The 56657-nt window shown below is 64.2% G+C and carries 54 protein-coding genes and 1 tRNA gene (2 of these 55 only partly in view); 32 read left to right on the top strand and 23 right to left on the bottom strand.

The window, feature by feature from the left end; genetic code table 11:
• Positions 1-512, bottom strand: the 5' portion of a protein-coding gene (gene trpE, locus CGS25_RS05605) for an anthranilate synthase component I (RefSeq protein WP_101674860.1). Its footprint begins 1027 nt before the window's first position; the window shows 512 of its 1539 coding nt (coding positions 1-512); the start codon lies at positions 510-512; the stop codon falls past the left edge of the window.
• A 252-nt stretch (positions 513-764) separates the two neighbouring features.
• Between trpE and CGS25_RS05600 the strand changes: the two genes are divergently transcribed.
• The gene (locus CGS25_RS05600; protein ID WP_089031128.1) at positions 765-1289 is read left to right on the top strand and encodes a pyridoxamine 5'-phosphate oxidase family protein; all 525 of its coding nucleotides are present in this window, start codon (positions 765-767) and stop codon (positions 1287-1289) included.
• Positions 1290-1475: 186 nt separating this feature from the next.
• Here CGS25_RS05600 and CGS25_RS05595 read toward each other — a convergent pair whose 3' ends face one another.
• From CGS25_RS05595 to cyoA, 7 genes are all read right to left on the bottom strand, one after another.
• Positions 1476-2027, bottom strand: a complete 552-nt coding sequence (locus tag CGS25_RS05595; protein ID WP_101674859.1) for a response regulator transcription factor — start codon at positions 2025-2027, stop codon at positions 1476-1478.
• Positions 2028-3344 (bottom strand): ATP-binding protein, encoded by a 1317-nt coding sequence (locus CGS25_RS05590; RefSeq protein ID WP_101674858.1) that lies wholly within the window; start codon positions 3342-3344, stop codon positions 2028-2030.
• Between the two features lie 37 nt (positions 3345-3381).
• The gene (locus tag CGS25_RS05585; protein WP_101674857.1) at positions 3382-4158 is read right to left on the bottom strand and encodes an SURF1 family protein; all 777 of its coding nucleotides are present in this window, start codon (positions 4156-4158) and stop codon (positions 3382-3384) included.
• Positions 4155-4553, bottom strand: a complete 399-nt coding sequence (gene cyoD, locus CGS25_RS05580; RefSeq protein WP_101674856.1) for a cytochrome o ubiquinol oxidase subunit IV — start codon at positions 4551-4553, stop codon at positions 4155-4157. Before cyoD ends, CGS25_RS05585 begins: the two co-directional genes overlap by 4 nt.
• The gene (gene cyoC / locus CGS25_RS05575) at positions 4553-5200 is read right to left on the bottom strand and encodes a cytochrome o ubiquinol oxidase subunit III (RefSeq protein ID WP_101674855.1); all 648 of its coding nucleotides are present in this window, start codon (positions 5198-5200) and stop codon (positions 4553-4555) included. Before cyoC ends, cyoD begins: the two co-directional genes overlap by 1 nt.
• The gene (cyoB, locus tag CGS25_RS05570) at positions 5193-7196 is read right to left on the bottom strand and encodes a cytochrome o ubiquinol oxidase subunit I (RefSeq protein WP_101674854.1); all 2004 of its coding nucleotides are present in this window, start codon (positions 7194-7196) and stop codon (positions 5193-5195) included. Before cyoB ends, cyoC begins: the two co-directional genes overlap by 8 nt.
• 74 nt (positions 7197-7270) lie before the next feature.
• A complete protein-coding gene (cyoA, locus tag CGS25_RS05565; RefSeq protein WP_232802268.1) occupies positions 7271-8245 on the bottom strand; it encodes a ubiquinol oxidase subunit II in 975 nt (324 codons plus the stop codon).
• Positions 8246-8421: 176 nt separating this feature from the next.
• On the opposite strand from cyoA, the gene CGS25_RS05560 reads away from it, so the two are divergent.
• Positions 8422-9747 carry an MFS transporter gene (locus CGS25_RS05560; RefSeq protein ID WP_089031120.1) on the top strand — a complete coding sequence of 442 codons (1326 nt, stop codon included), beginning with the start codon at positions 8422-8424 and terminating at the stop codon, positions 9745-9747.
• 102 nt (positions 9748-9849) lie between these two features.
• Here the strand turns inward: CGS25_RS05560 and CGS25_RS05555 are convergent, their stop codons facing one another.
• Positions 9850-10968, bottom strand: a complete 1119-nt coding sequence (locus CGS25_RS05555) for an NADH:flavin oxidoreductase (protein ID WP_089031119.1) — start codon at positions 10966-10968, stop codon at positions 9850-9852.
• Between the two features lie 119 nt (positions 10969-11087).
• On the opposite strand from CGS25_RS05555, the gene CGS25_RS05550 reads away from it, so the two are divergent.
• The gene (locus CGS25_RS05550; RefSeq protein ID WP_089031118.1) at positions 11088-11561 is read left to right on the top strand and encodes a winged helix-turn-helix transcriptional regulator; all 474 of its coding nucleotides are present in this window, start codon (positions 11088-11090) and stop codon (positions 11559-11561) included.
• Here CGS25_RS05550 and CGS25_RS05545 read toward each other — a convergent pair.
• The 5 genes from CGS25_RS05545 to CGS25_RS05525 form a co-directional block, all read right to left on the bottom strand.
• Positions 11528-12139, bottom strand: a complete 612-nt coding sequence (locus CGS25_RS05545; RefSeq protein ID WP_232802267.1) for an NlpC/P60 family protein — start codon at positions 12137-12139, stop codon at positions 11528-11530. The genes CGS25_RS05550 and CGS25_RS05545 overlap by 34 nt on opposite strands.
• Before the next feature lie 96 nt (positions 12140-12235).
• Positions 12236-12898 (bottom strand): DUF4396 domain-containing protein, encoded by a 663-nt coding sequence (locus CGS25_RS05540; protein ID WP_089031117.1) that lies wholly within the window; start codon positions 12896-12898, stop codon positions 12236-12238.
• 180 nt (positions 12899-13078) lie between these two features.
• Positions 13079-13759: a ribulose-phosphate 3-epimerase gene (rpe, locus tag CGS25_RS05535; RefSeq protein ID WP_089031116.1), complete on the bottom strand. Its 681-nt coding sequence runs from the start codon at positions 13757-13759 to the stop codon at positions 13079-13081.
• 9 nt (positions 13760-13768) lie between these two features.
• Positions 13769-14434 carry an N-acetylmuramate alpha-1-phosphate uridylyltransferase MurU gene (murU, locus tag CGS25_RS05530; protein WP_101674852.1) on the bottom strand — a complete coding sequence of 222 codons (666 nt, stop codon included), beginning with the start codon at positions 14432-14434 and terminating at the stop codon, positions 13769-13771.
• Positions 14422-15438: an aminoglycoside phosphotransferase family protein gene (locus CGS25_RS05525; protein WP_101674851.1), complete on the bottom strand. Its 1017-nt coding sequence runs from the start codon at positions 15436-15438 to the stop codon at positions 14422-14424. The genes murU and CGS25_RS05525 overlap by 13 nt, the downstream gene beginning before the upstream one ends.
• Positions 15439-15594: 156 nt before the next feature.
• Between CGS25_RS05525 and CGS25_RS05520 the strand changes: the two genes are divergently transcribed.
• From CGS25_RS05520 to CGS25_RS05465, 12 genes are all read left to right on the top strand, one after another.
• The gene (locus CGS25_RS05520) at positions 15595-17868 is read left to right on the top strand and encodes an LPS-assembly protein LptD (RefSeq protein WP_232802266.1); all 2274 of its coding nucleotides are present in this window, start codon (positions 15595-15597) and stop codon (positions 17866-17868) included.
• Positions 17861-19192, top strand: coding sequence for a peptidylprolyl isomerase (locus CGS25_RS05515; RefSeq protein WP_089031112.1), 1332 nt, complete (start codon positions 17861-17863; stop codon positions 19190-19192). Before CGS25_RS05520 ends, CGS25_RS05515 begins: the two co-directional genes overlap by 8 nt.
• Before the next feature lie 46 nt (positions 19193-19238).
• The gene (gene pdxA, locus CGS25_RS05510; RefSeq protein WP_101674849.1) at positions 19239-20222 is read left to right on the top strand and encodes a 4-hydroxythreonine-4-phosphate dehydrogenase PdxA; all 984 of its coding nucleotides are present in this window, start codon (positions 19239-19241) and stop codon (positions 20220-20222) included.
• A complete protein-coding gene (rsmA, locus tag CGS25_RS05505; protein ID WP_101674848.1) occupies positions 20219-21019 on the top strand; it encodes a 16S rRNA (adenine(1518)-N(6)/adenine(1519)-N(6))-dimethyltransferase RsmA in 801 nt (266 codons plus the stop codon). The genes pdxA and rsmA overlap by 4 nt, the downstream gene beginning before the upstream one ends.
• Entirely contained in the window at positions 21016-21408 is a 393-nt protein-coding gene (gene apaG / locus CGS25_RS05500; protein ID WP_089031110.1) for a Co2+/Mg2+ efflux protein ApaG, read from the top strand. The genes rsmA and apaG overlap by 4 nt, the downstream gene beginning before the upstream one ends.
• A 180-nt stretch (positions 21409-21588) precedes the next feature.
• On the top strand, positions 21589-22398 hold the full coding sequence (locus tag CGS25_RS05495) for a symmetrical bis(5'-nucleosyl)-tetraphosphatase (RefSeq protein WP_101674847.1): 810 nt from the start codon (positions 21589-21591) through the stop codon (positions 22396-22398).
• Between the two features lie 477 nt (positions 22399-22875).
• Positions 22876-24798: a PrkA family serine protein kinase gene (locus CGS25_RS05490; protein WP_101674846.1), complete on the top strand. Its 1923-nt coding sequence runs from the start codon at positions 22876-22878 to the stop codon at positions 24796-24798.
• A 173-nt stretch (positions 24799-24971) separates the two neighbouring features.
• Positions 24972-26252, top strand: a complete 1281-nt coding sequence (locus tag CGS25_RS05485) for a YeaH/YhbH family protein (RefSeq protein WP_101674845.1) — start codon at positions 24972-24974, stop codon at positions 26250-26252.
• Positions 26249-27766 (top strand): SpoVR family protein, encoded by a 1518-nt coding sequence (locus CGS25_RS05480; RefSeq protein WP_089031106.1) that lies wholly within the window; start codon positions 26249-26251, stop codon positions 27764-27766. The genes CGS25_RS05485 and CGS25_RS05480 overlap by 4 nt, the downstream gene beginning before the upstream one ends.
• A 92-nt stretch (positions 27767-27858) precedes the next feature.
• On the top strand, positions 27859-28872 hold the full coding sequence (locus tag CGS25_RS05475) for a Fe(3+) ABC transporter substrate-binding protein (RefSeq protein WP_101674844.1): 1014 nt from the start codon (positions 27859-27861) through the stop codon (positions 28870-28872).
• Positions 28873-28951: 79 nt separating this feature from the next.
• Entirely contained in the window at positions 28952-30541 is a 1590-nt protein-coding gene (locus tag CGS25_RS05470) for an ABC transporter permease (protein ID WP_232802265.1), read from the top strand.
• Positions 30528-31616 (top strand): ABC transporter ATP-binding protein, encoded by a 1089-nt coding sequence (locus CGS25_RS05465; protein WP_101674842.1) that lies wholly within the window; start codon positions 30528-30530, stop codon positions 31614-31616. Before CGS25_RS05470 ends, CGS25_RS05465 begins: the two co-directional genes overlap by 14 nt.
• Positions 31617-31750: 134 nt before the next feature.
• On the opposite strand, the gene CGS25_RS05460 is transcribed toward CGS25_RS05465, so the two are convergent.
• Positions 31751-32728 carry an NAD(P)H-dependent flavin oxidoreductase gene (locus CGS25_RS05460; protein ID WP_101674841.1) on the bottom strand — a complete coding sequence of 326 codons (978 nt, stop codon included), beginning with the start codon at positions 32726-32728 and terminating at the stop codon, positions 31751-31753.
• A gap of 120 nt (positions 32729-32848) precedes the next feature.
• Positions 32849-33766, bottom strand: coding sequence for a DMT family transporter (locus CGS25_RS05455; RefSeq protein WP_101674840.1), 918 nt, complete (start codon positions 33764-33766; stop codon positions 32849-32851).
• 212 nt (positions 33767-33978) lie between these two features.
• On the opposite strand from CGS25_RS05455, the gene CGS25_RS05450 reads away from it, so the two are divergent.
• The 6 genes from CGS25_RS05450 to CGS25_RS05425 all read left to right on the top strand — a co-directional run bounded on the left by CGS25_RS05450 (position 33979) and on the right by CGS25_RS05425 (position 40388).
• Positions 33979-35232 carry a multifunctional CCA addition/repair protein gene (locus tag CGS25_RS05450; RefSeq protein ID WP_101674839.1) on the top strand — a complete coding sequence of 418 codons (1254 nt, stop codon included), beginning with the start codon at positions 33979-33981 and terminating at the stop codon, positions 35230-35232.
• The gene (locus tag CGS25_RS05445; RefSeq protein ID WP_101674838.1) at positions 35208-35966 is read left to right on the top strand and encodes a pteridine reductase; all 759 of its coding nucleotides are present in this window, start codon (positions 35208-35210) and stop codon (positions 35964-35966) included. The genes CGS25_RS05450 and CGS25_RS05445 overlap by 25 nt, the downstream gene beginning before the upstream one ends.
• 134 nt (positions 35967-36100) lie before the next feature.
• Positions 36101-37018 carry a hypothetical protein gene (locus CGS25_RS05440; protein WP_089031098.1) on the top strand — a complete coding sequence of 306 codons (918 nt, stop codon included), beginning with the start codon at positions 36101-36103 and terminating at the stop codon, positions 37016-37018.
• Positions 37019-37225: 207 nt separating this feature from the next.
• Positions 37226-38224 carry a hypothetical protein gene (locus tag CGS25_RS05435; RefSeq protein WP_101674837.1) on the top strand — a complete coding sequence of 333 codons (999 nt, stop codon included), beginning with the start codon at positions 37226-37228 and terminating at the stop codon, positions 38222-38224.
• A 150-nt stretch (positions 38225-38374) separates the two neighbouring features.
• A complete protein-coding gene (locus tag CGS25_RS05430; RefSeq protein ID WP_089031096.1) occupies positions 38375-39301 on the top strand; it encodes a hypothetical protein in 927 nt (308 codons plus the stop codon).
• Between the two features lie 142 nt (positions 39302-39443).
• A complete protein-coding gene (locus CGS25_RS05425; RefSeq protein ID WP_101674836.1) occupies positions 39444-40388 on the top strand; it encodes a hypothetical protein in 945 nt (314 codons plus the stop codon).
• A gap of 129 nt (positions 40389-40517) precedes the next feature.
• On the opposite strand, the gene folK is transcribed toward CGS25_RS05425, so the two are convergent.
• Together folK and folB are read right to left on the bottom strand one after the other, a co-directional pair.
• On the bottom strand, positions 40518-41018 hold the full coding sequence (gene folK / locus CGS25_RS05420) for a 2-amino-4-hydroxy-6-hydroxymethyldihydropteridine diphosphokinase (protein WP_101674835.1): 501 nt from the start codon (positions 41016-41018) through the stop codon (positions 40518-40520).
• The gene (gene folB, locus CGS25_RS05415; protein ID WP_089031093.1) at positions 41018-41374 is read right to left on the bottom strand and encodes a dihydroneopterin aldolase; all 357 of its coding nucleotides are present in this window, start codon (positions 41372-41374) and stop codon (positions 41018-41020) included. Before folB ends, folK begins: the two co-directional genes overlap by 1 nt.
• A 155-nt stretch (positions 41375-41529) precedes the next feature.
• On the opposite strand from folB, the gene plsY reads away from it, so the two are divergent.
• Positions 41530-42135 (top strand): glycerol-3-phosphate 1-O-acyltransferase PlsY, encoded by a 606-nt coding sequence (plsY, locus tag CGS25_RS05410; RefSeq protein WP_101674834.1) that lies wholly within the window; start codon positions 41530-41532, stop codon positions 42133-42135.
• 163 nt (positions 42136-42298) lie between these two features.
• Here plsY and tsaD read toward each other — a convergent pair whose 3' ends face one another.
• A complete protein-coding gene (gene tsaD / locus CGS25_RS05405; protein ID WP_101674833.1) occupies positions 42299-43327 on the bottom strand; it encodes a tRNA (adenosine(37)-N6)-threonylcarbamoyltransferase complex transferase subunit TsaD in 1029 nt (342 codons plus the stop codon).
• Positions 43328-43548: 221 nt separating this feature from the next.
• On the opposite strand from tsaD, the gene rpsU reads away from it, so the two are divergent.
• The 8 genes from rpsU to CGS25_RS05365 all read left to right on the top strand — a co-directional run bounded on the left by rpsU (position 43549) and on the right by CGS25_RS05365 (position 52270).
• Positions 43549-43764 (top strand): 30S ribosomal protein S21, encoded by a 216-nt coding sequence (gene rpsU / locus CGS25_RS05400; protein ID WP_014993329.1) that lies wholly within the window; start codon positions 43549-43551, stop codon positions 43762-43764.
• Positions 43765-43812: 48 nt separating this feature from the next.
• Positions 43813-44262 (top strand): GatB/YqeY domain-containing protein, encoded by a 450-nt coding sequence (locus tag CGS25_RS05395; RefSeq protein ID WP_089031090.1) that lies wholly within the window; start codon positions 43813-43815, stop codon positions 44260-44262.
• 72 nt (positions 44263-44334) lie between these two features.
• Positions 44335-46254, top strand: a complete 1920-nt coding sequence (gene dnaG, locus CGS25_RS05390; protein WP_101674832.1) for a DNA primase — start codon at positions 44335-44337, stop codon at positions 46252-46254.
• Between the two features lie 94 nt (positions 46255-46348).
• On the top strand, positions 46349-48280 hold the full coding sequence (gene rpoD / locus CGS25_RS05385) for an RNA polymerase sigma factor RpoD (protein ID WP_101674831.1): 1932 nt from the start codon (positions 46349-46351) through the stop codon (positions 48278-48280).
• Positions 48281-48396: 116 nt separating this feature from the next.
• Positions 48397-48473: transfer RNA gene (locus CGS25_RS05380), tRNA-Ile, on the top strand.
• Between the two features lie 639 nt (positions 48474-49112).
• Positions 49113-49832 (top strand): HipA family kinase, encoded by a 720-nt coding sequence (locus tag CGS25_RS05375; RefSeq protein ID WP_157933785.1) that lies wholly within the window; start codon positions 49113-49115, stop codon positions 49830-49832.
• A complete protein-coding gene (locus tag CGS25_RS05370) occupies positions 49829-50662 on the top strand; it encodes a DUF3037 domain-containing protein (RefSeq protein ID WP_101674829.1) in 834 nt (277 codons plus the stop codon). The genes CGS25_RS05375 and CGS25_RS05370 overlap by 4 nt, the downstream gene beginning before the upstream one ends.
• A gap of 354 nt (positions 50663-51016) precedes the next feature.
• Positions 51017-52270 (top strand): lipase family protein, encoded by a 1254-nt coding sequence (locus CGS25_RS05365; RefSeq protein WP_101674828.1) that lies wholly within the window; start codon positions 51017-51019, stop codon positions 52268-52270.
• 74 nt (positions 52271-52344) lie between these two features.
• On the opposite strand, the gene CGS25_RS05360 is transcribed toward CGS25_RS05365, so the two are convergent.
• The 4 genes from CGS25_RS05360 to CGS25_RS05345 form a co-directional block, all read right to left on the bottom strand.
• Positions 52345-52608: a hypothetical protein gene (locus CGS25_RS05360; RefSeq protein ID WP_232802264.1), complete on the bottom strand. Its 264-nt coding sequence runs from the start codon at positions 52606-52608 to the stop codon at positions 52345-52347.
• Between the two features lie 140 nt (positions 52609-52748).
• Positions 52749-53708 (bottom strand): acyl-CoA dehydrogenase family protein, encoded by a 960-nt coding sequence (locus CGS25_RS05355; protein ID WP_101674827.1) that lies wholly within the window; start codon positions 53706-53708, stop codon positions 52749-52751.
• A gap of 90 nt (positions 53709-53798) precedes the next feature.
• Positions 53799-54521, bottom strand: a complete 723-nt coding sequence (locus CGS25_RS05350; protein ID WP_089031080.1) for an SDR family oxidoreductase — start codon at positions 54519-54521, stop codon at positions 53799-53801.
• A gap of 62 nt (positions 54522-54583) precedes the next feature.
• Positions 54584-55144, bottom strand: coding sequence for an NADPH-dependent FMN reductase (locus CGS25_RS05345; RefSeq protein WP_089031079.1), 561 nt, complete (start codon positions 55142-55144; stop codon positions 54584-54586).
• 107 nt (positions 55145-55251) lie between these two features.
• Between CGS25_RS05345 and CGS25_RS05340 the strand changes: the two genes are divergently transcribed.
• Entirely contained in the window at positions 55252-55983 is a 732-nt protein-coding gene (locus tag CGS25_RS05340) for a 4'-phosphopantetheinyl transferase family protein (RefSeq protein ID WP_101674826.1), read from the top strand.
• A gap of 45 nt (positions 55984-56028) precedes the next feature.
• Positions 56029-56657, top strand: the 5' portion of a protein-coding gene (locus CGS25_RS05335) for an FFLEELY motif protein (RefSeq protein WP_101674825.1). The gene runs 76 nt beyond the window's last position; the window shows 629 of its 705 coding nt (coding positions 1-629); the start codon lies at positions 56029-56031; its stop codon lies off the right edge, out of view.

Genomic DNA, 56657 nt, shown 5'->3' with positions numbered 1-56657 from the left:
TGCACGATCAGGAACAGGCTGCCACGCAGGTTATCGAACACCACCACTTCTTCGGAGCGCATCAACAGGATGTCCGGCACGCCCAGCACGTCCTTGCCCGGCGCCGGCCCCAGGCGCGGCTCGAAATAGCGCACGCTGTCGTAACCGAAATAACCCACCAGCCCACCGTTGAAGCGCGGCAGATCGGGCAGCTCCGGCGTGCGGTACTGTTGGCGATACTCTTCGATCCAGGCGATCGGGTTGTCATGCTCGAACACGCGCTCGCCATTCTCGCCACTCACCGCGATGCGCGAGCCAGCGATGCGCACCACTTCGCGGGCGGGCAGGCCGATGATCGAATAGCGCCCCCAGCGTTCACCGCCCTGCACCGATTCGAACAGATAGCTGTAAGCACCGGCGGCCAGCTTGCGGTAGGCGGTCAGCGGCGTGTCCAGATCCGCCAGCACTTCGCGCACCACGGGTACGCGGGTGTAGCCCTGGCGGGCGTAATCGTCCAGATTTCGTGGTGACATGGTGGTCCCCGATCTTTTACAGGCGTCAGATTGTAGACGGAATGCGAATAAAAAGGTGCCGTTACCGGCGGGCAAGGTGAAGCGTCACCATCGCCAGGAGGCGGGAGAGAGGGGAAGGGTCAGTTTGTGGTGGCGCGGACGTTGAAAAAACACCGCCAATCCTTAAACCAAAAAAACGATAGCCGGATTCTAGCCCCGCCACGGGGCAATTGCCAATGGCCAGCCCGGACGCCGGTTGCCATACTGACGGCCATGACAACGCCCCCATCCTGGACACACTGGTTTGATCGCCTGCGCGCCGCCGCGCCCCACTGCTTTATGCAGCTCGCCAGCATCGGCGAGCAGGGCCCGCGCCTGCGCACCCTGACCCTGCGCGAACACCACGGCGACACGCTCTGGTTCACCACTGACACGCGCTCCGTTAAAGCCAGCCATCTGGCCGACGACCCGCGCGCCGAGGCCTGCTGGTACGACCTCACCAGCCGCGTGCAATGGCGTTTCGCCGGCCGCGTGGATTTCCTCACCCGCGAGCGGCACGCCGAGCACTGCCAGCGGCTCTGGGACCGGCTCGACGAGCAAGCCCGGGCGCGCTTCAACGGCCCCCCGCCCGGCAGCCCCTGGCACGGCGAACCCACCCCCGCCGGCGCCACCCCCACCGCCCACTTCGCCCTGCTCAGGCTCACCGTGCACAACGTCGATGTTTTGGAACTGGCTTGTACACCGCACCGGCATTGGTTCTATCGAGGGGAGCAGGCGCCGCGCAGGTTGGTGCCTTGAAGGCGGTTGAAAGTTGAAGGTGAAAAGTTGAAAGCGCGGGTGAGACCCTGTGCACTTTGAAAGCCGCGGCGGCCGCGCCCCGACGATTGAGGATGCTGAGAGGCTCTATGTCTCTTCGCGGGCACGGCTCCTCGGCTCCGAGGCCCTCACCCGCGCTTTCAACTTTTAACTTTTCACCTTCAACTTTTACTTAACCCTCTGCTTACCCAGCTTGCGTGCCAAAGTGCGGCGGTGCATGCCCAGGCGGCGGGCGGTTTCGGAGATGTTGAAGCCGGTTTCCGCCAGGGTTTCGTGGATGCGTTCCCATTCCAGGGTTTTGATCGAGGTGGCGCGTTGGGTGAGGGCGACGTCGGTGCTGCCTTCGGCGCGTTCGAACGCCGCTTCGATGTCGTCGGTGTTGGAGGGTTTGGCCAGGTAATGGCAGGCGCCCAGTTTGATCGCCTCCACGGCGGTGGCGATGCTGGCGTAGCCGGTCAGCACCACGATCAACATGTCCGGGTCGTGTTCGTGCAGCGTTTGCACGCAGGCAAGCCCGGACGCTTCGCCCTTGAGCTTGAGATCGACCACCGCGTAACCCGGCGTCTGCTCGCCGAGCAGTTCGATCATCGCTTCCATGCCGCTGGCATGCAGCACCTGGTAGCCGCGACGCTCGAACGAGCGGCTCAGGGTGCGCGCGAAGGCGGCGTCGTCCTCGACGATCAGTAAGGTGCGGGGCTGCGGGTCGACGGTGTGTTCCATCTAGTTTCCACTCAGTTCAATGGCGGACAGCGGCAGCGACAGCGACACCATGGCGCCGCCCTGGGGCCGGTTGCTGGCGCTGACGTTACCGCCCAGGGTACGCGCCACGTTCATCACCAGAAACAGCCCCAGCCCGCCACCCGGCCGGCCCTTGCTGGACTGATAAGGCCGCCCGAGGCGCTCGAGCATGTCCGGCGCGAAGCCGGGGCCGCGGTCGAGCACGGTGAGCACCAGGGTGTCCTCTTCCCGGGTAACCTCCAGGCCCACCCAGCGCGGCGAGGCCTCCAGGGCGTTGTCGAGCACATTGCAGATGGTCTGCTTGAGCGCCGAGTCGGAGACAATCGCCAGATCCTCGCCAAAGTGGTTCTGGTAACCAAAGCCGGCCACCGACCGGGTGGCCCGCCATTCGGCGATCAGATCCTCCAGAAAACGATGCACGGTGGTCTCTTCCGGCGCCTCGCCACGGGCCTCGCCGGCGGACAACAGGATACCGCTGACGATGGATTTGCAGCGCAGTACCTGGGTCTGCATTTCGCCGATTTCCTGCAACAGGTCGGGGTCATCGGTGAACGCCGGCATGCGCCGCCAGTCGCCCAGGATCACCGCCAGGGTGGCCAACGGCGTGCCCAGCTCGTGGGCGGCGCCGGAGGCCAGCAGGCCCATACGCACGATGTGCTCTTCCTCTGCGGCACGCTGGCGCAGCTCCGCCAGGCGCGCGTCGCGGGCGCGGCGATTGCGGGTAATGCGGTTGATAAAGGTGACCAGCAGCGCCGCGTTCAACACGAAGCAGATCAGCATGCCCTGGATGTACAGGCTCCAGGGGCCGCGCTCGTAGTCCAGCGGCAACGCCAGTGGCCGGCCGGCGAACTCCAGCCACACGAAACACACCGCGGTGACCAGCAGAATGGTCCAGGTTGACCAGGTCTCCAGCAGCACCGCGCCGAGCACCACCTGCAACAGAAACAGGAACACAAAGGGATTGGTGGCGCCGCCGCTGAGATAGAGCTGCATGGTCAGGGTGATCACATCCACCAGCAACGAGACAAACAGTTCGCCGTTGCTGACGTCGCGGCGCAGCCGCAGGCGCAACAGGCTGATGCCGTTGAAGGCCACCAGCCCGAGCAGCACCGCCAGCATATAATTCAAAGGCAGGTCGATGCGAAAACCGAAATGGGCCACGGCGATGGTCACCACCTGGCCGAGCACGGCGATCCAGCGCAGTTGGCTCAGTTGCTGAAGATTCTTGCGGCCGGTGCCGTCGTCTTCCCCGGCTCTGGGCAAGGCGGCGCCCGCCAGCCGTGGTATGGAAACTGCCATGCGGAGTCTCTTTGCTATCCGAGCCGGTGCCGGCGGTTTATCGGACCCGGCGCCGGCGCCGCTCATCCCGGGCGATCAACACGGCGGCGCCCAGGGTCATGGCCGCCAAGGCGTACCAGGTGATCGTATAGACCAGGTGGCTGTTGTGGAAGCGCACCACCGTCAACCCCGGCACCGGCGCCCCGGCGGGCGGTTCGCCACCGGCGACGCCGGCGTCCACGAAATAGGGCGCCACCGGGCCCAGGCCACGGGCTCGGGCAATGGCCTGCACGTCGCGGGAATACCAGCGCCCGGCAGCCGGGTCGTTGTCGCGCAGGAAACCGCCGCCGGGCTCGCTGAGGCGCAACAGCCCGGTCACCGTGACCGGCCCCCCCGGCGCGGGTTCAGCGATTGCCGTGGTCCGTTGTGCCTGGGGCACGAACCCGCGGTTGACCAGCACCACCGAACCGTCGCCACGGGACAGCGGCGTCAGCACCCAGTAACCGGCGCCCAGCTCGGTGCTGGCCTGAACCAGGGTATTGGGCCCTGGTAAATAGCGGCCACTGAGGCGCACATGGCGGTACTCGTCGCCTTCGGCGGTGACCGCCGGCCACCGCGCCGCACCGGGTGCGGCCACCGGATCGGCGTGCACCCGCTGGTCAACGCGCTCGATCAGATCGAGTTTCCAGGCGCGACGTTCGATCTGCCAGGTGCCCAAGGCCACGAAGGCCGCGAACGCGATCAGCAGAAACACGAACCAGACAATCAGCCCGCCGGTGGCGCGCGGGGCGGGGCCGCTGGCGCGGCCCGGGAAGGAGGGGCGGGAGGCGCTCACGACTGCAGGTTATGCGTCTCGTGCATCATCCCCGGCATCATGTTGTGGTTGAGGTGGTACATCACCCACAGGGAACCCGCCAGCGTGATGAACACCAGCACCAGAGTAAAAATCAGCGCCAGCATGTTCCAGCCACCCTGGGAACGGAAGTTCATGTGCAGGAAATACACCATATGCACGAAAATCTGCACCACGGCGAAGCCCAGAATCACCACCGCGGTGACCTCGGCGGTTTTGAACACTTCGGCCATCACCAGCCAGAAGGGAATGGCGGTGAGGATCACCGACAGCACGAACCCGGTCATGTAGCCCTTGAAGCTGCTGTGCGGGGTATCGTCGTCGTGGTGATCGCCATGATCGTCGTGACCGTGGGCGGAACGGGTCGGCTCGCTCATCACAGCACTCCCATCAGATAAACGAAGGTGAACACGCCAATCCAGACCACGTCCAGGAAGTGCCAGAACATGGACAGGCAGAACAGGCGGCGCCGGTTTTCAGGAATCAGCCCGTGTTTGCGCAACTGCACCAGCAGCGTCACCAACCAGATAATACCGAAGGTAACGTGCAGGCCGTGGGTGCCCACCAGGGTAAAGAAGGCGGACAAAAACGCGCTGCGTTGCGGGCCGGCGCCTTCGTGGATCAGATGGGCGAATTCGTACAGCTCCAGGCCCAGGAACACGGCGCCGAACAGGCCGGTGATGGCCAGCCAGATCATCGTGCCTTTCAGCTTGTTCTGCTGCATCTGCAGCATGGCGAAGCCGTAGGTGATCGACGAGAACAACAGCATCGCCGTGTTCAGCGCCACCAGCGGCAGCTCGAACAGCTCGGCGCCGGTGGGGCCGGCCGCGTAACTGCGGCCGAGCACGCCGTAGGTGGCGAACAGACAAGCGAAGATCAGGCAATCGCTCATCAAATAAATCCAGAACCCCAGCAGCGTCGGGCTCTGCGGATGGTGTTCCCCTTTAACCAGGAACTCCAGCGGGCGCCGGTCGGTGCCGTGTTCGCCGGTTACGTTGGGCGAAAGGACATTGGAATCAGACATTGTCAGCAAGCATCCGTGTACGTTCAGCTTCCACGCGTTCGACCTCCTCGGCCGGAATATAGTAATCGCGCTTGTAGTTGAAAGTGTGCCCGATGGCCACCGCCAGCAGAGCGACGAAGGCGACGCCCGAGAGCAGCCACATGTGCCAGATCAGCGAGAAGCCCAGCACCGTGCTGATACCGGCGAGAATAATGCCCGCGCCGGTGTTCTTGGGCATATGGATGGCCTGGTAACCGTCCTCGGGGCGCTGAAAGCCGTGCTGCTTCATCTGCCACCAGGCGTCGGTGTCGTGCACCTGCGGCGTGAACGCGAAATTGTAAGCCGGCGGCGGCGACGAGGTGGACCACTCCAGGGTGCGGCCATTCCAGGGATCACCGGTGGTGTCGCGCAGCGATTCGCGGCGACGGTAGCTGACCACCAGCTGGATCAGGAAACAGGCGATGCCCAAGGCGATCAGGAACGCGCCCAGCGCGGCGATCTGGAACCAGATCTGCAACGACGGATCGTCGAAGTGGTTCATGCGCCGGGTGACACCCATCAGGCCCAGCACGTACAGCGGCATGAACGCCATATAGAAGCCGATCAGCCAGAACCAGAACGAGCACTTGCCCCAGAACGGATCAAGCTTGTAACCGAACGCTTTCGGATACCAGTAAGTAATCCCGGCGAACAGGCCGAACAGCACGCCACCGATGATCACGTTATGGAAGTGGGCAATCAGGAACAGGCTGTTGTGCAGCACGAAGTCCGCTGGCGGCACCGCCAGCAGCACCCCGGTCATGCCGCCGATCACGAAGGTCACCATAAAACCCAGGGTCCACAACATCGGCACGTCGAATTTGATGCGCCCGCGGTACATGGTGAACAGCCAGTTGAAAATCTTCGCCCCGGTGGGAATCGAGATAATCATGGTGGTGATGCCGAAGAACGAGTTGACGCTGGCCCCGGAGCCCATGGTGAAGAAGTGATGCAGCCACACCAGATACGAGAGCACCGTGATCACCACCGTGGCGTAGACCATCGACGCGTAACCGAACAGGCGCTTACTGCTGTAGGTGGACACCACCTCCGAGAACACACCAAACAGCGGCAGGATCAGGATGTACACCTCCGGGTGACCCCAGATCCAGATCAGGTTGATGTACATCATCGAGTTGCCGCCCAGATCGTTGGAGAAAAAAGCGGTCCCCAGGTAACGATCCAGCGACAGCAGCACCAGCACCGCGGTGAGCACCGGGAAGGCGGCCACGATCAGCACGTTGGTGCACAGCGAGGTCCAGGTGAACACCGGCATTTTCATCATGTTCATGCCCGGCGCGCGCATCTTGACGATGGTCACCAGCAGGTTTACGCCGGACAGCAACGTGCCCACCCCCGCTATCTGTAGCGACCATATGTAATAGTCCACCCCCACATCGGGGCTTTGTAATATTCCCGACAGCGGCGGATAGGCGAGCCAGCCGGTCTTGGCGAACTCGCCCACGAACAGGGACATCATCACCAGCACCGCGCCGCTGGTGGTCATCCAGAAACTGAAATTGTTGAGGAACGGAAACGCCACGTCGCGGGCGCCGATCTGCAGCGGCACCACGTAGTTCATCAGGCCGGTCACCAACGGCATGGCGACAAAGAAAATCATGATCACGCCATGGGCGGTGAAAATCTGATCGTAATGTTCCGGCGGCAAATAACCTTCCGAGCCATTGAACGCAATCGCCTGCTGGATGCGCATCATGATGGCGTCGGCGAAGCCACGCAGCAGCATGATGATGCCCAGGATCATGTACATGATGCCGATTTTCTTGTGGTCGATGGTGGTGAACCATTCGTTCCACAGGTAACCCCACAACCGGTAGCGGGTCACCAGCGCCAGCAGCGCCAGGCCGCCCAGCGCCACCGCCACGAAAGTGGCGACCAGAATCGGTTCATGGTACGGAAACGACTCCCAGGTGAGCCGCCCGAAAACAAGCTTGGTCAGGTCAAGTTGATCGAACATCGTTTTTACCGGCGCCCAAGGCGTTTAATGAATGGTGTGTCGGGCGGGTCGCTGAACCGGCCGGCCCGAAGCTCTCAATTCAGCGCGGATCGGGGTGCGCCGAGGGTTTCCAGCGGCGTCTTGCCCAGCGTGCGCGGTCCATCGCCGATACCGCACATGTTTTGCGAACCGAGCATATCGATGGCCATCATGTCTTTCATGCACAGGCTGCCCGGCTCCACACAGCGATTGAGGATGGCCTCATAAAGGCCCGGCTCGACCTCGCCATAAAGCTGCACGGGTTCGTTCTGGCTGGGCTGTTCCAGTTGCCGGTACGCATCACGGCTGAGCGCGCCGCCATCGGCGTGCACTTTGGCCACCCAATCATTGAAATCGCTTTCACTGAGGCCGTGGAACTTGAAGCGCATGTCCGAGAAGCCGGCGCCGCTGTAGTTGGCGGAAAAGCCCTCGTACACGCCCTCTTTATTGATCACCGCGTGCAGCTTGGTTTCCATGCCCGCCATGGCATAGATCTGCCCCGCCAGCGCCGGAATGAAGAAGGAATTCATCATCGTCGTGGAGGTGATCTTGAAGCGGATCGGGCGATCCACCGGCGCCGCCACTTCGTTGAGCGTGGCGATGCCCTGTTCCGGATACAGGAACAGCCATTTCCAATCCATCGCCACCACTTCGATCACCAGCGGCTCCATGCCCGCCGGCACCTGGCGTTGGGCGTCGATGCGATCCAGCGGCCGATAGGGATCAAGCTGATGGGTGCTGACCCAGGTCATCGCGCCGAGGGCGATAATGATCAGCAGCGGCACCGCCCAGATCAGCAGCTCCAACACCGTGGAGTGATCCCATTCGGGATCGTAGTCGGCGTCGTTGTTGCCGGCCCGATACCGCCAGGCAAACACAAAGGTGAGCACGATCACCGGCACGATCACCAGCAGCATCAGGAACGTGGACCACAGGATCAGGTCACGCTGCTGAACGGCCACATCGCCGGAGGGGGACATCACCACCGCCTCGCAACCCGAGAGCAGGGCGAGGGGCAGGAGTACAGACAATCCGCGTAAACACTTGAGAAAAGGCATTGCCGGTCTGAATAAACGTGGCCTAGAGTGTCTGAAACTGTACGCCCTTCAGCCGTGGACTTGAATTGGACATTTTGTCCTATGGCGGCCAGGGCACAAACCGGTGATCCTTTAGGCTTACCAGCCTTTTTGCACTACGAGCCAGTGAGATGCCCAGCATAGACCAAGCCCATCCTTCGTCGCCGCCCCTGGACCAGGATTCCAGGCCCGCCAGCCACTCTCCGGTCGCCCCCGGTGAGATCGCCGTGGGCGTGGTCATCGGCCGTGCCTCGGAGTATTTCGACTTCTTCGTCTATGGCATTGCCTCGGTGCTGGTGTTCCCGTCGGTGTTCTTTCCCTTCGAGGAGCGCCTGCAGGGTACGCTGTATGCGTTCACCATTTTCTCGTTCGCGTTCATCGCGCGCCCGTTCGGCACCGCGCTGTTCATGTCGATCCAGAAACACTGGGGGCGCAGCGTCAAATTGACGGCGGCCCTGTTCCTGCTCGGCACCGCCACCGTCGGCATGGCGTTCTTGCCCGGCTACGAGACACTGGGCGGCGCCGCCATCGTGCTGCTGGCGCTGTTTCGAATATTGCAGGGCATCGCCCTGGGCGGCTCCTGGGATGGCCTGCCCTCACTGCTGTCGCTGAACGCGCCGCGCAACCGGCGCAGTTGGTACGCGATGCTCGGCCAGCTGGGCGCGCCGATTGGCTTCCTGGTGGCCAGCGCCCTGTTCCTGTTCTTGCATACCAGCCTCTCCAACGCCGACTTCACCGGCTGGGGCTGGCGCTATCCGTTCTTCGTGGCGTTCGCCATCAACGTGGTGGCGCTGTTCGCGCGGCTGCGGCTGGTGCTCACCGACGAATACACCGCGGCCCTGGAAGAAAGCGACCTGGAGCCGATCGGCACCCGCGAGATGCTGCGCAAACAGGGCTACAACATTTTTATCGGCTCGTTCGCGGCGCTGGCCAGCTACGCGCTGTTCCACCTGGTGACCATCTTCCCGCTGTCCTGGATCGCTCTGCAGGCCAGCCAGGGCATCAATGATGTGCTGACCATTCAGATCGTCGGCGCGCTGGTGGGCATCGTCGGCACCATCGCCTCGGGTTGGATCGCCGATCGCATCGGCAAGCGCACCACCGTGGCGCTACTGGCTTGTCTGATCGGGGTGTTCGCGCTGTTCACGCCGATGCTGATGAACGGCTCGGCGATTCAGCAAGACGCCTTTATCCTGATCGGCTTCGCCTTGCTGGGCGTCTCCTACGGCCAGGCATCGGGCACCGTGACCGCCAACTTCGAATCCCGCTTCCGCTACACCGGCGCCGCCCTGACCTCGGATTTCGCCTGGCTGTTCGGCGCCGCCTTCGCGCCGCTGGTGGCGCTCGGTTTGTCGGCCCGGTTCGGGCTCGCCTACGTAAGCGTTTACCTGCTCTCCGGCGTGGTCTGCACCCTGCTCGCCCTGCGCGTCAACCGGCGCCTGGAAGACAACGACTGAAAAGAATCGGTTGAAAGTTACAAGTTGAAAGTTGAAACGCGGGCAGGCCCCAATGGCGGCAAGGCCTTGCCCGCGCTTTCAACTTTTCACTTTTAACTGGTGCTAACTCAGCGACCCCAGCGCGGCCTTGGTGAAGGGCTCGATTTCTTCGGCGCGGCCATCGCGCATCTTGATCAGCCAGTTCGGGTCCTGCAACAGCGCGCGGCCCACGGCGATCATGTCGAACTCGTCGTTGTCCATGCGCTTGAGCAGTTCGTTCATGCCGTGCGGGTTGGGGTTGGCGGTGCCGCCGATGCCCTGGTCGTTGGCGCCGATGAAATCATCGTCCAGCCCGACGCTGCCCACCGAGATCACCGGTTTGCCGCTGAGTTTGCGGGTCCAGCCGGCCAGGTTGAGATCGGAGCCTTCGAATTCCGGCACCCAGAAGCGGCGGGTGGAGGCATGGAAGACATCCACGCCGGCGTCCACGAATAACTTCAAAAAGCGCTCCAGCTCCTCGGGGGTTTGCGCCAGCCGGGCGCCGTAATCCTGTTGTTTCCATTGCGAGAAACGCAGCACGATGGCGAACTCCTCGCCCACCGCCTCGCGCACCGCCTCGATCACCTCGACGCCGAATCGGGCACGCTCCTCCAAAGAGCCGGCGTAGCCGTCGCTGCGCTGATTGGTGCCTTCCCAGAAAAACTGGTCCAGCAGGTAACCGTGGGCGCCGTGAATTTCCACGCCGTCAAAACCCAGCGCCTTGGCGGAACGGGCGGAATCCGCGAACGCCTGGATCACATCGCGGATATCGTCGGCGTCCATGGCCTGGCCATTGGGCTTGCCCGGCTTGAACAGCCCGGACGGCGAGTAGCCGGGGGCGTCCTTGTCGATGCCCACGCCGGGCCGGCGGGTGCCGCCCACATGCCACAGCTGCGGAATGATCGCGCCGCCGGCGGCGTGCACCTCTTCCACCACCCGGCGCCAGCCGTTGAGCGCCTGCTCACCGTGGAACGCCGGCACGCCATCATGCCCGGGCGCCCCCGGGTGGCCCACGGTGGTGCCCTCGGTGATCAACAGCCCCACTTCACCCTCGGCACGGCGCCGGTAATAACCCGCCACCTCTTCGGTGGGCACCTGTCCCGGCGAGAAGTTGCGGGTCATCGGCGCCATCGCCACCCGGTTACGCAGTTTCAGGGATTTGTGCTCGAATGGACGAAACAGGGGTGCCAGGGGCTCGCTCATGGTCTCTCCCGAAGACGCATTGATAGGGGCCGCCATCAGTCAGGGCGGCAATCTGGTTGCATTTCAAAACCGTACCCAGAAAGGTTTTCTCTTGCAACCATTTTTGGCACACTGCCCCCATGAGCCGAAAACGCCTTGCCGATGATCACTGTTCCGTAGCCCGAGCCCTCAACGACGTGGGCGATTGGTGGTCGTTGCTGCTGGTCAAGGAAGCGATGGTGGGCACGCGCCGGTTTGTCGACTTCCAGCAAAACCTGGGCATCGCCCGCAATATTCTCTGCGACCGGCTGGCGCGGCTGGTGGACAACGGTGTGCTCAGCAAGCGCGACGTGGGCGAGCACGGCGTGCGCTATGAGTACCGGCTCACCGACAAGGGCCGCGATCTGTTCGCGGTGGTGATCGCCCTGCGCCAGTGGAGCGATCGTTGGAACGGCGCTGGCGACACCCCCACCCTGGTGGACCGCGCCCAGGGCCGCCCGGTGCCACCGGTGACGGTGCACAGCGCCGATGGCCGCGCTCTGAGCCTGCGCGAGGTGTTCTATCGCGCCGAGGGCGACACCTACGGCGCCGACGACGACAGCGAGGTCGGCTGAAACGTCTGCCGCGCTGGCAGATCCAGGCGCCGCGCCTTCCAGTAATGCTTACGCCAGTACACGTTGTTCAGCGACGAGGTCATCACACCACGGCTGGTGGAGGCGTGCAGGAAGCGGTCGCCGCCCATGTAGATGCCCACATGACGGTCGCGGAAACCGGTCTTGAAAAACACCAGATCGCCGGCACGCAATTGATCCCGGGCCACTTTTTCGCCCTGCTCGGCCAGCTCGTGGGTGGTGCGGGGTAATTCCATGCCCAGGCGCGATTGGAAGGTGAGATACACGAAGCCGGAGCAATCTACGCCGTTCTCGCTCAAACCGCCGTAGCGATAAGGGACGCCGCGCCATTGCTCGGCCTGGTCGCGCAGTGACGAGAGAATCAGCGGCGGCACCCCGGTGGCGGGTTGGTCGTCACGCAGGGAGGGCGGCGGAGACGGCTCGGGCCGGTAACGGTCCTCGACCTGGGCGGGGCTGGAATGGGTACGTGCCGGCATGCCGGAACAACCGTAAAGCAAGGTGCCCGCCACCAGCAGGGCGACCAGACACGGTGTTCTCAGTGACGCTCCGCTCCAAGGCACGCGGACTCCTCTCATCTCCTTTGATCCGCGCCATAGTGCACCAGCCGCCACGGCACGACAATCCCGGACTGCGCACCCGGCGGGGTTAGCGAGTGCTCATGCACCCGATTGCGCGTGGTGCATCATATGGCGAGGGTCGTGCATGCCTTCCTTGACACCGAAGCGGATCAGCAGGGCATTGACCGGGTAGGCAACCAGCAAACCGGCGGACAGCGACACTATCAGCGCCGCCCAGAACGGCGGCTCGGACAGGCGCGCCCCGGCGGCGAGACCGTTATTGACCAACAGCGCCGACACTTCCATGGCGGTGATGCTGAGCGTCTCCGCCAGCACCGTGTCTTTCAACGCGGTGGAAAACGGCTCGCCGCCCTGCATCAGCGGGCCCAGGGTAAAACCGAAGCCGATCACATAGGCGAGCGTGAAGGTGACCACGTTGACCGGCCAGCCGGTGATCGCGAACGCTCCGGAGAGCACCAACACGCCGATCACCTCGCCCAGCCCGCAGCCGGAATAGCAATGCGCCACCGAACGAAAGCTCTTGCGCCACAGGGAGTCCCGGCGAATCTGCCCACGGCCGGTGACGACGTACACCGCCAGCCCCAACGGGCCGGAATAGAGCACGCTCAGCACCCACACCATTTTCATCATGCCGCCAAGAAAGGCGTTGTGCCGGCGCAGATCGCGCACCACCCAGGCCACGCACAGCAGATCCACCACCGCCCAGCCCACCAGCATTGGCCACGTTACCCAGTCCAGCATGATTGTGCCTCCTTCCGTTGGTTGGATTTCTGGCGTTGGACGCGGGATGCCAGACGCCGGACGCCGGACGCCGGACGCCAAAGTCAAAACCCATCGCTGACGGCATTGCGGCTACGCAAGAGCGTTTTGCGCGCGCCAATCGGCTCGGGGCCGGTTTTTTTAGCGTCCGGCGTCCGGCGTCTAGCGTCCGGCGTCCTTCAACTCCCCCCGCATGGCATCAATCACCGCCTTGTAATCGTCCTTGCCGAAGATCGCTGAGCCGGCGACGAAGGTGTCGGCGCCGGCGGCGGCCACCTGGCCGATGTTCTTTTCGGAGACGCCGCCGTCCACTTCCAGGCGGATGGCGCGGCCGCTGGCGTCGATCCGCTCACGGACCCGCTCGATTTTGTTGAGGGTGCCGGGAATGAACGACTGGCCACCGAACCCCGGGTTGACGCTCATCAGCAGCACCATGTCCAGTTTGTCCATCACGTAGTCCAGGCACTCCGGGCCGGTGGCCGGGTTGAGCACCAGCCCGGCCTGGCAGCCAGCGTCGCGGATCAGTTGCAGGGAGCGGTCCACGTGGCGGGAGGCTTCCGGATGAAAAGTGATCATGGACGCCCCGGCATCGGCGAACATGCCGATCAGATCGTCCACCGGGCTGACCATCAGGTGCACGTCGATGGGCGCGGTCACGCCGTGCTTGCGCAGCGCCTTGCACACCATCGGCCCGATGGTCAGGTTGGGCACGTAGTGGTTGTCCATGACGTCGAAGTGAATCACGTCGGCGCCGGCGGCGAGCACCGCGTCGCACTCCTCGCCCAGCCGCGCGAAGTCGGCGGCGAGAATGGAAGGCGCGATCCAGAAGTCCTGCTTGGCCATCAAAATTCCTCAGGCTCGTAAATAGTCATTGAGTTGTTCCAGCCGCCGCGGCGTGCCGATGTCCCACCACTGGCCGCGATGGTGCTCACCGCCGACCCGCTGGGCGGCGATGGCCTCACGCAGTAACGGCGCCAGGCGCCGCTCGCCCTGCGCCAGGCCGGCGAACAGCGCCGGATCGAGGCGCGCGATGCCGGCGTAGGTGAGCCTGGGCTGGCCGCTGTCGCGCACCCGCCCGGTGTCGCTGAGATGAAAATCACCGTCCACATGGTGCGCCGGGTTGTCCACCAGTACCAGGTGGGCCAGGTCGGCGGACTCACCGCCGGCCAGCGCGGTGAAATCGTAATCGGTCCAGATGTCGCCGTTGACCAGCACGAACGGCGCCTCGCCGAGCAGCGGCAACGCCCGGCGAATGCCACCGGCGGTTTCCAGCGGCTCGCCCTCGTGCGACCAGCGAATGCGCACGCCCAGGTCGGTGCCGTCGCCCAGGCGCGCCGGCAACTGCTCGCCCAGCCAGCCGGTGTTGATCACCAGATCGGTGATTCCGGCCGCCCGCAGCGCCTCGATATGATACTGGATCAACGGCTTGCCGCCGGCTTCCAACAGCGGCTTCGGCGTGTGCTCGGTGAGCGGGCGCATGCGTTTGCCGTGGCCGGCGGCCAGAATCATGGCGCGCATGAGGGCCCCTCACCGGTGGGGCAGCCCCATTCGTCGAGCAGCACGCCCAGGTCCGCCAGTTCCGGGCGCCGTGCGATCACGGTGCGCAGGTAGGCAAAGAAACGCGGCGTGTCCGCCAGGTATCGGGGTTTGCCGTCGCGGTGGCAAATACGCGCGAAGATACCGATTACCTTCAAGTGCCGTTGGGCGCCCATCAGGTCGCAATCGCGCAGCAGCGCCTCGAAATCCGCTGGCACCGGCAGACCGGCTTCCAGCCCACGGCGCTGATACTCCCGCAGCCAGCCGTGCACGCGCGCCTCCGGCCAGCTCAGGAAGGCGTCCTTGAACAGGCTGATGGCGTCATAAGTGATCGGCCCGCGCACCGCGTCCTGGAAATCCAGCACGCCCGGGTTGGGCTCGCTGACCATCAGGTTGCGGGGCATGTAATCGCGGTGCACGAACACGGTGGGCTGGGCCAGGGCGGCCTCGATCAGGGTATCGAACACCGCGTCCAGGCGAGCGCTGGCAGCAGCGTCCAGGGTCAGATTTTTCTCCCGCGCCAGGTACCATTGCGGAAACAGGTCCAGCTCGCGGCGCAGCAGCGCGCGGTCATAGGCCGGCAAGCCGCTGGCGTCGGCGCGGCTCTGCTGAACGATCAGCGTCTCCAGGGCGGCGCCAAACCAGGCGTCGGCGTTGGCGTCGTTGAGCGCGGTGAGCCAGGTTTCCGAGCCCATGTCGGTGAGCAGCAGAAAGCCGCGTTCCAGGTCCTGGGCGAGAATTTCCGGCACATTGACACCGGCGGCGGCGAGCCGCCCGGCCACCTGGACAAACGGCCGGCAATCCTCCTGGGGCGGCGGCGCGTCCATGGCCACCAGGCTGCGCCCCTGGTGCCGATAACGAAAATAGCGGCGGAAGCTGGCGTCGGCGGAGGCGTTCTCACCACGCACCGCCACCCCCAGCCAATCGCTCACCCACTGGTCAAGTTCCCGGCGGCGCCGGTCCGGGTTACCGTTCTCAGGCTGCATTGCCATCATTGATCGATTACACTGCCGCGATTATTCGAAGGAACCTCTGAACAGCCCCAAGCCGAGCGCGGAACACGGGCCCCAGGGAGAGCCATAACCTCAAACAGGATGGTTCAGAGGTACCAAAGCGGCCTTTTTACCTGTTCTGAGCAGCCGATGCCACTGCCCTCACGTTTGCTATTGCCCGGCCTGATCGCGGTTTTCGCCGCCGGCGCCCATGCCGAAGACGATCTGAACTGGGTCGACCGCGACACCATGAACGCGCTTCCGCCGGTGCTCCAGCGGGATATACCGGTCTGGTGCAGCGGAATCTATTACAACCCGGATGTCGGCGTGCCCGCGGAAGAGAGCGACACGATCATTACCGCCGACCAGACCAGCCTGACCCGCGACGGCCTGATCCAGATGGGCGGCGACGTGCTGATCGAGCGCCCCGGCCGGCGGGTCACCACCGACAGCGCCACCCTGGATCAGTCCAGTGGCAAGTTCGAGGTGGACAGCGCCCTGCGCCTGGAATCCGACCAGGTCACCTTCCTCGCCGACGGCATGAGCGGCCAGACCCAGCGCGGCGACATCAGCCTGGAAAACGCCCGCTATTCGATCTTCGGCGCCGGCGCCCGCGGCACCGCCAAATACCTGGATCAGGTCAAGAATTTCATTACCGTGACGCGCGGCACCTACACCACCTGCCCACCCGGCTCCAACGGCTGGGAAGTGGCCGGCCGGCAGATTCGCCTGGACCGGCAAAAAGGCTGGGGCGAGGGCCGTGACGTGGTAATCCGGGTGAAGAGCATGCCGGTGCTGTGGCTGCCCTGGATTACCTTCCCGATTGATGACCGGCGCAAAACCGGCCTGCTGTTCCCGACCATCGCCAGCGGCGACAACGGCGGCCTGGATTTTACCCAGCCGGTTTACGTCAACATCCACCCGCAGATGGACGCCACCGTGTCGCCGCGCTACATCGACGGCCGGGGCAGCGGCGTGGACACCCAGTTCCGCTACCTGTCCCACCTCGGCCATGGTCAGGTCAATTACGGGGTGCTGTTCAAGGACCGGGAGTTCGACGACCAGAACCGCACCCTGGCGTCGTGGAAGCACGACGGCTCGGTGGGCCGTTGGACCCTCAAGGCGGACGTCAATTACGTGTCCGATGATTTCTACTTCAAGGATCTCGACACCGGCCTGGAAGTCAGCTCGCGGACCCACCTGCCGCGCCTCGGTGAAGCACGCTACTACGGCCGCACCTGGCGGGCGCTGGCGCGGATACAGTCCTGGCAGACCATTGACCCGACGCTGCCCGATGACCAGCTGCCCTACCGCCGCCTGCCGCAGTTGCAGCTTTCCGGTTCGCCGCACCTGATCGGCCCGCTGCACGCCCTGTGGCTCAGCGACGTGACCGCCTTCGACCGGCCCAGCAAGGACACCAGCTCCAACCCGACCGGCGCGCGCGTGCACTTCGAACCCGGCCTGGGCATGCGCCTGACCCGCAGTTGGGGTTACCTGGAACCGCGTTTCAAGGTGTACCACACCCGCTATCAGCTCGATGACGCCTTCGCCACCTCCAGCGACCCGAGCCTGACCACCTGGGGCGCCAGCCTCGATTCCGGGCTGTTCATGGAACGCGGCACCAGTTTGTTCGGCCGCAACTATTCGCAAACCCTGGAACCGCGCGTGTTCATCAACAAAGTCGCCTATCAGGATCAGAGCAACCTGCCGGACTTCGACGCCGGCGAGCTGACCTTCGGCTACAACACCCTGTTCCGCGAAAACCGCTTTATCGGTTACGACCGCATCGGCGACGAAGAAAAGATCGCCCTGGGCCTGACCAGCCGCTTCCTGCGCGACGACGACGGCCGCGAGCAGTTGCGTCTGCGCGTCGGCCAGGGCTATTACCGCGGCAAGCAGCGGGTGCAACTGGACGGCCAGGACCCGGAAGACGCCGACCAGACCCCGATGGTCGCCGATATGCGGTGGAACTTTGGGCACGATTGGTACCTCTACTCCGAGGGCCAATGGGACAGCGACATCAACGAGCGCGAGCGTTCCACGCTGCGCCTGGGCTACACCGACCGGGAGAGACGTATTTTCAATCTGGGCTTCACCGACCGGCCGCAGGATGACATTCGCCAGTCGGAGGTGGCCGCGATCTGGCCGATCCACAACAACTGGCGCCTGATTGGCCGCTGGCTGTACGACGTTGATCGTCAGCGCACCCTGGAAACCCTGGCCGGCGCCGAATGGCGCAACTGCTGTTGGAAAATCCGTCTGCTCAGCCAGCGGGAGCTGTCCGATGAAGACGGCGACACCACCCTGGAAGCGGACTCCACCGTTTTGCTACAGATACAGATGACCGGGCTCGGCGGCTTTGGCGGGCGTGTGGACTCGCTGCTTGAGCGCAGTATTCCCGGATACAGGAGCGAATATGAATAGGCACACCCGCAGCTTCCTGGCGAAGCCGGCGATCCATCCCCTGGCGATTTGCCTGCTGGGCCTGAGCCTGTTGCTGCCCCTGGCCGCCCAGGCCCGGGTCGAGATGCTTGATCGCATCGTCGCGGTGGTCAACGACGGCGTGATCATGAACAGCGAACTGCAGGACCGGGTCGCCGAAATCGGCGCCCAGTTCCAGGCCGACAATCGATCAATGCCGCCGCTGGACGTGATGCGCGAGCAGGTGCTCGAGCGCATGATCCAGGAACGCATCGAACTGCAACTGGCCGAACGCGGCGGCATCCGCGTGGACGACGCCAGCCTCAACCAGGCGCTCGCCGGTATTGCCCGGCAGAACAACATGAACCTGGAGCAGTTTGTCGATGCGGTCCGCTCCCAGGGCCAGGACTGGTCCCGTTTCCGTGAGCAGATCCGCAACGAAATGGTCATTTCGCGGCTGCAGCAGCGCACCGTGGCGTCGCGGGTGCGGGTCACCGACCGGGAAGTGGATCGCTTTCTGAGCTCCCAGCTCGGTGAAAAGATGTTCCAGGCCGACTTCCACCTCGGCCACATTCTGATCAAGGTGCCCGGCAGCGCCGCCCCCGAGCAGGTGGCCCAGGCCCAGCAGAAAGCCAACCAGATCGTCTCGCGGTTGCGCGGCGGCGCCGATTTCAGCGAGCTGGCGGTGGCCGAATCCGACGGCCCCAACGCCCTGGAAGGCGGTGACCTGGGCTGGCGCCCGGCGGCGCAATGGCCGTCGCTGTTCTCCGAGGCGGCGGTGGAGTTGCAAAAAGGCGACATCTCCACGCCACTGCGCTCCGGGGCCGGTTTCCATATTCTGAAAATGATCGACCGCCGTGGCGGCGCCGCCAAGGTGGTGACCCAGTATCAGGTTCGCCATGTGCTGGTGAAAACCGATGCCCTCACCACCGAAGCCCAGGCCCGCCAGGAAAGTCAGCGCGCCCACGACCAGATCGCCAGCGGCCAGGTGAGCTTCGCCGACATCGCCCGCGAACATTCCGACGACCCGGGCAGCGCCAGCCAGGGTGGCGAGCTGGGCTGGGTGACCCCGGGCCAGATGGTGCCCGAGTTCGAACAGATGATGACCGAGACCCCAAAAGGAGCGCTGTCACCGGTGTTTGAAACCCAGTTCGGGTTCCATTTTTTGCAGGTCGAGGATGTGCGCGAGGCGGACATGAGCGATGAGTTCCGCCGCCTGCAGGCCCGCCAGGCGCTGCAAAAACGGCGCTTCGACGAAGAACTGCAGACCTGGGAGCAAGAGCAACGCTCCGAGGCCTACGTGGACATTCGACTCAACCCTTCATGACTCATCCCTTGATGAGAGAGCCGTGCCTGATCGCGAGCGCGCGCCCATGAGCCGGCGTCCGCTCGCCATCACCAGCGGCGATCCGGCCGGCATCGGCCCGGATCTGGTATTGCCACTGGCGGCGGCCCTGCCCGGGCTGCCGCTGGTGTTACTGGGTGACCGCCAGGTGCTCGATGAGCGCGCCCGGCGACTCGGCCTGAACGTGGCGCTGATTGACTGGCGGCCCGGCCAGGCCCTGCCCGAACACGGCACCGCCTTGTGGCATTGCGCCGCCGGTGCGCCGGTGCAAGCCGGCCGGCCGGACCCGGCCACCGGCGCCGGCACCCTGACCATGCTGGAGCGCGCCGCCGACGGCTGCCTGGACGGGACTTTCGCCGCCATGGTCACCGCGCCGCTGGCGAAAAACGTGATCCGTGACCGCGCCGACCCGGCCTTCACCGGCCACACCGAGTTCCTGGCTGCTCGCGCCGGCATTGAGCGGGTGGTGATGATGCTCGCCGCCGGCGATCTGCGCGTGGCGCTGGCCACCACGCACCTGCCCCTGGCGCGGGTACCCTCGGCCATCAATGGCGCCGACCTGACCCGCACCCTGACCATTCTGCGCGACGACCTGCGCGACAAATTCGCCATCGCCGAACCACGCATCCTGGTGCTGGGCCTTAACCCCCACGCCGGCGAGAGTGGCCACCTCGGCCGCGAGGAGATCGACATCATCAGCCCCACCCTGGAACGTCTGCGCGCCGCGGGCTTTGCCCTCACCGGCCCGCTGCCGGCCGACACCGCCTTTCAACCGGCCCTGCTGGAGCGCCATGACGCGGTGCTCGCCATGTACCACGATCAAGGGCTGCCGGTGCTCAAGTACGCCGGCTTCGGCGAGGCGGTCAACATTACCCTGGGGCTGCCGTTCGTGCGCACCTCGGTGGATCACGGCACCGCCTTCGAACTGGCCGGCAGCGGCCAGGCTCACGGCGGCAGCCTGCTGGCCGCCACCCGACTGGCGGCACACCTGACCGGGGGCGACGCACCATGAGCGAACACCGCGCCCGGAAACGGTTCGGCCAGCATTTTCTCACCGACACCGGGGTGATCGACCAACTGGTGCGCAGCGTGGCGCCCCGCGACCAGGACACCCTGGTGGAAATCGGCCCCGGCCAGGGCGCCCTGACCTTCCCGCTGCTCGATGAAATCAGCCACCTTCACGTGGTGGAGCTGGATCGCGACCTGATCGCCCTGCTCAAACGGCGGGTCGCCCCGGAACGGTTGACCCTTCATCAAAGCGACGCGCTGCGCTTTGATTTCCGCGCCCTGGCGGTGGCTGGCCAACCGATCCGGGTGGTCGGCAATCTGCCCTACAACATCTCCACGCCGCTGATTTTCCACCTGCTCAGCCAGGCCGACGTGATCAGCGACATGACCTTCATGCTGCAGAAAGAAGTGGTGGAGCGCCTCACCGCCGCCCCCGGCGGCAAGGATTACGGGCGTCTGTCGGTGATGGTGCAGTATCATTGCCAGGCGGATTACCTGTTTTTCGTGCCACCGGGGGCGTTCAGCCCGCCGCCGCGGGTCGATTCCGCCGTGGTGCGGCTGGTGCCCCACGCCACCCCGCCCTGGCCGGCCGACGACCCGGCGTGGCTGGCGCGGCTGGTGGCCCAGGCCTTCAGCCAGCGCCGCAAGGCGATCCGCAACAGCTTGAAAACCCTGGTGGAGATCGCCGATTTCGCCACCGTCGGCGTTGATCCGGGGCTGCGCCCGGACCACCTCCACGTGGCCGATTACGTGGCCCTCGCCAACGCCACCGCCGATCGACAAGGAGCTTTGTCGTCATGACCCTCGCCGTCGACAACGACCGCTATCGAATCCAGGTGCAGGTAACGGCCGAATACCTGCCCGAGCAAAGCGACGAAGGCAACAAGCGCTGGGTGTTCGCCTACCACATCCGTATTCTCAACCAGGGCGAGATCACCGCGCGCCTGCTCACCCGCCATTGGGTGATCACCGACGGCGAAGAGCGGGTTCGCGAAGTGCACGGCGAAGGCGTGATCGGCGAACAGCCCAGCATCGCCCCCGGCCAGGAGTTCGAATACTCCAGCGGCGCGATCCTGGAAACCGAAGTCGGCAGCATGCGCGGCAGCTATCAAATGCTCGCCGAAGACGGCACCTGCTTCGACGCCGACATCCCCGCCTTCACCCTCGCCGTACCCCGGGCGTTGCATTGAATACACGTCGGGCGTCGGACGTCGGACGTCGGACGTCGGGCGTCGGACGCTTTAACCCGTGGCTGAAATCATCGGAGTGTTTACTATCTGGAACGCGGCAGAAAACACGATCAACCTTACAGGTTCCGGGTTTAGCGTCCGACGTCCGACGTCAGACGCCAGACGTGGCGCAGCCACACCATGAGCACCTACGTGATCGGCGATCTACAGGGCTGTCTGGGGCCGTTCGAGGCGTTGCTGGAGCGGATCGGGTTCGCGGCCGGGCGGGACCGGCTGTTGCTGGCCGGGGACCTGGTCAATCGTGGGCCGGATTCCCTGGGCACGCTGCGCCGGGCGCATGCGCTTGGCGACGACGTCCAGGTGGTGCTGGGCAACCACGACCTGCACTTGCTGGCGGTGGCCCACGGCCACGCCAGGCTGAAGAAACACGATACCCTGCAGCCGATTCTGGACGCCACCGACGGCCCCCGCCTGCTGGCCTGGCTGCAGCGCCAACCGCTGCTGGTGGAGGTGCCCGAATTCGACGCGGTGATGGCCCACGCCGGCTTGCCGCCGCTGTGGAGCCTGGCCGAGGCCCGCGAGCGCGCCCGCGAGGTCGAGGCGGTGCTGGCCGACCCGGCCCGGGCCCCGGATTACTTCGCCAATATGTACGGCAACACCCCCGCCGGCTGGGACGACACCCTGCAAGGCCCGGCCCGCTGGCGGGTGATCACCAACTATTTCACCCGCATGCGCTTCGTCAACGACGCCGGCGAGCTGGATCTGGCCAGCAAGGGCGAGGCGGACCAGCCGCCAGCGGGCTTCATGCCCTGGTTCGAGCACCCGCGCCGCCAGTACGGCGGTCGCGTGCTGTTCGGCCACTGGGCCGCACTCGAAGGTCACACCGGCGTCGAGCGGGTGGAAGCGCTCGACACCGGCTGTGTGTGGGGCAATCGCCTCACCGCCCTGCGCCTGGACGATCTGCGGCGGTTTCACGCTCCCTGCTCCTGAAGACGCTGGACGCCGGACGCCGGACGCTAGACGCCAAACCCTTAATCGGATTGGTGTGACGTGTTTTCTGCTGCGTTAGCGTTACAGAAAACATGACCATCCTGCCCGCATCGGGTTTTAGCGTCCGGCGTCCGGCGTCCAGCGTCCAGCGCAGGCCTGACTGCTCCCTTCAACCTCCCCCCTGTTCCCCACCCCGCCACAGCCCCGAGTGAGATTCTTAAGCACGCCGAACACGCCGTTTATCCACGCTTTATTCGCAAAAACTTCCGACAATTTATTTTTTTAGCCGGCATCGACTTGGCCTTTGACTTGGCGTTCGTTTTGGCGCCATGCTAGAACCGAATCGGATCGCAAACGGGATTGGCCCGTTTATTGAATCCAGCCCGGATATCAACCCAGCAAGGATTTTCTTTCATGTAAACAGATGACGGCCCCAGGAGCCGCGAGGGTTCCCAGACCGCCAGGAGGGAGTAAGGCATGAGCATTATTCGCCACTATCAGGCCCGGTTTGACGCCTATCAGGAAGACGAGATGTCCCTCGAGGACTACCTCGGGTTGTGCAAAAGCGACCCCGGCGTCTACGCCACGGCGTCCGAACGCATGCTGATGGCGATCGGCGAACCGGAGCTGGTGGACACCGCCAAAGACCCCCGCCGCTCCCGCATCTTTTCCAACAAGATCATCCGCCGCTACCCCGCCTTTGACGAGTTCTACGGCCTCGAAGACGTGATCGAGAACATCGTCAGCTACTTCCGCCACGCCGCCCAGGGCCTGGAAGAAAAGAAACAAATCCTTTATCTGCTCGGCCCGGTGGGCGGCGGCAAGTCCTCGCTCGCCGAGAAACTCAAGGCGCTGATGCAGAAAGTGCCGTTCTACGCGATCAAGGGCTCGCCGGTGAACGAATCGCCGCTGAGCCTGTTCGACCCCGACGAAGACGGCCCGATCCTGGAAGAGGAATACGGCATCCCGCGCCGCTATGTGCGCACCATCATGTCTCCGTGGGCGGTCAAGCGTCTGCATGAGTTCGGCGGCGACCTCAGCCAGTTCCGGGTGGTCAAGCGTTACCCCTCGATTCTCGATCAGATCGCCGTGGCCAAAACCGAACCCGGCGACGAGAACAACCAGGACATTTCCGCTCTGGTCGGCAAGGTGGACATCCGCAAGCTGGAAGACTTTGGCCAGGACGACCCGGATGCCTATGCGTTCTCCGGCGGCCTGTGCCGGGCCAACCAGGGGCTGCTGGAATTCGTGGAGATGTTCAAGGCGCCAATCAAGGTGCTGCATCCGCTGCTCACCGCCACCCAGGAAGGCAACTACAACGGCACCGAACACATGGGCGCGATTCCCTTCGAGGGCATCGTGCTGGCGCACTCCAACGAGGCCGAGTGGCAAACCTTCCGCAACAACAAGAACAACGAAGCCTTTATCGACCGCGTCTACATCGTCAAGGTGCCGTACTGCCTGCGTGTCGACGAAGAACAGATGATCTACGACAAGCTGCTGCGCAATTCCAGCTTGCGCGACGCCCAGTGCGCGCCGGACACCCTGCGCATGCTGGCGCAATTCTCGGTGCTGACCCGGCTCAAGGAACCGGAAAACTCCAGCATTTATTCAAAAATGCGCATTTACGACGGCGAAAATCTCAAGGATGTGGACCCGCGCGCCAAATCGCTGCAGGAATACCGCGACATGGCGGGCGTCGACGAAGGCATGGACGGGCTCTCCACCCGCTTCGCGTTCAAGATTCTCTCCAAGGTGTTCAACTTCGACCATACCGAAGTGGCCGCCAATCCGGTGCACCTGATGCATGTGCTGGAACAGCGCATCGAGCAGGAACAGTACGCCCAGGAGCGCCAGGAACTGTACCGCCGCTTTATCAAGGAATACCTGGTTCCGCACTACGTGGAATTCATCGGCAAGGAGATTCAGACCGCCTATCTGGAATCCTACTCCGAATACGGCCAGAACATTTTTGACCGCTACGTGATCTACGCCGATTTCTGGATTCAGGATCAGGAGTTCCGCGACCCGGACACCGGCGAGATTTTCGACCGCCAGTCACTCAATGAAGAACTGGAGAAAATCGAAAAGCCGGCGGGCATTTCCAATCCCAAGGACTTCCGCAACGAAGTCGTCAATTTCGTGCTGCGGGCACGCGCCAACAATCAGGGCCGCAATCCGAGCTGGATGAGCTACCAAAAGCTGCGCGACGTGATCGAGAAGAAAATGTTCTCCAATACCGAGGAGCTTCTTCCGGTGATTTCGTTCAACCCCAAGGGCAGCGACGACGATCGCCGCAAACACGACAACTTCGTGCATCGCATGATGGATCGTGGCTACACCGAGAAGCAGGTGCGCCTGCTTTCGGAATGGTATCTGCGGGTGCGCAAGGCGCAATAAATGCAGTTGCAAGTGAAAAGTTAAAAGTTACAACGCGGGCGCGTTTCGGGAATCTTAACGGCGGTGCCCGCGTACAACCCGGAATCGCGGCCCGCGTCGGGAAAAGCCGCTTACAAGCGTATTTCGCGTTGCAACTTGAAACTTTCAACTTGCAACTGCTTCCGGAGGAAGCCATGAGCTATATCATCGACCGGCGTCTCAATGGCCGCCACAAGAGCACGGTGAACCGGCAGCGGTTTCTTGATCGCTACCGGCGCCATATTCGTGAAGCGGTCAATGATGCGGTGGGGCGGCGCTCGATCAAGGAAATGGAACAGGGCGAGCGCATCACCATCCCCCGCAAGGATCTTTCCGAACCCGGTTTTCAGCATGGCGGTGGCGGCCAGCGCAACATCGTTCACCCCGGCAATCGGGAGTTCCAACAGGGTGACCGGGTCCAGCGCCCTCCCGGTGGCGCCGGTGGTGGCGCTGGCCAGCAGGCCGGCGACAGCGGTGAGGGCGATGACGATTTCGCCTTTGAAATCGACCAGCGGGAATTCCTCAATTTCCTGTTCGAGGATCTGGCGCTGCCCAATCTGGTCAAGCGCCAGTTGCAGGGCAGCCGCAGCTTCCATACCCGCCACGGCGGCATCATCAGCCACGGGCTGCCGGCGAAAATCAATATCGTGCGCTCCATGCGCCAGGCCTCCATGCGCCGGCGCGCGCTCAGCGCCGCCAGCCGGCGCAAGCTGCGCGAGCTGGAAGCCGAGCACGCGCAGTTGCTGGAACAGGATCAATCACCGGCCCGCCAGGAGCGCCTTGGCGAGCTGGAAGAACTAATCGCCCGGCTGCGCCGTCGCATTGACCGCATCCCGTTCCTCGACGAAGTCGATCTGCGCTACAACCACCACGTCAAGGTGCCGGTGCCGGTCAGCCGGGCGGTGATGTTCTGCATCATGGATGTGTCCGGCTCCATGAATCAGGACATGAAGGACTTGGCGAAACGATTCTTCCTGCTGCTCTACCTGTTTCTGCGCCGCAACTACGAACACACCGAAGTGGTGTTCATTCGCCACCACACCAGCGCCAAGGAGGTCGACGAAGAAGAGTTTTTCTACTCCCGCGAGACCGGCGGCACCATTGTCTCCAGCGCCCTTAAGCTGACCCTGGACATCATCAAAAAGCGCTACCCGGTGCAGGAATGGAACATCTACGGTGCGCAGGCCTCCGACGGCGACAACTGGAACGACGATTCCCCCGGTTGCGCCCGCCTGCTGGAAAAAGAGCTGCTGCCACGCATGCAGCATTTCTCTTACGTGGAAGTGATGCCGCGCAGCCACCAGGCGCTGTGGGACCAGTACCAAACCGTGATGGACCGCCACGGCGACGCCTTCGCGATGGCGCAGATCGATAACCCGGGCGACATTTACCCGGTATTCCGTCGGCTGTTCAAACGGCGAATGGAGGCCGCATGAGCACGATTGACGAAAAACTGCTTTCCACCGGGTCGGATTGGGATTTCGAGACCCTGGCCCGCTACGACCAGGCCATCGCCGAGCTGGCCCACGGCAAATACGGCCTGGACACCTACCCCAATCAGATCGAGGTGATCTCCTCGGAACAGATGATGGACGCCTACTCCTCGGTGGGCATGCCGGTGGGCTACAACCACTGGTCCTTCGGCAAGCAGTTCGTGGAAGTGGAAGGCCGTTACCGGCGCGGCCAGATGGGCCTGGCCTATGAGATCGTAATCAATTCCAACCCCTGCATCGCCTACCTGATGGAAGAGAACACCATCACCATGCAGGCCCTGGTGATCGCCCACGCCAGCTATGGCCACAACTCTTTTTTTAAAGGCAACTATCTGTTCAAGACCTGGACCGACGCCTCGGCGATCATTGATTACCTGGTGTTCGCCCGGCACTACATCAGCGAGTGCGAGCAACGCCACGGCGTCGCCGCCGTGGAAGAAACACTGGATTCCTGCCACGCCCTGATGAACTACGGCGTGGACCGCTACAAGCGGCCCACGCCGATCTCCGCACTGGAGGAAAAACGCCGCCTGCGCGAACGCGAAGCCCTGCTGCAACAGCAGGTGTCGGAACTCTGGAAGACCTTCCCGGACATGCAGCCGGCGATCCAGCGCCGTCAACCCACCAGCCGCTTCCCCGCCGAACCGCAGGAGAACATTCTCTATTTTCTGGAAAAAAACGCCCCGCTTCTGGAGCCCTGGCAGCGCGAGATCATTCGCATCGTGCGCAAGATGGCCCAGTACTTTTACCCGCAACGCCAGACCAAGGTCATGAACGAAGGCTGGGCTACTTTCTGGCATTACACCCTGCTGCACGACCTCTACGACCAGGGCCGGGTCAGCGACGGCTTTATGCTTGAGTTTCTGCAGAACCACAGCCAGGTGGTGTATCAACCTCCGTTTGATTCCCCTTACTACTCGGGCATTAATCCCTACGCCCTCGGCTTCGCCATGTTCACCGACCTGCGCCGCATCTGCGAAAAGCCCAGCGAGGAAGATCGCCAGTGGTTCCCGGACATCGCCGGCAGCGACTGGGTGAAAACGCTGAAGTTCGCCATGGAGAGCTTCAAGGACGAGAGTTTTATTCAGCAGTTTCTCTCGCCACGCCTGATCCGGGAATTCAAGCTGTTCAGCCTGTTCGACGACGACGAGCGCGATTACATCGAGATCAACGCGATCCACGATGATCGTGGCTACCAGACCGTGCGCAACCGCTTGTCCGAGCAGTACAACCTGAGCATTCAGGAGCCCAATATCCAGGTCTACGACGCCGACATCCGCGGCGACCGCTCGCTGACCTTGCAGCACGTGCGCCAGCACCACCGGCCCCTGGACCCGGACTCCGGCAACGAAGTCTTGCGCCACCTGCATCGCCTGTGGGGCTTTGACGTGCACCTGGAAAGCATCGACAACGGCGCCGTGGTGGAGCGCCTTTCCATGCCGGAGTTAGCGATCTAGGGAGCCTCTGCGTACACTGTCTTGACCCTTAATTGATAAATATTCTCATTAGTGTTTATACTCCGGCGCCCTCGTTATCCGGAGATTGTTGCATGCGCTCTTTACTGTTTTTGTCGCCGCTGTTCGCCCTGTTCCTGGTTGCCGGTTGCGGCAACGAAAGCGAAGAGGTCAACGTCTATTCGGCGCGCAAAGAGGCGCTGATCAAGCCTCTGCTGGAGCGCTTCACCGAACAGACCGGCGTCAAGGTCAACCTGATCACCGGCAACGCCGATGCCCTGGTCGAGCGCATCAAAGCGGAAGGTGAACACAGCCCCGCCGACCTGCTGCTGACCACCGACGCCGGGCGCCTCTACCGCGCCGATCAGGCCGCCCTGCTGGCGAGCACCGACAACGCCGTGCTCGAAGACGCGGTGCCCGCCGAACTGCGCGACCCGCAAGGCCGCTGGTTTGGTCTGTCGGTGCGCGCGCGGGTCATCGTGTACGCCCCGGACCGGGTCGAATCCGCTCAACTGTCCAGCTACGAAGGGTTGGCCGACCCGCGCTGGCGCGGCCGCCTGTGCGTGCGCTCCTCGGACAACATCTATAACCAGTCCCTGGTCGCCAGCCTGATCGCCCATGACGGCGCCGAGGCCACCGAAACCTGGGTGCGTGGCCTGGTGGCCAACCTGGCGCGCAACCCGGTGGGCGGCGACCGCGACCAGATCAAAGCGGTGGTGGCCGGCGAGTGCGACCTGGCGCTGGTCAACACCTACTACCTGGCCATGATGCAGGCCGACCCACAAAGCCAGGAAACCGCCTCGCGGGTGGCGGTGTTCTGGCCCAACCAGGATGGCCGTGGCACCCACATCAACATTTCCGGCGCCGGCGTCACCCGCGATGCGCCGAATCGGGATCACGCGGTGCGGCTGCTGGAATTCCTGGTCAGTGACGAAGCCCAGCGCTGGTACGCCGACGCCAACCACGAATACCCGGTGCGCGCCACCGTGCCGGCCAGCGACCGGCTGTCCAGCTGGGGCGATTTCAAAGCCGACACTTTGCCGCTGGTGAAGCTGGGCGAACTCAACGGCGAGGCGGTCCGCGTGATGGACCGCGCCGGCTGGCGCTGAGGTTTCCCTGAGCACGGCCCGCCGGTTTAATCCGCGCTCGGCGCTGCTGCTGGCCCTGGCCCTGGCGCTGGCGACCCCGGTGTTGGTGGTCGCCGGCAGCTGGCTGGCGGGGCCGTCGCCGCAGTGGTCGCACCTGACCGCCACGGTGTTGCCGGTCTATCTGCGGCACTCGTTATTGCTGGCGCTGCTCACCGGTGGCGGCACCCTGGTGATCGGCACCGCCGCCGCCTGGGCGGTGGCGCGGCTGCGCTTTCCCGGGCATCGGCTCCTGCAATGGGCGCTGCTGCTCCCAATGGCCTGCCCCGCCTATCTGATTGCCTACACCTGGACCGGCCTGCTGGCCCCGGAAGGGCCGCTGCAGGCCTGGCTGCCGGTGGCGCTGCCCGACATCCGCAACCCCTGGGGCGCGGCGCTGATGCTGACCCTGGTGCTGTATCCCTATGTCTACCTGCTGGCCCGCGCCGCCTTCGTGCACCAATCGGCCCTCGCCCAGGAGGTGGCGCGCAGCCTCGGCGCCGGCCCGGCCCGGCGGTTTTTCCGCGTCGCCTTGCCGCTGGCGCGGCCAGCGATCATTGCCGGCCTGGCGCTGGTGCTGATGGAAACCCTGGCCGACTACGGCACCGTGGCCTACTTCGGCGTGCCCACCCTGAGCACCGGCATCTTCCGCACCTGGTTCGGGCTCGGCGACCGGCTCGCCGCCGCGCAACTGGCCGCCGTGCTGCTGGCGGCGATGGTGGCGCTGCTGGCCCTGGAGCGAGGCGCCCGGCGGCAGCGCCGGGTGAGCGGCGACGCCCGCCCGGCAGCGGCGCTGACGTTGCGCGCGGCACCGGCGGTGCTGGTGCCGCTGGCGCTGTGCCTGCCGGTGCTACTTGGCTTCGTGCTGCCGGCCCTGCAGCTTCTGATCTGGAGCCTGCCGCGCCTGGCCCAGGCCGGCGACGCGGACTTTCTCAAGCTGGTCGGCACCAGCCTGCTGATTGCGCTGTGCACGGCGCTGGCCACCACCGCGCTGGCCCTGGCGCTGGTCTGGGCCCGCCGGCTGCGGCCCGACCGGCCACGCCGGCTGGCCGCCAGCCTGGCCGGTTTCGGCTACGCGGTGCCCGGCACGGTGCTGGCGGTGGGCACGGTGTTGGTGCTGGCCGCGCTCGATCAGGGCGTGAACCGGCTGGCCGGCGCCGTTGGCCTGGCCGCGCCCGGCCTGCTGCTCTCGGGTACCCTGTTCGCGGTGGTGTTCGCCTGCACGGTGCGCTTCGCCACCATTCCCATTCAAAGCCTGGACGCCGGCCTTCAGGCATTGCCGCCCAGCCTCGATCACGCCGCCCGCTCGCTGGGTGCCGGCCCGGCGCGCCTGCTGCGCCGGGTGCACCTGCCGCTGTTGCGGGTGCCGCTGGCCAGCGCCGCGCTGCTGGTGTTCGTGGACACCCTCAAAGAGCTTCCCGCCGCCCTGGTGCTGCGCCCGTTCAACACCAACACCCTGGCGGTGCGCGCCTTCGAGCTGGCCTCCGACGAGCGCCTCGCCGACGCCGCCCTGCCGGCACTGGCGATCCTGCTCGCCGGGGTGATTCCGGTGCTGCTGTTGACCCGCTCCCTGGATCACCCGCGGCCCACATCCGACCCGGGCAACGCCCCGCCCGGCCAGCGCCTTGAGGAGACCGCCCATGCTGCGCCTTGACGCCGTGCACGTCCGGCTGGCCGGCCAGACCGTGCTCGACGGCATCGACCTGAGCCTGCCAACAGGCGAGATCGGCTGCCTGCTGGGCCCCTCCGGCTGCGGTAAAACCACCTTGCTGCGGCTGATCGCCGGCTTCGTGGACGCCCAGCGCGGTGCGCTGACGCTGGCCGGCGAGCGGATGCTGGGCGCCGGCGAACCGGTGCCGCCGGAGCAGCGCCGGGTGGGCATGGTGTTTCAAGACATGGCGCTGTTTCCGCACCTGGACGTGGCCGCCAACATCGCCTTTGGCCTGCCCCGCGAACGCCGCTCCCAGCGCCGCCAGCGGGTGGCGGAATTGCTGGACCGGGTGGGCCTGCCCGGGCTCGGCCGGCGCTACCCACACCAGCTTTCCGGCGGCCAGCAGCAGCGCGTGGCGCTGGCCCGGGCGATGGCGCCACGGCCACGTCTGTTGCTGCTGGATGAGCCGTTCTCCGCTCTGGACGCGGAACTGCGCGAACAGATCAGCGCCGATGTGCGCGCCATTCTGCGCGACCAGGGCAGCACCGCGCTGATGGTCACTCACGATCAACAGGAAGCCTTCGCCATGGCCGACCGCCTCGGCGTGATGCGTCAGGGACGAATACAACAGTGGGATACGCCGGCGCGCCTCTACCAACGGCCCGCCAACCGATTCGTGGCGGAATTCCTGGGCCGTGGGCGTTTTTTGCGAGCACGCCTGAGCCACCCGGGCCAGGCCGAACTGGACGGTGCCAGCGTGCCGGTGACGGCCGTGCACGACGCCCGCCCCGGTGACCCGGTGGAGGTGCTGATACGACCGGAGGATTTACACACCGACCCGCACGGCCCACTGCGAGCGCGGGTGGTGGGCAGCGTGTTTCGTGGTGCCCGCGTGTGGTACACCCTGGCGCTTAACGACGGCCAGCAACTGGTGTGCAGCCTGCCCGGCCACCCGCGCCTGGCCGAAGGCAGCCGGGTTCGCCTGGCACCGGCGGTGACGCCGTTGGTGGCGTTTCGCACGGACGCTGGACGCTGGACGCTGGACGCTGGACGCTGGACGCCTGACGCCGGACGCTAAAACCCGATGCGGAAAGGATGGGCATGTTTTCTGTAACGCTAACGTAGCAGGAAACACGTCACACCCATCCGACTAAGGGTTTAGCGTCCGGCGTCAGGCGTCCGGCGTCCGGCGTCTCCTCAACCGCGCCGCGATCACGCCATCAACGCATTCAAACGCTCGCGCACGGTGCTCTGGCATTCGCCGATGATGTCCTGGATCAGCTCTTCACAGCTGGGGATGGAATCGATCAGGCCCTGCACCATGCCGCTGGTCCAGATGCCGTGGTCGATGTCGCCCTCGCTGAGGGCCACCTTGCCCTTGGTGCCGGCGACCATGTCGCGGATCAGCTCGAACTTCATGTCCTTACCGGCCTCGCGCTCGATCTCGTTGACCTGCTCGGCGACCTTGTTCTTATAGACCCGCGCGGTGTTGCGCAGCGGCCGGTACACCAGCGCCGTGTCCCGTTCGCTGGCGGCGACGATGGCGCGCTTGATGTTGTCGTGAATGGGCGCCTCTTTGGTGGCCATAAAGCGGGTGCCCATATTGATGCCGTCCGCGCCCAGCGCCAGGCAGGCGGCCATCTGCACGCCGGTGCCAATGCCGCCAGAGGCGAGCATGGGAATCTTCAGCACGCGGGCGGCGGCGGGCAGCAGCACCAGGTTGGTGACGTCGTCTTCACCGGGGTGGCCGGCGCACTCAAAGCCGTCCACCGAGACCGCCGAACAGCCCAGCTTCTCCGCTTTCAGGGCGTGCCGCACCGAGGTGCATTTATGAATCACCTTGATGCCATGCTGGTTAAAGGTGGCCATGAACGGCTCCGGGCTGCGCCCGGCGGTCTCGACGATTTTCACGCCGGCATCGACGATCACCTGAACGTACTCGTCGTAGGGCACCGGTTTGATGGTCGGCAGCAGCGTCAGATTAACCCCGAACGGCTGGTCGGTCATTTGCTGACAGCGAGCGATCTCCTTGGCGAGATCCTCCGGCGTCGGCTGGGTCAGGCCGGTGATCACGCCCAGGCCACCGGCGTTGGAGACCGCCGCCGCCAGTTCCGCGTAGCCCACGTTCTGCATGCCGCCCTGGACAATCGGATAGCGCGTGCCCAGCAATTCCGTAATGCGTGTTTTCATTGTTTCTCTCTCCCAGATGCTCGCGAATGGCCACGCGGGCGGCACAGCGGACAGGCTGCGCGGCGGCGGCCGTTAAACAGGTTTCGACCCTACTGAGGCAATCCCACGGGCGCAATGACCTTACCCGTCATCAATCGTGGTGGAAACGACCCGCCGGCGTACTCGCCGGTCGCCGAGCAGATACAGCCCCAGGGCCATCACGATCAGGCTGGTGCCCGCCAGCACCGGCACGCCAAGCCGCTCATCGTTGAGCGAGGCGCCCAGCAACAGCGCCAGCACCGGCGTGATCAGCGTCACCAGCGCGACCGTTGCCGCCGGCATCCGTGCCAATACCTGGAAATAGCAATAAAAGCCCAGCAACGAGCCGAAGGTAGCCAGATAAGCAATCGCGAACAGGCCGCGCGCCGCGCCGCTGAAGGCCAGCCCCTGACCACTGGCCCACAGTGCCAGCCCGTACAACGGCACCGACAACAACAAGCCGCCCACCGTCTGCGCCATCGGCGCCAGCCCCGCACCGACCCGCTGCACCACGATGCCCGAGCCGGCAAACAGCGTCACCGCGCAGAGCATCCACAGCAGCCCCCGGCCACGCTGCCCCGGGTCGCCCCGCAACAGGGACGCCAGGCTGTCATCGAACACCAGCGCCAGCCCCGCCACGCCCAACAGACACGCCAGCCAGTGCCAGCGGTTGAGCCGGAATCCACCAGGCACCAGTTGCAAAAAAATGCCCGAGATCAACGGCGCCAGCCCAAACATCACCGAAATCAGCCCCGAGGGCAGATCCCGTGCCGCCATATAGCTGCAGCCCATGGCGCCGAAGATGCCCGGCAGCGCCGCCACGTAACTGAGCAAGGCATGGCGGTGCAGCGGCAACGGCTGGCGCCGCGCCGCCAGCCACACCAGCCCCAGCAGCGCGGCGCACGCCATGCGCGCACCGGCCGCCGCCAGCGGCGGCAAGGCCTCGCCACTCCATTTAATCGCCAGCGGCGTGGTCGCCCAGACAGCGATCACGATCAGGTACGCAAGCGCGGTATTCATTCATTCTCCGACGCAAAGAAATAAAAAAGGGGACAGCAAATTCGCAAGCGGAAGGGGTTGTGAACAAGCGCACGCGTGGTGACAATGCGGCTGCGGGGCCTGCTCGACGGGCCACACACCCGCCTGATGCACCTGCCATCGCCAACCACGGCCGGTTCCAGAACAACAACAGACGTGCGAGTATTTTGCGTTAAAGGGGTTATAACGAACAAATGGACATTTATCTGGTAGGCGGCGCCGTCCGCGACGAACTACTTGGATTACCGGTCAAGGAAAAGGACTGGGTGGTGGTCGGCGGCACGCCGGAAGCGCTTCAGGCCAGCGGTTTCAAACCGGTCGGCAACGACTTTCCGGTATTCCTGCATCCACAAACCGGCGAGGAGTATGCGCTCGCGCGCACCGAACGCAAGAGCGGCCATGGCCACGGCGGCTTCGTGTTCCACACCGCGCCGGACATTACCCTGGAGCAGGATCTGATCCGCCGCGACCTGACCATCAACGCCATGGCCCAGGCCCCCGATGGCAGCATCATCGATCCCTTCAACGGTCGAGCCGACCTCGAGGCCAAGGTGCTGCGCCATGTGTCCGACGCCTTCGCCGAGGACCCTCTGCGCGTGCTGCGCGTGGCGCGCTTCGCCGCCCGCTATTACTCACTGGGCTTTCGCGTCGCCGAGGAAACCGTGCAGATGATGACCCGCATTACCCTCAGCGGAGAGCTGCGCCACCTGGTCGCCGAGCGGGTCTGGAAAGAGACCAGCCGCGCCCTGATGGAAAAATCGCCGCAGATCTTCTTCCGCACCCTGCACGATTGCGGCGCCCTGGCCGACCTGTTCCCGGAACTGGCCGACCTGGACGGCATCCCCCAGGCCCCCGATCATCACCCCACCGTGGACGTGTTGACCCACCAATGGCGCTGCCTGGCCCAGGCGGCCCGCCAGAACCTGCCCCTGACGCCCCGCTACGCCCTGCTGTGTCATGATCTCGGCAAAAGCATGACCACCCCGGACGGCTGGCCGGATCACCGCAACCACGAACGGCGCGGCGAAACCCCGGCCCGGGAAATGTCCGAGCGGCTCAAGGCCCCCAAAGAGATGGCCGACGCGGGCATGACCATGGTGCGCTGGCAGGTTCAGGTGCACCGGGCGCTTAAACTGCGCCCCCCGGCGCTGCTGCACCTGCTGCGCACGCTCGACGTGCTGCGCCGGCCGCGGCGTCTCAAATTCCTGGTGGACGCCTGCGAAGCGGATTTCCGCACCTGCGCCGCCGACCCCAAAGCGCCGTTCCCACAACGGGAATTTCTGATCGGCGCGGCGGAAATCATTCGCACCGTGGACGTCGCCGGCCTGCGTGAAGCCGGCCTCAACGGCCCGGCCCTGGGGCGCGCCCTGGACGACAAACGGGTGCGCGCCCTCAAGGAATACAAGAAGGAGTTCCAGGAACAATGGCAACAGGACCCGTCGCCCTGATCACCGGGGGCGCCCGACGCATCGGCGCGGAAATCGTGCGCGGCCTCCACCAACGGCAGTGCCGGGTCATCGTCCACTACCATCGCAGTGCCGCCGACGCCGAGGCACTGGTGGCGGAACTGAACCAGCGGCGCGCCGACAGCGCCATGGCGCTGCCAGCGGACCTCAACGACCCGCACGCGGTGCGCGACCTGGCGGACCGCGCCCTGGACGCCTTCGGCACCCTGCAAGTGCTGGTCAACAACGCCTCCAGCTTCTACCCCACCCCCCTGGCCCAAGCGACCGACCAGGATTGGGACGCGCTCATGCACAGCAACCTGCGTGCTCCGTTTCTGCTCAGCCAGCGCCTGGCCGGCGCCCTCGCCGACACGGGCACCGGCGCCATCGTCAATCTGGTCGACGTGTACGCGGAAAAGCCGCTGCTCAATCACAGCCTCTACTGCATGGCCAAGGCCGGCCTGGCGACGATGACCCGCGGCCTGGCCCGCGAACTGGGGCCGACGGTGCGCGTCAACGGCGTCGCCCCCGGGGCGATCCTGTGGCCCGAGCCCCTGTCGTCCGAAAACGGCCAGGACCAACAAGCCACCATTGTCGACGCCACCGCCCTGGGCCGCGCCGGCAGCCCCGGCGACATCGCCGGCGCGGTCGCCTGGCTGGCCCTGGACGCCCCCTACGTCACCGGCCAGATCCTGGCCGTGGACGGCGGTCGTTCGCTGTCCTTCCCCGGCGGTTGAGCCGAGCGCGCCGCGACCCTTGCATCGATAGCAAGGAGGGGCGCCCCTCTCATTCCGAAGTATCCTTCAGCTCGGAAAGAAGACAAAATAATAGCGCCCGTGCCGGGCATTAACACTTTACTGGGGGTCAACCAATGATGAGCAAAAAGAAAAACGCCATGGCGATGCTCGCCGTGGCGTGCGCGATGCTGTCCGCCTGCGGCGGCGATTCTTCCCATTCCTCCGCCGACCCCGACCCCGAGCCCCAGGCTCTGGTATTGAGCGAAGCCAATGCCGCCCGGGTCGCAGGGGATACGCTGCTGTTTGCCCAACTACTGCCCGAGAGTTTCTATGCCATGATTTCAGCGGCAGGCTTTCTGGCAACCGGACAAAACTGCCTGTCAGGCGAGGCAAGTGTGCAATCCGACGACCTGGAGCGGCCGGTCTCTGCTTCAATGAGCGATTGCGTGGTGGAGAACGGCGTTACAGTGGACGGGACCCTGCGATTTGACTACGACAGTGAGGACCCCGATGCGCCGCCCTCGGAGTTGAACGCAGAGAGTTTCACCCTGATCTCCACGTACGGCGACACCGACAATTCATCGGAGACTCACTTCAGCTTCGACGGCGAGATTGATTTCCAGGTGGATGAGAATCTGGAGAACTCGGATTTCCAAGAAGTGGATGGCACTCTGGCCTTTTCCCTCGACAGCACGTACGACGGGGAGCAGCAGTCATTCCAACGCCAGTGGATCCTTGATGACTACCGCCAGATTGGGGTCAATCAAAGTGGCGCCTACCTGGCCGAGCTCTCCGGCGATGTGACACTGGGTGACCCGGCTGGCCGCGTCGTATTGACCACCTACGCGCCGGTCGGCGCGAACGGTCTCTCGAGCTGTCCCAGTGCGGGCGACATCACCGCGGAGGGCGGCGACGGCACCTCACTGAACCTGAGCGTGATCGACAATGACGACATTCTGATCACGCTTAATGGCGTGGGCACCCATTACAGCTGCGAGGAGTACGGGGCCTGGCTCCAGGAAGCCATGGATTTCCCCAATTCACCGATCTGATTGCCCGCCACGGCAACACGCTGCCGCCCCTCTGATCAGGGGCGGTAAGCCCGCCGGGACAAAACGTCCACTTTCCCTGAAACCACGGTGATAGAGCCGGCCCCACGCCCCTGGCAGTCTGTTGGCGGTGGCACGCCTTCGAGGTGTCCACGTGATCGCATGGCGAGGCTCGGCCTCGCCCTTGGGCTGTGTTTTGGGGACAACCACATGGACTTTACCAACCGCAGCAGCGCCCGCGCCGGCGTCTGGCTGTTTATTCTCGTACTGACGATTCTGCTCGCCGCCTGCGGCGGCGATGACCACCACCATGACCAGCGGGACAATAATCCGCCGGTGGACAATGGCGGCGACAACAATGGCGACGACAACGGCTCCGAGCCACCGGACACCACCGCACTGATCAATCGCGACTCGGCCCTCAACCTGATGGCCCAGACCATACTGTCCAGCAATACCCTGCTGATGCTGTTCGACCCGGTCACCCAACTGATGTACGCACCCGCCATCTATTGCGACGACCCGGCCACGGCGGACGCCGAACTCGGCGAGGATTTCAGAACCGAACAGGTCACCTATCAGGACTGCCAGCTCAATGACGACGGCTACCAGCGCATTCAGAATGGCGGCCTGAGCATGATCTACGACGGCGAGGGCGTGGACGCGCCCATTCATGTGCTCGCCGACAACCTGACGGTGGAAACCCGGGAAAGCAGCGACGGCGAGATCACCGTGCACACCCTTACCCTGGACGGCGCCTTTACCGTCTCGTTGCTGCCCGAGCCGGTGGAATTCAGCTTTGTGGATGTCAACATGAGGCTCGCTGTCGATTACCACCGCGAAGTCGAAGGCGACCCCACCCCCATCGACGCGCAAAGTCTGCGCTGGGATTTCCAGGACTACGACTCCCGCTTCGCACTGGCCAACGACGGCAACGCCGACAACAGCATCGACGGCCGGATTACCTTCCACGGCGAGCTGGCCGGCAGCGCCGACGCCAGCACCTCGATCCCGATCCATTTCTCCGACAACACCTGCCCGGACCTGGGCGCCCTGGATCTGGCCGACGACGACGACAGCAGCGCCAACCTGACCTTCAACGGCGATGAACTGGTGCTGACCACCAATGGCAATGGCGAAACCCTGACCTGCGACACCCTGGCGCCCTACCTGCAGGACATCTACCGGGTGCTGCCCTACGCGTTTTAAACGGACTTGTATAAAACAAAGCGCGCAGCGAAAAATTGCCCCACCCCTGGCCGAATGCTAAAACATTACCGAGCGCGGCCAGGCCGCGCCGCATTTGCACCATAACTTTGCATTTGAACCGGAGCCCACGGGCTCCATTTGGGGGGAACCATGAACCAGAAAACGACCGGCGGGCACCACGCCCGAACCGGCCGCTTTGCGCTGTGCGCGCTGGCGGCATTGTCATCACTTTCACTGGCCGCTTGCGGCGGCGACTCACACCACCACCGCACGGAAACGGCATTAAGCATTGATGAAAGCACCGCGCCGGTGGCCATCGATCAGACCTGGTCCAGCCTGACCACCAGCCCACCGCTGTTGGCGGCGCTGATCGACGCCACCGACCCGAACTACGTGGTCCTCAACGATTGCACCGACGGCGGCAGCCAGGAACAAACCCTGAACGACCAGAACCGGGTCACTTCGGTGTTCTTTGACCAGTGCACGCAAAGCTATAGTTTCGGGTCTGGTCCCTGGTTCGGCCAGATAATCGACGGCGGCTTAAGTTTTGAATACAACGAGAACGGCGATGTGAGCCGCATCGTCGCCGAGCAGTTCTCCAACGAGTTACAGCTTGGCGACACCAACGGCCGGGTGGATACCGCCGACGGCGTATTCGAGTTACCGGAAGGCACCGTCTCGCCGCTCAGCTATACCGCCAACGGGACCCTGACCAGCTTCCGCAACACCGCCCCGAGCGATCCACCCAATGACATCGTGTTGCGCTTTCCCGGCCTGAGCGTAATCGCCAGCGCCACCGGCGACGACGACCTGCTCCAGGTCAGCGGCCAACTGCTAATCCCCGGCTCGGACCTGCCCGTGGAACTGATCACCGAAGCGCCCGGCATCAGAGTCAGTCCCGACTCGGACTGCCCGATCGGCGGCGAGATCACCCTGGAAGGCGCCGGCAGCAGCTACACCAGCGTCCTGTTCAACGGCGCGGACCACATCACCGTAACGGTGAACGGCGTCGCGCAAAGCGAACGAACCTGCGAACAGTTCCTGCAGTGGCTTGCCGAACCCACCGCCAACGGCTGATGCACGCCGGGGGCTTCCCAGCCCCCGGCAATGCGCTATTATTCGAATCCGCGCACCGGCACACCAACAATACCCAAACTTCACAACAGCCGGTCAGCGCCCGATTATCCTGACAGACTCAATCCCTAGGGGGGATACCACCATGAAACACCGTCTACTCCCGGCTGCCCACAGCCGGACACGCACCCTTGTGCCCGCCGTTCTCGGCGCCCTTGTTCTCAGCGCCTGCGGCGGCGACAGCAGCAGCCACCACGACAGCAGCGCCGGCCCACTGAAAATCACCGACGACAACGCCGCTCAGGTTGTCGCACAAACACTTATAGCGCCGGAGATAGCGCTCAGCCTGACGAATTTTTCCATCCCTGGAACTATCGTCACCAGTCCGGAATGCCAAAGTGGCAGCGCCACCCTAGAGACCAGCCTTGACGCTACAAATAATGAACGACTAAGCCTCCTCTCCGCCGACAATTGTACCGCTACCAACGACGATGAAACTTTTCGTGAGGTGCTTGATGGCGAGCTGCAATTAACTTATGACAGCCCCGAGCCGGCTTCTCCTTTCTTTTTCGACGCTCAGCGGTTCTATGTTTTGTTGGAACTGAGTTATGAATATTTTAACTCAGAATCTTTGGAGCTGGACGGCTCTGGGAAGGTGAGTTCTGACCCAGCTCCCTCGCTCACCGAAGCGAACTTTACTTTTAAAATAAATCAAAAGATCGAAAACGAGACCGGCGATGCGTCGGAAATGAATTTCCAGCTCAGTGTCAAAGACTGGTCCAGCGTTGTCGAGATGCTTTCTGAAGAACAGCCGGGAGTGACCACTAACGGTCGCCTTACACCGCTGCTTGCTGAGGGTTTGCAAAGCTACGTGGACGTGGTGACCAACACGCCACGGACATACGACGGCGACGTCTGCAGCGAAAGCGGAGACATTACTGTCAACGGCGCCGACAACACCAGCATTAATGTGTATTTCGCCGGCAGCGATCAGATCACGGTGACTGTCAATGGCGTGGCACACGATATGAGCTGTGACGAATTCAGACAATGGCTACCCATCGACGGCTCTCCGCTCAGCCTGCGCTGAGCTTTGCCGCCGGCCTCCGCCTTTTGGTTTTGATCTTTTGCCTTCGGCACGCAACGACTGATGCCAAAACCATCAGGTTCGGGGCAGTGGCCGCCGTGCCAGCGACGGATTTGATCTTTCCGCGGCGCGTCAGATTCCAGCCGGCCACTGAAACGGCACCGTCCACAAACGCTGCCCGGGAAAATCGTACTCCTCAAGCAGCGCCGCGTAACCGCGCCGCAGCACCGGATGTTCCGCGCGCGGCGCCAGGTCCGCCAGCGGCTTGAGCACGAAGGCGTGCTTGAGAATCTCATCGCGGGGCAGGTTGACGCCGTCGACGTCGCCGCTGAGCTGGTCGTAGGTGAGGATGTCGATGTCCAGGGTGCGGCTGGCGAACTTCTTTTCGCCGCGCACGCGGCCGTGGGCCCGTTCGATGTGGCGCAGCGCCTCGGCCAGCTCGGCCACCGCCAGGGCGGTGTCGATTTGCACCACCAGGTTATAAAAGGGGCTGCCGTCGAAGCCCACCGCTTCGCTTTCGTACACCGGGCTCAAGGCCAGCTCGCCAAACGCCTCGGCGAGGTGGTCCAGGCCGGAGTGGATGTTGTGCTCGCGGTCGATGTTGGAGCCCAGGCTGAGAAACACCGTTGCCATCAGCCGCGCTCCCCGCGCTCGATGATCACGCCCACGTCGCGCGAGCCACGCAGCGCGCCGGGCTTGCTCAGGCGCAGTTTCAACCAGCTCACGCCGAACTCCTCGCGCACCATTTGCGCGACTTTCTCGGCCAGGGTTTCCACCAATTGGAATTCGCTTTCCTCGATAAAGGCGATCACCCGTTTGCCGATGGACTTGTAGTCCAGGGCGTCGTCGATCTGGTCGCTGGCAGCGGCGCGGCGGATGTCGGTGGCCATTTCCAGGTCCAGGCTGACGGTCTGGCGGATACGGCGCTCCCAGTCGAAGATGCCGATCACGGTGCTGACCTTCAGGTCACTGATATAGACGATATCCATGGGGCTCCAGGTGGCGCGTGCGCACGGCCACATCTCTTGTTACGGTTCGCGGACGCGATGCCCCGGGCGGGCCGGTCATCGCGTATGCATGCAAGCCACGCGGTGCGTGTACAATGCCGTGGACTTCACAATGGGAATTATAGCCGGTGGACGCCATGGCATTACAGGAAAGCGGGATCTGGTTGTTGGCTTTGTGCGCGGGCGCCTACCTGCTGGGCTCGGTGTCCAGCGCGATTCTGGTGTGCCGGCTGTTCGGTTACCCCGACCCGCGCACCCAGGGCTCCAGCAACCCGGGCGCCACCAATGTGCTGCGCATCGGCGGCAAACCCGCCGCCGCCCTGACCCTGCTCGGCGACGTGCTCAAAGGCACCGTGCCGGTGCTGATCGCCCGCGCCCTGGAGTTGTCGCCGTTCGCGGTGGCGCTGGTCGGCTTCTGCGCTTTTCTCGGCCATCTGTTCCCGGTGTTCTTTCAATTCCGCGGCGGCAAGGGCGTGGCCACCGCTTTCGGTCTGCTGTTCCCGTTGCACTGGCTCAGCGGCCTGATCGCCGGCGGCGTTTGGCTGGGGGTCTTCGGCATCACCCGGATTTCCTCGGTGGCGTCGCTGAGCGCCTTCGTGGCCGCCCCGATCAGCCTGTGGTTCTGGCTCCCCGGTGCCTTCTGGCCAATGGCCGCCCTCACCGTGATCATGTTCATCCGCCACCGCGCCAACCTCGCCAAGCTGCTCAGCGGCGAGGAATTGGGGTTTCGGAGGAAGAGCTAGGCGCTGGACGCCAGACGCCGGACGCCGGACGCTAAGTCAAAACCCGTGGCCGCAAGTCTTGCGGGTTCGCAGAACGTTTCTGCAAACCCGCAAAGCTGGCCGGTGGCACGGGTTTAGCGTCCAGCGTCTAGCGTCCGGCGTCTAGCGTCCGGCGTCCAGCGCCCTACCCCAGCGCCTCCAACTCCACCAACGGCCAACGCGGCCGCACGCTGATCGGCAGGTCGCTGTGTTCGCCGGCCTGCAGGCGCAGGGCGCCGGCGTAGGCGATCATGGCGCCGTTGTCGGTGCAGTATTGCAGGCCCGGGTAGTACACCCGCACACCGCGCTTTTTCATGTCGGCGTCCAGTTTTTCCCGCAGGCGCCGGTTGGCGCTGACGCCGCCGGCCACCACCAGGCGCTGGTGGCCGCTGGCCTGGATGGCGCGCCGGCACTTGATCACCAGGGTGTCCACCGCCGCCTCCTCAAAGGCACGGGCGACGTCGGCGCGGTCCTGGTCGCTGAGCGCGGCGGGCCCGCCCAGGTCGTTGATGGTATTGAGGGTGAAGGTCTTCAGGCCCGAGAAGCTCATGTCCAGCCCCGGGCGGTCGGTCATCGGCCGGGGGAAACGGAACCGGCCGGGCGTGCCGGTCTCGGCCAGCTTCGCCACCCGTGGGCCGCCGGGGTAGCCCAGGCCCATCATCTTGGCGACTTTATCGAACGCCTCGCCGGCGGCGTCGTCCACCGATTCCCCCAGGGGCACGTAGTCGCCCAGGCCGCGGGCGTCGAGCAGCAGCGTGTGGCCGCCGCTGACCAGCAGCGCCACGAACGGGAACGCCGGCGCGTCGGCTTCCAGTTGCGGCGCCAGCAGGTGGCCTTCCATGTGATGCACCGGCACCGCCGGCAGATTCCAGCCGTAGGCCAGGGCCCGCCCCACCCCGGCGCCCACCAGCAACGCCCCGGCCAGCCCCGGCCCGGCGGTATACGCCACGCCATCCAGTTTCTCCGGGCCGGTGTCCGCCTCGCTCATTACCTGGCGCACCAGGGGCAGCAGCCGGCGCACGTGGTCGCGGCTGGCCAGCTCCGGCACCACGCCGCCGTACTCGGCGTGCATCGCGATCTGGCTGAACAACGCCTGCCCGAGCAAGCCGGCACGGGTGTCGTAAATCGCCACCCCGGTTTCGTCACAGCTGGATTCGATACCCAATACGCGCATGGTTCCTCCTGAAAAGGGCGCCGCGAGCCGGCCGCGTCGGGGCCGGTCTCGGCGGGCGCATAATAGCGCCCCCGGCCCCTATTTGCATTTGTCCGGCTGTGCGGTAGAATTCGCGCCCTGCTGCCTGGGTGCCCAACCGGCCTCACGGGCCCTGGCCCCCAAGGGACCACCTGAGCCCGCAGCGAATCCATTAATCCAAATCTCAAGGTAGGTGATACTTCATGCCTCAGGTGAAAGTGAAAGAAGGCGAACCCTTCGACGTCGCTCTGCGCCGTTTCAAGCGTTCCTGTGAAAAAGCGGGTGTTCTCTCCGAAGTTCGTCGTCGCGAAAACTACGAGAAGCCGACCCAGGAGCGTAAGCGCAAGCGTGCCGCAGCGGTAAAGCGTCACCTGAAAAAGCTCCAGCGCGAGCAGCTCGCCCGTAAGCGTCTCTACTAAGGTCCGGCCGCCCGGCTCCAACGGGCGGCATGATCCGGGTACGCTGCCATGAGCACATTGAAAGCACAGCTGACCGATGCCATGAAAGACGCCATGCGCGCCAAAGACAAGGTGCGCCTGGGCGTCATTCGCATGACATTGTCGGCGATCAAGCAGATCGAGGTGGACGAGCGCGTCGAAGTCGACGACGAACGCGCCCTCGCCGTGCTCGATAAGCTGATCAAGCAGCGCAAGGATTCCGCTACCCAGTACCGGGACGCCGGCCGCGACGACCTGGCCGACGTGGAAGAAGCGGAAATCGTGGTGCTTCAAGCATTCCTCCCCGCGCCCCTCAGCGACGCGGAAATCGATGCCCTGATTGACGAGGCAATCGCCGAAACCGGCGCCTCCGGCATGCAGGACATGGGTAAGATCATGGGCGTTCTCAAGCCCCGGCTGCAGGGCCGCGCCGACATGGGCGCCGCCAGTGGCAAAGTAAAGGCCAGGCTCAACGCCTGATCGCGGTTCACTCCGCATCTCAGATTCCCCCGGACTTGTCATTCCGGCGGCCAAATCGGACTATTTCCCCCCATGGCCGGTCGTATTCCCGAGCACTTTATTCAGGATCTGCTGGCGCGTACCGATCTGGTCGCGTTGATAGACGCCCGTGTGCCCCTGAAAAAGACCGGGCGCAACTACGCCGCCTGCTGCCCGTTCCACCAGGAAAAAACCCCCTCGTTCACGGTCGCCCCGGACAAGCAGTTCTATTACTGCTTCGGCTGCGGCGCCTCCGGCAACGCGGTCGGCTTCCTGATGGAATACGACCACCTCAACTTCCCCGAGGCGGTGGAGCAGCTGGCCACTCGCGCCGGCATGGAAGTGCCCCGGGAAGAAGGCCATGACAGCCAGCAGGACCGCGCCCGTCGCGACCGGCTGCAAACCCTGTATGACCTGCTCAAGCGGGCCGAGAACTTCTACCGCCAGCAGCTCAAGGCGGCTCCGGAGCGGCAGAAGGCGGTGAATTACCTGAAAGGTCGCGGTCTGACCGGTGAAATCGCCGCCCGCTACGGGCTCGGCTTCGCGCCGCCCGGCTTCGACAACCTGATCGGCGGCCTGTCGCTGGACAATCACGGCCTGGAGTTGGCGTTGACCGCCGGCCTGGTGGTGCGCCGCGACGACACCGGCCGCACCTACGACAAATTCCGTGATCGCATTCAATTCCCGATCCGCGACGCCCGTGGCCGCACCATCGGCTTCGGCGGCCGGGTGCTCGGCGACGGCAAGCCGAAATACCTGAACAGCCCGGAAACCCCGGTATTCCACAAGGGCCGCGAACTCTATGGGCTGTGGGAATGGCGCCAGAGCCGCGACAAGAGCGACCGTCTGTACGTGGTGGAAGGCTATATGGACGTGATCGCCCTGGCCCAGCACGGCGTGCCCAACGCGGTGGCCACCCTGGGCACCGCCACCAGCGAAGACCACTGCAAGACCCTGTTTCGCACCGTCGACGAAGTGGTGTTCTGCTTCGACGGCGACGACGCCGGCCGACGGGCCGCCTGGCGGGCCCTGGAATCGGCCCTGCCGGTGCTCGACGACGGCAAACAGGCGCGTTTTCTGTTTCTGCCCGAAGGGGAAGACCCGGACACCCTGGTGCGCGCCCAGGGCCCGGAAGCGCTGCTGGCGCTCACCGAGCGCGCCGACACCCTGTCCACCTATCTGTTCCGGCACCTGGGCGAAGGGCTCAACCTGGACACCGTGGACGGCCGCGCCCGCTTCGCGCGCCTGGCGCTGCCCTACCTGGACAAGCCCGCCGGCCCGTTTTACCGCACCCTGCTGGAAGACGAACTGGCGCGCCTCACCCGCATGGAGCGGGAATCCCTGGAAAAACTCCGCCAGCAGCGTCCCGCCCGGGAAGTGCCGCCAGCACCCGCGCCGGCGCCGGCGCCGCAATGGGATGAGCCGGACGACGACCCCGGCTACCCGTCGGACTACCTGGCGGACTACGGCGCGCAACAGCCCGCCGAGCGCGCCGGCCGCGATCCGGCGCCGGCGCAACGCCCGCGCGGCCCGCGGCGCGCCCGTGGCGGCCTGGGGCTGGCGGAACGGCTGGTGGTGCTGCTGATGTCCCACCCCGGGGTGCTCAAGGAGCAACCCCTGCCGGAAGGTCTTGAAGAACTGACCCTGGCCCACGCTGATCTGTTGATCCAAGTGGCCGCCGCCGTGGAGCACAACGACTCGCCAGCGGCGGTGCTGGGCGCGGTGATGGCCCTGGAGCAGGGCGAATCGCTGTCGGCGATGTTGCGCGAAGCGCTCAAACCGCCCATGGACGACGCCACCGCCCGCCGCTACTGGCGCGATGCACTGCAGCGCCTTCACACCCTGGCGCTGGAGCAAGCCCTGCAAAGCGAGGAAGCCCGCCCCAACCCGGACGGCGCGCGCCTGGCGGCGCTGCACCAGGCACTGGCCGCGGCCCGCACCGAGGCCCGGCAGGCGCCCCTGCACGACCCTTAAGCGGGGCTTGAGCCAACTGGCCCGCGCCCCCATATCCACGTATAATACGCCGTTTCCCGACGGCTTCTCGTCCTCCAAACTACGGGCATTTCGCATGACGACTCAAAAACAGCAGCAGTCACAGCTGAAGCAGTTGATCGCGCTGGGCAAGGAACAGGGCTACCTGACCTACGCCGAGGTGAACGACCATCTGCCCGAGTCCATCACCGACACGGATCAGGTGGAAGACATCATCCAGATGATCAACGACATGGGCATCTCCGTGGTGGAAAAAGCCACCGATGCCGATCAGATCATGATGGATGAAAGTGCCGAGAGCACTGACGAAATCGCCGCCGAGGAAGCCGCCGCGGTGCTGGCTTCCGTGGAGAGCGAACCCGGCCGTACCACCGACCCGGTGCGCATGTACATGCGTGAAATGGGTACCGTGGAACTGCTCACCCGGGAAGGCGAAATCGAGATCGCCAAGCGCATCGAGGAAGGCACCCGGGAAGTGATGCACGCCCTTTCCTACTGGCCCGGCGCCGTGGAAATGGTGCTCGACGAATACGACCGCATCATCAGTGAAGAACGCAAGCTGACCGACATCATCGCCGGTTACCTCGACCCCAACGACGACGGCGCGGCCGCCACCAACGCCAACAAGGAACCTCGCTTCAATCAGCAGCAACAGCAACAACAGCTGCAGAAGAAGAAAGAGGAAGCGGCGGCGGCCAGCAAAGACGACGATGACGAGGAAGAAGACGACAAGAACACCGCCAACGCCACCACCACCGACGACGACAGCGACGAGGACGAAGGTGGTCTGGACCCGATCCTGGCCGCGGAGCGTTTCGCCGAGCTGAAAAAATTGCAGGAAAAACTGCAGCGTTCACTGAAACGCAACGGTCGCGATCACGCCAGCTCCGGCAAGGCCCAGGAAGCCCTGGCCCAGCACTTCACCCTGTTCAAGCTGGTGCCGCGCATTTACGACGAACTGCTCAGCGGGGCGCGCAGCCACCTGGAAACCGTGCGCCGTTTCGAGCGCCAGATCATGGCGTTCGCGATCCGTCGCGCCTCCATGCCGCGCAAGGATTTCATCCGCGCCTTCCCCGGTAACGAAACCAACCTGGACTGGGTCGATCAGCAGCTCAAAGGCAAAAAATCCAAGGATTACGCCGACAAGCTCACCCTGGTGCGCGAAGACATCCAGCGCAACCAACGCAAGATCCTGACCATGGAAAGCGTGATCGGTCTGCCGGTGGGCGAGATCAAAGAGATCAATCGCCGCATCTCCATCGGCGAAGCCAAGGCACGCCGGGCCAAGAAAGAAATGGTCGAGGCCAACCTGCGCCTGGTGATCTCCATCGCCAAGAAATACACCAACCGGGGCCTGCAGTTCCTGGACCTGATCCAGGAAGGCAACATCGGCCTGATGAAGGCGGTGGACAAGTTTGAATACCGCCGCGGTTACAAATTTTCCACCTACGCCACCTGGTGGATTCGCCAGGCCATTACCCGCTCCATCGCCGACCAGGCGCGCACCATCCGTATCCCGGTGCACATGATCGAAACGATCAACAAGATCAACCGGGTGCAGCGCCAGATGCTTCAGGAAATGGGCCGCGAACCGACCCCGGAAGAACTGGGCCAACGCCTGGAAATGCCGGAAGACAAAGTGCGCAAGGTGCTGAAAATCGCCAAGGAACCGATCTCCATGGAAACCCCGATCGGCGACGACGAGGATTCCAGCCTGGGCGACTTCATCGAAGACGGCAACATGGAATCGCCGGTGGATTCGGCCACCTCCCTGGGCCTGGAAGAAGCCACCCGGGAAGTGCTCGCCAACCTCACCGCCCGCGAAGCCAAGGTGCTGCGCATGCGCTTCGGCATCGACATGAACACCGACCACACCCTGGAAGAAGTGGGCAAGCAGTTCGACGTCACCCGCGAACGGATTCGTCAGATCGAAGCCAAAGCGCTGCGCAAACTGCGCCACCCCTCGCGCAGCGAGCACCTGCGCAGCTTCCTGGACGCGGACATGTAAGCTGGTATATAACTAGCGGCCCGGACGGCTCACCCCGCCCGGGCTTTTTATTTTCAGCCCCATAAAAAGATCGAAAAAAGGGGACGGATACCCCTCCTCGTTTTTCACCCGCTCATGGGCCTATAGCTCAATTGGTTAGAGCAGCGGACTCATAATCCGTTGGTTCCAGGTTCAAGTCCTGGTGGGCCCACCACTCGTTCCTCACCAAACCTTAGTCTCGCCATCCCTGGCGCCACGCCGGCGCCACAGACACCCCCGGCCCGAACATCCTGTCCGGGCGTTCGCACGCTGCGAAGCCCTGCTTCGGTCGTGTTCACCCCACCATTCCCTTCATACCAAACGCTGGATTCGCCATCCCTGGCGCCACGCCGGTGCCACAAGAAACCCCCGACCGAACAACTTCCCACGCAATCGAAGCGCGTGCCAGGAATAGTCCAAGCTCATCCGAAGCAGTACGATTCAGGTTCAATTTTGGCATCTGGGTTTAACAGCGCCACTGATGCCTCCGATGTGGGCGTTGGTACCGTCACCGGTGAGCGTATGCCGTTATGCGAGTTCAAGGTGAAGGGGACACCTCCGACCGAGCTTCAGAGTAGTGTTGATTACAAGGCGCTGGCTTCTGAACCCAATGAGACCACCGAGTACGTCGTGCTAATCCACTGGGGCATGCCGTTCCCGCCAGTTAAGCCTTTACAGAAACTGGACTGTTCGGCAACCATAATTCTGTCTGCACGCCTACAACCGCCAAGTGGGCGCACACCGTTGAACGCTTGAAGCAGGTATGGGATATAGTGGAGTCAGCGTGAACCGCTTTTCAGCTCTTGGGGAATGAATGGCAGATCCAGTTCAGATAAAAGAGGTAATCAGGCCCGCCGATCAAGGATTTAGCCGTCCCTACCTCTGCCGCAGTGTCAGCAATGACCTTTATTACGTGAAAGGCAGAAACACTGACGCTGATAGCATGTACAAGGAGTGGGGCTGTGCACACCTCGCTAAAAGCCTGAAGCTACCGATCCCTGACTATGCACTGGTTGAACTTGACCCAGCCCTGGTTGACGCGCTCCCGCCAGATTTAGCGGACATTGGTGTTGGTCTCGCTTTCGGATCCAAAGCCATCCAGAAAGCTATCTGGTTCGAGCAAGCCTCAGTAGGCAACGTACCAGCCCAGCTACAACGTCGAGTAGTCGCGTTTGACTGGTGGATTCATAATTTGGACAGGGGTAGCCATAACCCCAACCTGTTGCTGGACGAAGGGTCACTCGTTGTTATTGACCACAACAACGCTTTCGACACGGATTTTGACCCACAACAGTTTATCCAGCAGCACATCTTCGCTGACGAGGGCAGGAATCTGTTCTCCGACTACATTGAGCGAGACGCGCTACAGAATGAATTTAGACAGCTCATCCCCGTTTTCAGCAAGACTATCGCTGAGGCGCCAGAAGAGTGGAAATGGTTCGATAGCGACGCTACAGTGCCGAGCAATTTCGACGCACAGCATTGCGAAGAAGCCATAAAAAGGTGCGCCGGTAGTAGTTTTTGGAATATATGATGGAACGTCTAGCCTGCAAATACAGCATTATTCAGTTTCTCCCCTACCCGGAAACCGGCGAGTTCGCTAACGTCGGCGTTCTGCTGGTATGTGAGAAGACTGGGCTTTTGGATTTCCGCCTGGAAACCAAGCGGACTAGCCGTTATACCTCCTTCTTCCAGAGCCTGGATGCGGGCCTTTACCGGTACGCGACCAAAAATCTGGCGGAGGCGATGAAGCGTATCCGAAACTTGACTGCCCATGGTTTCAAAAGCGACCTGATCAAGACCTTCGCCAGCCTGACCCACCCCAGAGAAACCATTCTCCGCTTTGGCACCCCGAGGGTTGTTCTGACGGATAACCCTACCCAAGAGCTGGACGACCTCTTCGAGCACTATGTCCGCCACGGCTTTGCCAAGGATGCCAATTACGAAACGGAGCTGGAGCGGAAGGTCAAACATTACCTTCAGGAACTGGAACTGGCTGCCCCCTTCAAGAACAAGAAGGTTGGCAATGAGCTCTTTGCTGTTCAGTTTCCATTCGTTCAGACCATCAATGACCGCGAGACAAAAGCGATCAAACCCTTTTACCTCGGCCAACAAACACCAAATGCCATCTATGACCACGCAGACCGCTGGATCGCTAAACTCAAGCGCCTGAAAGACATGCAGCTTATGCCTGAGCGAGTCCTATTCGCCGTTAAGGGCCCACAAATCACCGATTCTCTGGATTTCCGCAAGCGTGATTTTGCGTTTCGTGACGTCCGTGATGAGCTCGCCCGCTTTGCGGAAATAGCCCTTGATAAGGACGGCAACGGGACGCAAGCTATTCGCGACTTTGCGATTCACTAAGCTGTCGGTGTAGTGATGGTATTCACCCGACTGTCATGGTTCTGCCTCGTGCCGATTCTCTACCTCGAAGCGGACTAAACAGCGGCTGTCTCGCATGATTCGCCATCCCTGGCGCCACGCCGGTGCCACAAGAAGCCCCGGCCCGAACATCCCTGGCCGGCGATCAGGACTGGGCGGCGGCGCGGTCAGGCAGGTCCTGAGCAATGATCAGGCCGGTTTCTTCCGCGCCCTTCCGGTGCGGGTGCCCGGCTCCTGACACGGCCGACGCACTTCGTCGTCTTTTGCACTTGGCGGCGCCCGCGGGCCGTGCCACTTTCCCGGTTTGATTTCCTACCCGATAAGGAGAAAAACCGGATGCGTCTGTCCTCATTCCGGCCGTCCCGGCCGACCCTGCTGAATCTGGCCGCCGCCGGCGCCCTCACGGTGCTGGCGGGCTGCGCCCACCTGAGCCCCAACAGCGAGAGCCGCCCGGCCATCACCAGCGGCCCCGCCGGCGACGCTTTCTATACGCCGCCGGCCACCCTGCCGGAGGGCAAACACGGTGACGTGATCTGGGCGCGCGATCTCACCAACGAAGCCGCCCTGCCCTCCGCCGGGCAAAACTGGCTGGTGCTGTACCGCTCCACCAACATCGCCGGCGAGCCGATCGCGGTGTCCGGCACGGTGGCGATTCCCAAGGGCACGCCGCCCGAGGGTGGCTGGCCGGTGATCAGCTGGACCCACGGCACCACGGGCATCGCCGACGTGTGCGCGCCCTCCAAGAACGGTCCGGATTATCTGGATCGGGATTACGTCAGCGGCATCAACGTGACCCTGGATCAATGGGTGCAGCGCGGTTACGCGGTGGTGAAAACCGATTACGAAGGGCTCGGCACGCCGGGCACTCACCCTTACCTGAATGGTCCCTCGGAAGCGCGGGGCGCCACCGACATGGTGCTGGCCGCCCGCCAGGTGAGCCCGGCGCTGAGCCGCGACTGGCTGGTGATGGGCCATTCCCAAGGGGGCCAGGCGGCGGCCTATGCGGCCTATCTGGGGCCGATCTACGCTCAGGATCTGAACCTCACCGGCGCCATCGCGATCTCTCCGGCCAGCCACATCAGCGTCCAGATCCAGTACATCGAGACTCACCCGGACATGCCCGGCAGCGCCTTTACGCCGCTGATTCTGGCCAGCCTGGCCCATTCCGCGCCGGGCGTGGACCTGGATAAGCTGCTCACCGAGGAAGGCCGCAAGCGCATTGGCATGGTCAACGAGGGCTGCATTGGTGAACTGCGCCGGCCCGACGGCTGGGCGATCACCAATAACAAGCTGTTGAACACCAATGCGGATTTCAAGGCTCTGAACGCCGCCGCCGCCAGCCTCACCGACGTGGAGAACGTGCGTCCGTCGGTGCCGTTGCTGGTGCTGCAGGCGGACCACGATCACATCGTGCTTAAGCCGTTCACCGACATGATGGTGGCGCGCTTCAAGAACCTGGGCGTGCAGGTGGATTACCGCACCTACCCGATTCAGGGCCAGGCGCCGGCCGTGCACCGCGACACGGTACCCGCATCATTGGCCGATGCGATGGATTGGGCCAACCAATACCTGCCCGCCGCCCGGCACTGAGCGAGCCGGTACACCTCACACCTCACACCCCGGCGCTCGCCGGGGTAGCCGGAATGGCACCGTCGGCGCCTTATTCAGCGCGCGCCGGCGCCATTGATCTTCGATGGCGCCGGTGTCGGCGCGGGTGGCTGCCAGGGGCGTCGGGGGTTTTCGCGGCCCAGGGTCACGTTGGTCAGCGCCCGCACATCAGCGTTTGAGAAGGTCCAGAGTTCGCCGGTGTCCTCGATGATCACGGTCCAGTGCAAATGCAACTCCGGGCCGTAGTCGATGAGGATATGAGCGACGCCCTTTCCTTTCGGCGTATTCAGGGGAATCGGTGGGTTCAGTTGGATCATCATGACAGCACCCTCCATGACGGTGTCTGCCTGTCATTTGAGCAGACCCGCCCGCCGCATGAAGCAAAACCATGTAAAACCGCCATGACCGTCGCGAACCGGTGCGGCCCGCGATCGGCCGGCGTTCCGCACGTGGAACGCTGCTAACTTCGCGGCGCGTCCCGCAACCGCTGCCAAGCGCGTTCCGCGCGCAGTTCGCGGGGCGTCGAGGCCACCCGGAACAGCGGCCGGTCGCGGTGCCAGCGCTGAGCCACCGGGTCCCCGGCCGGCGCCTGATCGAAATACCCGGTTGCCTGCTGGTACAGCTCCTGGCTGCGTTCCAGTGCCCCGGCCAGGGCCAGGTGAGTGGCGGCGCTGGACCAGTCGCTGTCGGCGAGGGTCGCCAGCGTCACCAGTTGCGCCGCCAGCTGCTGTTGAAACGCCAACGGCCACTGCCGGGCGCGGGCCTCGCGCAGCAGCCAGGCCTGCACCGCCAGGGCGATGTAGGTGTCCTCCACGGTGCGAAACGGTTTCACATAGTCGCTGTAACCGTCACCGGGCAACAGCGCGTCGCTACCCAGCGCCACCGCGTCGAAGCGGCTGCCGGTGTGGGGAATCTCCGGCACGAATTCAATCGGCGGCTTGTCCTGGAAGTGAATGCCCGGCGCGCTGGTGGGCACCAGCGCCACCTTGAGCGACGGAGACGCCGCATCATCGCGGTCGCTGCCCACCCGACCCACCACCAGAAAAGCGCTGGCCGCCGGGCCCAGGGTGGTCCAGCTTTTTTCGCCACTGACGGTGAGCGAATCCTGGCTGACGCTCAAGGTGGTGTGGATGTCACGGGGCCGGTTGCCCGCCGCCTCGGTGGCGCACATGGCGAACAACTCGCCAGCGCCAGCGGCGTAACCGGCGTGCCTGGCCAGCAGAGCGCGCAGCGCGCCCTGGTAGCCGGCGGCGAATGCCCAGCCCACCCGGTCAGCGGCGAAACCGCCACGCATGGCGAGCGCCGCCGGCGCATGTCCGCCGGCGGCCAGGGCCTGCCATCGTTGGCACCAGTCCGTCAGGTCGGCCATCGGCGCCACCTCGGTGGCGGCGCTAAGACAATAGGTGAGGGAATCCTGCATGGCGGGCGGCTCCGGAGCATGGCGTCAACAAACCCCATGGTGGCAGCCCGCCCACCCCCGCGCCATGGCGGAGGCGGACACCCGCAGGGGTTAAAACGCCGCCCGGCCCACCGAGGCGCCACCGTCCACGCAGAGGGTCTGGCCGGTCATATAACCGCTGTCTTCGCTGAGCATGAATTCCAGCGTGGCGGCGATTTCCCGGGGTTCGCCGAGCCGGTTCATCGGCACCATGGCCAGATAGGCCGCCTCCCGGTCGCTGCCGGCCGGGTTGTTCTCGCGGAACAGCTCGGTTTCGATTGGCCCGGGGGCAATGGCGTTGACGGTGATGCCGGTGCGCGCCAACTCCAGCGCCCAGGTGCGGGTGAAGTTGACCATCGCCGCCTTGGCGCTGCCGTAGGCGGTGCGCCCCGGCAACCCGAAGATGGTCAGGCTGGAGACATTGACGATGCGGCCCCAACCGCGCGCCTTCATGCCCGGTAGCAACGCCTGGCTGGCCTGGATCGCCGGGTGAAGGTGCAGGGCATGGATGGCATCGAAGGTGTCCAGATCGATGTCGCCCAAGGCCTGCGGGCGAATCATGCCCACGTTGTTGACCACGCCATCGAACTCGAAGCGGCCAACCAGATCGCGCAACACCGCGTCGGTCCGCGCCTGGTCGCCCAGGTCGGCGCTCACCAGGGTGCCGGGGAAATCCGCATCGTTACCGTTACGGGCAATGCCCACCACTCCATGGCCGGCCGCCGCCAGCCGCTCGGCGGCGGCCCGGCCAATCCCCTTGGTGGCGCCGGTGATCAAAAAAGTACGGCGTTGCATACTGCTCTCCCATTATCGTTATCGTGGTTATTGCGGTTATCGAATCGCGAATTGTCTTACTTTCAACCGCGCATCGGTTTCAACGCGCTGGCCCAGCGGTTCAATTCATTGAGCATGGCGGTGGCCGCCTCTTCATGGACCGGCTCGGGCTTGAACACGCCGTTGTCCAGATGCTGATTGACCATGGGCACCGCCACCTGCTCGATCAGCGGCATCATTTTCAAGGTGGTGAGGGTCAGCTTGGTGGTCTGCACCGACCGGATGCCACCGGACATACCGCCGTAGCTGACGAACGCGACGGGTTTGTAGTTCCATTCGTTGTAGACGTAATTGAGCGCGTTGACCAGCGCCGGGGTCGGCCCGAAATTGTATTCCGGCACCACCAACACATAGGCATCCGCGCTGTCGACGCTGGCCGCCCAGCGCTTGGTGTGGTCGTGTTGGTAGTTCTGCTGGCGCGGATGATGGGGCTCGTCGAAAATCGGCAGCGCCATCTCCGCCAGGTCCACCAGATTCACTTCGAAAGCCCCGTGTTGGCGGGCCGCCTGATCGAACCAGTCCGCCACCGCTTTACCGACCCGTCCGGGGCGGGTGCTGGCGATGATCACATTGAGTTTCAGCATGGCAATGTCTCGACAGAAAAGAGCCCCACAAGTAGCACTGACCCAGCCCGTGGCGCAATCCCGTAAAGCCGCCGACACCCAGGCCGGGATCGCGTAAAGTAACCGCCATGACCCATGCCCCCCACTCTTGCCCGCCTGCTTGTCTCAGCGCACTGGAAACCCGGCCCTGGGGCGAGAGGCTGTTCCTGGCCCGCTGCGATTACCGCTCGGACCTCCTCGCCACTGAACATTTCCCACAGGCCGGCGTGCCCTTGCCGGAAAGCCTGGCCAGCGCCGTGGCCAAGCGGCGCACCGAATACCTGGCCGGTCGGGTGTGCGCGCAGGCGGCGATGGCCGCGCTGGGTCACCGGCCGGTGCAAGCACCGGCTGTGAACGCGGACCGCTCACCGGCCTGGCCGGCGGGGGTGGCCGGCGCCATCACCCATTCCCAGGGCCGCGCCGCCGCCCTGGTCGGCGACGCCCGGCACTGGCGGGGCGTGGGGCTGGACGCGGAAGCCTGGCTGCCGCCGGATCGGGCCCAGCGGCTGGAAAAGCAGATTCTCACCGGCGCGGAGCGGGAAGCCCTGGGTGGCCTGGATGCGCACCAGCGCGCGCGCCGGATCACCGTGACCTTCTCGGTGAAAGAGAGCCTGTTCAAGGCGCTCTACCCGCTCACTGGCCAGCGTTTCTATTTTCACGACGCCGCCTTGGAAGACGATCAGACGGTGCTGTTGAAAACCCTGTCCCAGGCGTGGCCGGCGGGCGCGCGTTTGCCGTTCCACTGGCAGGAAGACCCGGCCCACGGCGTTCTTAGCTGGATTACCGTGGCGGCGCCGAGCGGCGGCGCCACGGACCTGTAGCGCCGCCCGGCCAGGCTGCTATGATCGCTCGCCGGAGGGCTGCCCATGAATGCTGGCGAGCGACTGCAACACTACCTTGAGCGATTCTTCGCCCTGCGCCAGCACGGCGACGACAGCCTGTTCCTTGATCGGTTGCACCGGCTGCAAAGCTTCCAGCGCCAGCGCCTGATGGGCACCCACCAGGCCCTGCTGGCGGACCCGCGTCTGCGCCCGGGCGTCGAATTTCTGCTCGACGATGTGTACGGCGGGCGCCACCTGCTGCCGGTGGCGCGGGAAATCCGGCGCGCCCTGCCCAAGGCGATGAAACTGCTGCCTGACCGGGTGATGAGCACCAGCGCCCTGGCGCTGGAGGCGGCGATCATTACCCAGGAGCTGGACGAGGCGCTCACCGCGTGCCTCGGCGAGCGCCTGGACACGGCCCTCGATGAGGCCGCCTATGCCCAGGCCTACCAGACCCTGGGGCGCGAGCCCGAGCGCCGCCAGCAGCTCGCGCTGATCGCCGGGTTGGGCGAACCCCTGGATCGTTATATCCGTTCGCGCATGCTGTTGAGTACCTTCCGGCTGGTGCGCAAACCGGCTCATGCGGCGGGCTTCACGAACCTGTATGATTTCATCGATAAAAGTTTCCGGGTGATGAAACCGGCGCCCAGCGTGGGCCGGCTTCTGCGACAGGT

Origin of the sequence: Alloalcanivorax mobilis (assembly GCF_002864685.1) — a bacterium.
Classification (GTDB): Bacteria; Pseudomonadota; Gammaproteobacteria; order Pseudomonadales; family Alcanivoracaceae; genus Alloalcanivorax; species Alloalcanivorax mobilis.
Note: the sequence above shows the minus strand (reverse complement) of the source record. Positions and strands in the feature narration are given on the sequence as shown.

Bases quoted from the DNA above. Each gene is read 5' to 3' on its own strand.
- CGS25_RS05490 (WP_101674846.1), top strand. From the start codon at position 22,876: ATGAGCATTATTCGCCACTATCAGGCCCGGTTTGACGCCTATCAGGAA.
- CGS25_RS05560 (WP_089031120.1), top strand. From the start codon at position 8,422: ATGCCCAGCATAGACCAAGCCCATCCTTCGTCGCCGCCCCTGGACCAG.
- CGS25_RS05485 (WP_101674845.1), top strand. From the start codon at position 24,972: ATGAGCTATATCATCGACCGGCGTCTCAATGGCCGCCACAAGAGCACG.
- CGS25_RS05475 (WP_101674844.1), top strand. From the start codon at position 27,859: ATGCGCTCTTTACTGTTTTTGTCGCCGCTGTTCGCCCTGTTCCTGGTT.
- CGS25_RS05350 (WP_089031080.1), bottom strand. From the start codon at position 54,521: ATGCAACGCCGTACTTTTTTGATCACCGGCGCCACCAAGGGGATTGGC.
- CGS25_RS05355 (WP_101674827.1), bottom strand. From the start codon at position 53,708: ATGCAGGATTCCCTCACCTATTGTCTTAGCGCCGCCACCGAGGTGGCG.
- rsmA (WP_101674848.1), top strand. From the start codon at position 20,219: ATGAGCGAACACCGCGCCCGGAAACGGTTCGGCCAGCATTTTCTCACC.
- CGS25_RS05595 (WP_101674859.1), bottom strand. From the start codon at position 2,027: ATGGAACACACCGTCGACCCGCAGCCCCGCACCTTACTGATCGTCGAG.
- rpe (WP_089031116.1), bottom strand. From the start codon at position 13,759: ATGGCCAAGCAGGACTTCTGGATCGCGCCTTCCATTCTCGCCGCCGAC.
- CGS25_RS05395 (WP_089031090.1), top strand. From the start codon at position 43,813: ATGAGCACATTGAAAGCACAGCTGACCGATGCCATGAAAGACGCCATG.
- apaG (WP_089031110.1), top strand. From the start codon at position 21,016: ATGACCCTCGCCGTCGACAACGACCGCTATCGAATCCAGGTGCAGGTA.
- CGS25_RS05465 (WP_101674842.1), top strand. From the start codon at position 30,528: ATGCTGCGCCTTGACGCCGTGCACGTCCGGCTGGCCGGCCAGACCGTG.
- CGS25_RS05460 (WP_101674841.1), bottom strand. From the start codon at position 32,728: ATGAAAACACGCATTACGGAATTGCTGGGCACGCGCTATCCGATTGTC.
- murU (WP_101674852.1), bottom strand. From the start codon at position 14,434: ATGCGCGCCATGATTCTGGCCGCCGGCCACGGCAAACGCATGCGCCCG.
- CGS25_RS05525 (WP_101674851.1), bottom strand. From the start codon at position 15,438: ATGCAGCCTGAGAACGGTAACCCGGACCGGCGCCGCCGGGAACTTGAC.
- CGS25_RS05435 (WP_101674837.1), top strand. From the start codon at position 37,226: ATGGACTTTACCAACCGCAGCAGCGCCCGCGCCGGCGTCTGGCTGTTT.
- CGS25_RS05430 (WP_089031096.1), top strand. From the start codon at position 38,375: ATGAACCAGAAAACGACCGGCGGGCACCACGCCCGAACCGGCCGCTTT.
- CGS25_RS05590 (WP_101674858.1), bottom strand. From the start codon at position 3,344: ATGGCAGTTTCCATACCACGGCTGGCGGGCGCCGCCTTGCCCAGAGCC.
- CGS25_RS05440 (WP_089031098.1), top strand. From the start codon at position 36,101: ATGATGAGCAAAAAGAAAAACGCCATGGCGATGCTCGCCGTGGCGTGC.
- CGS25_RS05365 (WP_101674828.1), top strand. From the start codon at position 51,017: ATGCGTCTGTCCTCATTCCGGCCGTCCCGGCCGACCCTGCTGAATCTG.
- rpsU (WP_014993329.1), top strand. From the start codon at position 43,549: ATGCCTCAGGTGAAAGTGAAAGAAGGCGAACCCTTCGACGTCGCTCTG.
- tsaD (WP_101674833.1), bottom strand. From the start codon at position 43,327: ATGCGCGTATTGGGTATCGAATCCAGCTGTGACGAAACCGGGGTGGCG.
- CGS25_RS05520 (WP_232802266.1), top strand. From the start codon at position 15,595: ATGCCACTGCCCTCACGTTTGCTATTGCCCGGCCTGATCGCGGTTTTC.
- CGS25_RS05340 (WP_101674826.1), top strand. From the start codon at position 55,252: ATGACCCATGCCCCCCACTCTTGCCCGCCTGCTTGTCTCAGCGCACTG.
- CGS25_RS05370 (WP_101674829.1), top strand. From the start codon at position 49,829: ATGATGGAACGTCTAGCCTGCAAATACAGCATTATTCAGTTTCTCCCC.
- CGS25_RS05600 (WP_089031128.1), top strand. From the start codon at position 765: ATGACAACGCCCCCATCCTGGACACACTGGTTTGATCGCCTGCGCGCC.
- rpoD (WP_101674831.1), top strand. From the start codon at position 46,349: ATGACGACTCAAAAACAGCAGCAGTCACAGCTGAAGCAGTTGATCGCG.
- CGS25_RS05425 (WP_101674836.1), top strand. From the start codon at position 39,444: ATGAAACACCGTCTACTCCCGGCTGCCCACAGCCGGACACGCACCCTT.
- CGS25_RS05555 (WP_089031119.1), bottom strand. From the start codon at position 10,968: ATGAGCGAGCCCCTGGCACCCCTGTTTCGTCCATTCGAGCACAAATCC.
- CGS25_RS05480 (WP_089031106.1), top strand. From the start codon at position 26,249: ATGAGCACGATTGACGAAAAACTGCTTTCCACCGGGTCGGATTGGGAT.
- cyoD (WP_101674856.1), bottom strand. From the start codon at position 4,553: ATGAGCGAGCCGACCCGTTCCGCCCACGGTCACGACGATCATGGCGAT.
- CGS25_RS05455 (WP_101674840.1), bottom strand. From the start codon at position 33,766: ATGAATACCGCGCTTGCGTACCTGATCGTGATCGCTGTCTGGGCGACC.
- CGS25_RS05360 (WP_232802264.1), bottom strand. From the start codon at position 52,608: ATGATGATCCAACTGAACCCACCGATTCCCCTGAATACGCCGAAAGGA.
- CGS25_RS05345 (WP_089031079.1), bottom strand. From the start codon at position 55,144: ATGCTGAAACTCAATGTGATCATCGCCAGCACCCGCCCCGGACGGGTC.
- plsY (WP_101674834.1), top strand. From the start codon at position 41,530: ATGGCATTACAGGAAAGCGGGATCTGGTTGTTGGCTTTGTGCGCGGGC.
- folB (WP_089031093.1), bottom strand. From the start codon at position 41,374: ATGGATATCGTCTATATCAGTGACCTGAAGGTCAGCACCGTGATCGGC.
- CGS25_RS05445 (WP_101674838.1), top strand. From the start codon at position 35,208: ATGGCAACAGGACCCGTCGCCCTGATCACCGGGGGCGCCCGACGCATC.
- folK (WP_101674835.1), bottom strand. From the start codon at position 41,018: ATGGCAACGGTGTTTCTCAGCCTGGGCTCCAACATCGACCGCGAGCAC.
- dnaG (WP_101674832.1), top strand. From the start codon at position 44,335: ATGGCCGGTCGTATTCCCGAGCACTTTATTCAGGATCTGCTGGCGCGT.
- CGS25_RS05550 (WP_089031118.1), top strand. From the start codon at position 11,088: ATGAGCCGAAAACGCCTTGCCGATGATCACTGTTCCGTAGCCCGAGCC.
- CGS25_RS05540 (WP_089031117.1), bottom strand. From the start codon at position 12,898: ATGCTGGACTGGGTAACGTGGCCAATGCTGGTGGGCTGGGCGGTGGTG.
- pdxA (WP_101674849.1), top strand. From the start codon at position 19,239: ATGAGCCGGCGTCCGCTCGCCATCACCAGCGGCGATCCGGCCGGCATC.
- cyoC (WP_101674855.1), bottom strand. From the start codon at position 5,200: ATGTCTGATTCCAATGTCCTTTCGCCCAACGTAACCGGCGAACACGGC.
- CGS25_RS05450 (WP_101674839.1), top strand. From the start codon at position 33,979: ATGGACATTTATCTGGTAGGCGGCGCCGTCCGCGACGAACTACTTGGA.
- cyoB (WP_101674854.1), bottom strand. From the start codon at position 7,196: ATGTTCGATCAACTTGACCTGACCAAGCTTGTTTTCGGGCGGCTCACC.
- CGS25_RS05515 (WP_089031112.1), top strand. From the start codon at position 17,861: ATGAATAGGCACACCCGCAGCTTCCTGGCGAAGCCGGCGATCCATCCC.
- CGS25_RS05375 (WP_157933785.1), top strand. From the start codon at position 49,113: ATGGCAGATCCAGTTCAGATAAAAGAGGTAATCAGGCCCGCCGATCAA.
- CGS25_RS05495 (WP_101674847.1), top strand. From the start codon at position 21,589: ATGAGCACCTACGTGATCGGCGATCTACAGGGCTGTCTGGGGCCGTTC.